The sequence below is a fragment of the Maridesulfovibrio pacificus (SeqCode) genome (genome assembly GCF_048612815.1).
GTDB lineage: Bacteria > Desulfobacterota > Desulfovibrionia > Desulfovibrionales > Desulfovibrionaceae > Maridesulfovibrio > Maridesulfovibrio pacificus.
Genome location: NZ_JBLZNE010000001.1, coordinates 1,985,172 through 2,042,842 on the forward strand (window position 1 = coordinate 1,985,172; position 57,671 = coordinate 2,042,842).

Annotated in this window: 48 protein-coding genes (2 of these 48 cut by a window edge); 12 read left to right on the forward strand and 36 right to left on the reverse strand. The window is 47.0% G+C overall.

Annotation, left to right across the window (positions count from 1 at the left end; all coding sequences use genetic code 11):
- The 8 genes from ACNI23_RS09265 to ACNI23_RS09300 form a co-directional block, all read right to left on the reverse strand.
- Positions 1 to 871 carry the 5' portion of a helix-turn-helix domain-containing protein gene (locus ACNI23_RS09265; protein WP_420248156.1) on the reverse strand. The gene continues 41 nt to the left of window position 1, outside the view, so 871 of the gene's 912 nt are visible here — the first part of the coding sequence; it begins with the start codon at positions 869 to 871; the stop codon falls past the left edge of the window.
- Between the two features lie 2 nt (positions 872 to 873).
- Positions 874 to 1,098 carry a helix-turn-helix transcriptional regulator gene (locus tag ACNI23_RS09270; RefSeq protein ID WP_015852613.1) on the reverse strand — a complete coding sequence of 75 codons (225 nt, stop codon included), beginning with the start codon at positions 1,096 to 1,098 and terminating at the stop codon, positions 874 to 876.
- A gap of 167 nt (positions 1,099 to 1,265) precedes the next feature.
- The gene (locus ACNI23_RS09275; RefSeq protein ID WP_420248157.1) at positions 1,266 to 1,994 is read right to left on the reverse strand and encodes a hypothetical protein; all 729 of its coding nucleotides are present in this window, start codon (positions 1,992 to 1,994) and stop codon (positions 1,266 to 1,268) included.
- Positions 1,995 to 2,023: 29 nt separating this feature from the next.
- Positions 2,024 to 3,169, reverse strand: coding sequence for a tyrosine-type recombinase/integrase (locus tag ACNI23_RS09280; protein WP_420248159.1), 1,146 nt, complete (start codon positions 3,167 to 3,169; stop codon positions 2,024 to 2,026).
- Positions 3,170 to 3,587: 418 nt separating this feature from the next.
- Positions 3,588 to 4,364, reverse strand: a complete 777-nt coding sequence (locus ACNI23_RS09285; RefSeq protein ID WP_420248161.1) for a PDZ domain-containing protein — start codon at positions 4,362 to 4,364, stop codon at positions 3,588 to 3,590.
- Positions 4,361 to 5,476, reverse strand: coding sequence for an AI-2E family transporter (locus ACNI23_RS09290; protein WP_420248162.1), 1,116 nt, complete (start codon positions 5,474 to 5,476; stop codon positions 4,361 to 4,363). The genes ACNI23_RS09285 and ACNI23_RS09290 overlap by 4 nt, the downstream gene beginning before the upstream one ends.
- A 9-nt stretch (positions 5,477 to 5,485) precedes the next feature.
- Positions 5,486 to 6,580, reverse strand: a complete 1,095-nt coding sequence (locus ACNI23_RS09295; protein ID WP_420248164.1) for an FUSC family protein — start codon at positions 6,578 to 6,580, stop codon at positions 5,486 to 5,488.
- On the reverse strand, positions 6,570 to 7,673 hold the full coding sequence (locus tag ACNI23_RS09300; protein ID WP_420248166.1) for an FUSC family protein: 1,104 nt from the start codon (positions 7,671 to 7,673) through the stop codon (positions 6,570 to 6,572). Before ACNI23_RS09300 ends, ACNI23_RS09295 begins: the two co-directional genes overlap by 11 nt.
- 187 nt (positions 7,674 to 7,860) lie before the next feature.
- On the opposite strand from ACNI23_RS09300, the gene ACNI23_RS09305 reads away from it, so the two are divergent.
- Positions 7,861 to 9,420 carry a methyl-accepting chemotaxis protein gene (locus ACNI23_RS09305; protein WP_420248167.1) on the forward strand — a complete coding sequence of 520 codons (1,560 nt, stop codon included), beginning with the start codon at positions 7,861 to 7,863 and terminating at the stop codon, positions 9,418 to 9,420.
- A 54-nt stretch (positions 9,421 to 9,474) separates the two neighbouring features.
- Here the strand turns inward: ACNI23_RS09305 and ACNI23_RS09310 are convergent, their stop codons facing one another.
- From ACNI23_RS09310 to ACNI23_RS09325, 4 genes are all read right to left on the reverse strand, one after another.
- Positions 9,475 to 9,996: a type 1 glutamine amidotransferase domain-containing protein gene (locus ACNI23_RS09310; RefSeq protein WP_420248168.1), complete on the reverse strand. Its 522-nt coding sequence runs from the start codon at positions 9,994 to 9,996 to the stop codon at positions 9,475 to 9,477.
- Positions 9,997 to 10,118: 122 nt separating this feature from the next.
- A complete protein-coding gene (locus ACNI23_RS09315; RefSeq protein ID WP_420248169.1) occupies positions 10,119 to 10,883 on the reverse strand; it encodes an amino acid ABC transporter ATP-binding protein in 765 nt (254 codons plus the stop codon).
- The gene (locus tag ACNI23_RS09320; protein ID WP_420248170.1) at positions 10,884 to 11,918 is read right to left on the reverse strand and encodes an amino acid ABC transporter permease; all 1,035 of its coding nucleotides are present in this window, start codon (positions 11,916 to 11,918) and stop codon (positions 10,884 to 10,886) included.
- 3 nt (positions 11,919 to 11,921) lie between these two features.
- Positions 11,922 to 12,710 (reverse strand): amino acid ABC transporter substrate-binding protein, encoded by a 789-nt coding sequence (locus ACNI23_RS09325; RefSeq protein WP_420248172.1) that lies wholly within the window; start codon positions 12,708 to 12,710, stop codon positions 11,922 to 11,924.
- Positions 12,711 to 13,061: 351 nt separating this feature from the next.
- On the opposite strand from ACNI23_RS09325, the gene ACNI23_RS09330 reads away from it, so the two are divergent.
- Together ACNI23_RS09330 and ACNI23_RS09335 are read left to right on the forward strand one after the other, a co-directional pair.
- Positions 13,062 to 13,484, forward strand: a complete 423-nt coding sequence (locus tag ACNI23_RS09330; protein ID WP_420248173.1) for an Hsp20/alpha crystallin family protein — start codon at positions 13,062 to 13,064, stop codon at positions 13,482 to 13,484.
- 19 nt (positions 13,485 to 13,503) lie between these two features.
- Complete coding sequence (locus tag ACNI23_RS09335) at positions 13,504 to 15,999, forward strand: Lon protease family protein (RefSeq protein ID WP_420248175.1); 2,496 nt, start codon at positions 13,504 to 13,506, stop codon at positions 15,997 to 15,999.
- Positions 16,000 to 16,105: 106 nt separating this feature from the next.
- Here the strand turns inward: ACNI23_RS09335 and ACNI23_RS09340 are convergent, their stop codons facing one another.
- Positions 16,106 to 17,212: an acyltransferase family protein gene (locus tag ACNI23_RS09340; RefSeq protein ID WP_420248177.1), complete on the reverse strand. Its 1,107-nt coding sequence runs from the start codon at positions 17,210 to 17,212 to the stop codon at positions 16,106 to 16,108.
- Between the two features lie 156 nt (positions 17,213 to 17,368).
- Positions 17,369 to 19,510: a methyl-accepting chemotaxis protein gene (locus ACNI23_RS09345; protein ID WP_420248179.1), complete on the reverse strand. Its 2,142-nt coding sequence runs from the start codon at positions 19,508 to 19,510 to the stop codon at positions 17,369 to 17,371.
- Between the two features lie 247 nt (positions 19,511 to 19,757).
- Between ACNI23_RS09345 and ACNI23_RS09350 the strand changes: the two genes are divergently transcribed.
- Together ACNI23_RS09350 and ACNI23_RS09355 are read left to right on the forward strand one after the other, a co-directional pair.
- Entirely contained in the window at positions 19,758 to 20,477 is a 720-nt protein-coding gene (locus ACNI23_RS09350; RefSeq protein WP_420248181.1) for a phosphorylase family protein, read from the forward strand.
- Between the two features lie 146 nt (positions 20,478 to 20,623).
- Positions 20,624 to 21,280 carry a hypothetical protein gene (locus tag ACNI23_RS09355; RefSeq protein ID WP_420248183.1) on the forward strand — a complete coding sequence of 219 codons (657 nt, stop codon included), beginning with the start codon at positions 20,624 to 20,626 and terminating at the stop codon, positions 21,278 to 21,280.
- 63 nt (positions 21,281 to 21,343) lie between these two features.
- Here ACNI23_RS09355 and hpnH read toward each other — a convergent pair whose 3' ends face one another.
- From hpnH to ACNI23_RS09380, 5 genes are all read right to left on the reverse strand, one after another.
- The gene (gene hpnH, locus ACNI23_RS09360) at positions 21,344 to 22,360 is read right to left on the reverse strand and encodes an adenosyl-hopene transferase HpnH (RefSeq protein WP_420248185.1); all 1,017 of its coding nucleotides are present in this window, start codon (positions 22,358 to 22,360) and stop codon (positions 21,344 to 21,346) included.
- A 40-nt stretch (positions 22,361 to 22,400) separates the two neighbouring features.
- Positions 22,401 to 23,120: a tetratricopeptide repeat protein gene (locus ACNI23_RS09365; protein WP_420248186.1), complete on the reverse strand. Its 720-nt coding sequence runs from the start codon at positions 23,118 to 23,120 to the stop codon at positions 22,401 to 22,403.
- Positions 23,120 to 23,899, reverse strand: a complete 780-nt coding sequence (locus ACNI23_RS09370) for a PhnD/SsuA/transferrin family substrate-binding protein (protein WP_420248187.1) — start codon at positions 23,897 to 23,899, stop codon at positions 23,120 to 23,122. Before ACNI23_RS09370 ends, ACNI23_RS09365 begins: the two co-directional genes overlap by 1 nt.
- Positions 23,900 to 23,902: 3 nt before the next feature.
- The gene (locus ACNI23_RS09375; RefSeq protein WP_420248188.1) at positions 23,903 to 26,587 is read right to left on the reverse strand and encodes an MMPL family transporter; all 2,685 of its coding nucleotides are present in this window, start codon (positions 26,585 to 26,587) and stop codon (positions 23,903 to 23,905) included.
- Positions 26,588 to 26,727: 140 nt separating this feature from the next.
- Positions 26,728 to 28,110 (reverse strand): aspartate aminotransferase family protein, encoded by a 1,383-nt coding sequence (locus ACNI23_RS09380; protein ID WP_420248189.1) that lies wholly within the window; start codon positions 28,108 to 28,110, stop codon positions 26,728 to 26,730.
- A 203-nt stretch (positions 28,111 to 28,313) separates the two neighbouring features.
- Here ACNI23_RS09380 and ispH point away from each other — a divergent pair, with 203 nt between their 5' ends.
- Positions 28,314 to 29,162, forward strand: coding sequence for a 4-hydroxy-3-methylbut-2-enyl diphosphate reductase (gene ispH / locus ACNI23_RS09385; RefSeq protein ID WP_420248191.1), 849 nt, complete (start codon positions 28,314 to 28,316; stop codon positions 29,160 to 29,162).
- Positions 29,163 to 29,260: 98 nt separating this feature from the next.
- On the opposite strand, the gene ACNI23_RS09390 is transcribed toward ispH, so the two are convergent.
- The 5 genes from ACNI23_RS09390 to ACNI23_RS09410 form a co-directional block, all read right to left on the reverse strand.
- Positions 29,261 to 29,518, reverse strand: coding sequence for a hypothetical protein (locus tag ACNI23_RS09390; RefSeq protein ID WP_420248193.1), 258 nt, complete (start codon positions 29,516 to 29,518; stop codon positions 29,261 to 29,263).
- 11 nt (positions 29,519 to 29,529) lie between these two features.
- Positions 29,530 to 29,778, reverse strand: a complete 249-nt coding sequence (locus tag ACNI23_RS09395) for a hypothetical protein (RefSeq protein WP_420248195.1) — start codon at positions 29,776 to 29,778, stop codon at positions 29,530 to 29,532.
- A 177-nt stretch (positions 29,779 to 29,955) separates the two neighbouring features.
- A complete protein-coding gene (locus ACNI23_RS09400) occupies positions 29,956 to 33,039 on the reverse strand; it encodes an efflux RND transporter permease subunit (protein ID WP_420248197.1) in 3,084 nt (1,027 codons plus the stop codon).
- Positions 33,036 to 34,115 carry an efflux RND transporter periplasmic adaptor subunit gene (locus tag ACNI23_RS09405; RefSeq protein ID WP_420248199.1) on the reverse strand — a complete coding sequence of 360 codons (1,080 nt, stop codon included), beginning with the start codon at positions 34,113 to 34,115 and terminating at the stop codon, positions 33,036 to 33,038. The genes ACNI23_RS09400 and ACNI23_RS09405 overlap by 4 nt, the downstream gene beginning before the upstream one ends.
- Before the next feature lie 11 nt (positions 34,116 to 34,126).
- On the reverse strand, positions 34,127 to 34,792 hold the full coding sequence (locus ACNI23_RS09410) for a CerR family C-terminal domain-containing protein (RefSeq protein WP_420248201.1): 666 nt from the start codon (positions 34,790 to 34,792) through the stop codon (positions 34,127 to 34,129).
- A gap of 247 nt (positions 34,793 to 35,039) precedes the next feature.
- On the opposite strand from ACNI23_RS09410, the gene ACNI23_RS09415 reads away from it, so the two are divergent.
- Positions 35,040 to 35,570 (forward strand): cysteine hydrolase family protein, encoded by a 531-nt coding sequence (locus ACNI23_RS09415; protein WP_420248202.1) that lies wholly within the window; start codon positions 35,040 to 35,042, stop codon positions 35,568 to 35,570.
- Positions 35,571 to 35,630: 60 nt separating this feature from the next.
- On the opposite strand, the gene ACNI23_RS09420 is transcribed toward ACNI23_RS09415, so the two are convergent.
- Entirely contained in the window at positions 35,631 to 37,802 is a 2,172-nt protein-coding gene (locus tag ACNI23_RS09420) for a RelA/SpoT family protein (protein ID WP_420248204.1), read from the reverse strand.
- A 2-nt stretch (positions 37,803 to 37,804) separates the two neighbouring features.
- Positions 37,805 to 39,469, reverse strand: a complete 1,665-nt coding sequence (locus ACNI23_RS09425) for a peptide-binding protein (protein WP_420248206.1) — start codon at positions 39,467 to 39,469, stop codon at positions 37,805 to 37,807.
- A 242-nt stretch (positions 39,470 to 39,711) separates the two neighbouring features.
- Between ACNI23_RS09425 and ACNI23_RS09430 the strand changes: the two genes are divergently transcribed.
- From ACNI23_RS09430 to ACNI23_RS09445, 4 genes are all read left to right on the forward strand, one after another.
- Positions 39,712 to 42,921, forward strand: a complete 3,210-nt coding sequence (locus ACNI23_RS09430; protein WP_420248208.1) for a DEAD/DEAH box helicase — start codon at positions 39,712 to 39,714, stop codon at positions 42,919 to 42,921.
- Positions 42,922 to 43,185: 264 nt separating this feature from the next.
- Complete coding sequence (locus ACNI23_RS09435; RefSeq protein ID WP_420248210.1) at positions 43,186 to 43,488, forward strand: hypothetical protein; 303 nt, start codon at positions 43,186 to 43,188, stop codon at positions 43,486 to 43,488.
- A 154-nt stretch (positions 43,489 to 43,642) separates the two neighbouring features.
- Complete coding sequence (locus tag ACNI23_RS09440) at positions 43,643 to 44,308, forward strand: PilZ domain-containing protein (RefSeq protein WP_420248211.1); 666 nt, start codon at positions 43,643 to 43,645, stop codon at positions 44,306 to 44,308.
- A gap of 42 nt (positions 44,309 to 44,350) precedes the next feature.
- Positions 44,351 to 44,884, forward strand: a complete 534-nt coding sequence (locus ACNI23_RS09445; protein WP_420248213.1) for a hypothetical protein — start codon at positions 44,351 to 44,353, stop codon at positions 44,882 to 44,884.
- A 77-nt stretch (positions 44,885 to 44,961) separates the two neighbouring features.
- Here ACNI23_RS09445 and ACNI23_RS09450 read toward each other — a convergent pair whose 3' ends face one another.
- From ACNI23_RS09450 to ACNI23_RS09475, 6 genes are all read right to left on the reverse strand, one after another.
- Entirely contained in the window at positions 44,962 to 45,522 is a 561-nt protein-coding gene (locus ACNI23_RS09450) for a flavin reductase family protein (protein ID WP_420248214.1), read from the reverse strand.
- A gap of 68 nt (positions 45,523 to 45,590) precedes the next feature.
- Complete coding sequence (gene zupT, locus ACNI23_RS09455) at positions 45,591 to 46,427, reverse strand: zinc transporter ZupT (RefSeq protein ID WP_420248216.1); 837 nt, start codon at positions 46,425 to 46,427, stop codon at positions 45,591 to 45,593.
- Positions 46,428 to 46,436: 9 nt separating this feature from the next.
- Entirely contained in the window at positions 46,437 to 47,132 is a 696-nt protein-coding gene (locus ACNI23_RS09460; RefSeq protein WP_420248217.1) for a hypothetical protein, read from the reverse strand.
- A 108-nt stretch (positions 47,133 to 47,240) separates the two neighbouring features.
- Positions 47,241 to 49,226, reverse strand: coding sequence for a monovalent cation:proton antiporter family protein (locus tag ACNI23_RS09465; protein WP_420248219.1), 1,986 nt, complete (start codon positions 49,224 to 49,226; stop codon positions 47,241 to 47,243).
- Between the two features lie 2 nt (positions 49,227 to 49,228).
- On the reverse strand, positions 49,229 to 49,576 hold the full coding sequence (locus ACNI23_RS09470) for a TraR/DksA family transcriptional regulator (protein ID WP_420248220.1): 348 nt from the start codon (positions 49,574 to 49,576) through the stop codon (positions 49,229 to 49,231).
- A 122-nt stretch (positions 49,577 to 49,698) separates the two neighbouring features.
- Positions 49,699 to 52,020, reverse strand: coding sequence for a methyl-accepting chemotaxis protein (locus tag ACNI23_RS09475; RefSeq protein ID WP_420248221.1), 2,322 nt, complete (start codon positions 52,018 to 52,020; stop codon positions 49,699 to 49,701).
- Between the two features lie 240 nt (positions 52,021 to 52,260).
- Here ACNI23_RS09475 and ettA point away from each other — a divergent pair, with 240 nt between their 5' ends.
- On the forward strand, positions 52,261 to 53,943 hold the full coding sequence (gene ettA, locus ACNI23_RS09480; protein WP_420248223.1) for an energy-dependent translational throttle protein EttA: 1,683 nt from the start codon (positions 52,261 to 52,263) through the stop codon (positions 53,941 to 53,943).
- Between the two features lie 41 nt (positions 53,944 to 53,984).
- On the opposite strand, the gene ACNI23_RS09485 is transcribed toward ettA, so the two are convergent.
- The 4 genes from ACNI23_RS09485 to ACNI23_RS09500 all read right to left on the reverse strand — a co-directional run.
- On the reverse strand, positions 53,985 to 54,539 hold the full coding sequence (locus ACNI23_RS09485) for a GGDEF domain-containing protein (protein WP_420248225.1): 555 nt from the start codon (positions 54,537 to 54,539) through the stop codon (positions 53,985 to 53,987).
- Positions 54,540 to 55,292: 753 nt separating this feature from the next.
- Complete coding sequence (locus tag ACNI23_RS09490; RefSeq protein WP_420248227.1) at positions 55,293 to 55,913, reverse strand: hypothetical protein; 621 nt, start codon at positions 55,911 to 55,913, stop codon at positions 55,293 to 55,295.
- Positions 55,903 to 56,679 (reverse strand): substrate-binding periplasmic protein, encoded by a 777-nt coding sequence (locus ACNI23_RS09495; protein WP_420248229.1) that lies wholly within the window; start codon positions 56,677 to 56,679, stop codon positions 55,903 to 55,905. Before ACNI23_RS09495 ends, ACNI23_RS09490 begins: the two co-directional genes overlap by 11 nt.
- A 433-nt stretch (positions 56,680 to 57,112) precedes the next feature.
- Positions 57,113 to 57,671, reverse strand: the 3' end of a protein-coding gene (locus ACNI23_RS09500; RefSeq protein WP_420248231.1) for a methyl-accepting chemotaxis protein. 1,214 nt of this gene lie beyond the right edge of the window; 559 of the gene's 1,773 nt are visible here — the last part of the coding sequence; its start codon lies off the right edge, out of view; the stop codon is at positions 57,113 to 57,115.

A 57,671-nucleotide genomic window follows, 5' to 3' on the forward strand; every position in this document is an offset into this window, starting at 1 on the left:
GTATCTGAACGTCTCTGATCATTAGGTGAGTTCCCTGAAATTGCTTAATAACTGAGCTAAACTTTTCAGCTCCATCTCTAAGGATCAACTCAGACAGCCACTTATCCCAATCAGCATAGGTATATCCGGAACTAAGTTTGCTTTCCTCAGCTTCCTTCTTAAGGACCTCAAAGTCGCCGTCCCCCCTTCTAAACCTCTCCCTTACTACAAATGCCCACTTTGCAGGTTTATCTTTAACCTGCGCAACGGACCAAATCATGTCTTCTATTTCTTGAGACAATTCACCTGAACAGATTGCAGCACAACAACCATCACTTTTAGTTCTGGTTGTTTGAGGCCTGCTTCGGTCTTTTGGTATAGTAGGAACAATGGACTGGTCTGTTAGGCCCTTTGTTCCGCTTTGGGCGGCCCTACTACCCTCTTTAACTGGCCCCAACGGCAGGTTCAAAAATATTGAATGAAATAATAACAAATATGAACAACTTCGTTGCCTTTCTGGTTTCCTTTTCAAAACAAAACCTTTCTGTTCAAGACCAGTAAGAGCTTTCCTAACAGTACGCTCATCAATCCCAGCACGTGTTGCAATTTTATGTTGAGCAGGAAAACACTTGCCGTCATATCCAGCAAAAAGAGCCAGCTCACGCCAAACAGACCTTTCAGAATGGGTCAACAATTTCTGCTGGCGAATGAAGTCAATTATCGTTGCCCCAAAGTCTCTTAATGGCACAAAAACAAAACATGTCTGCACTTGCTTTTTGGGTAGGGATGAAGGAAGGTGGATTAAATTACCATCAACATGTAGTTGATGCTTCTTGGGAGTTAGATCTTGCTTGGCGGCTTTTCTAACTCCCATATTTTTTTTTACGATCACAATTAACACCCTCCTCTTACGCTCTGTAGCCCATAATTGTCATAAGAGTCGGTAGTTTCAACTTTGGCAGACTCGACGAACATCCGTAAGTCACTAACTTCATACATAACTCTCCTCCCAATCTTTGAATACCGAGGCCCTTTACCATGACACCTCCAAACCTCCAGTGTTCCTGGTCTGAGCCCTAAAAACAAAGCTGCTTCAACCGTATTAATTAGTTTTGACATTTATAATCCTCCTTAAAATTTAATTAAGCTGGATCATAAAATTTATTTAAATTCAGTCTACAATATTCTGAATTATTGAAGTCTCAGAAAACACTCCCTAGCTTATCAGGACAAAAAAAAACTAGCCTTCAAAAGAGGCTAGTTTAAAAAACAAAACTACAATTGGCCTACACAAGAACAATTCTCCAAGCTTTATCGGGGTCAATTAACTTTCTTCGCGATCGTTTATATACCACCCCTCTTTCCACAGCTTCCGAATAATACTGATTAACAACTGAAACAAATCCTACTAATCCATTCTTGAGACATGATTTACGATCTTTAGGAACCAGCGTATCTAATGCCATATAATCTTTTCCACGGTTAGTAACTTCAAAATTCAATAAAGCTGCCCACCAATGAGCAACAATTTTTCGAGGGCGCCAAATGTTATTAACAATATTCTTTACATCCCCACCGTATTCTCCAATCATTTCTATATCGTTTGCTCTTGATATTATATCTGAAGCTGCTTCAGAAATGCCCATATTCTCATACATGACACGTTGGAAAATCATACCTGCAATTCTGCCTTTTTGAATTGCAGAATCAAGAAAATTATCTGGAATGATATTTTTACTTTCAGGAAAGACAAACAAAGTAAAATTTTCCCATGTCCCGTACATGTCTTCAGCAAGAGTCATAAGCACACCGTCTATGTACCGTTCTTTATACTCACATTGTTCAATTAAAAACGGCACTGCCTTCAATAAACACCTAGCCCTATAGTGCCCTAAACGCGTCAAATCTTCGGGACTAGGGAAAAGCATAATGGAACTTAAGTCTACTGACATTATAAAATTAAGCCCGGGATCATCCTGAACCAACTGATCATGGACTAATGGAAAATCAGGCATTTACGTCTCCCTTTTCTTCAAGTAAAATTTTATCCACACAACAATTCAGCAGCCCTATTACTAGCCTGCTTCTTAGTATCTGGCAAAAACTGTCCATATCTCTTCGTCATTGAAGTGTCTTTATGGGTCAACAATTCTCCGATCATATCAAGCGAAAACTCACCTGAATTCGCCAAAGTCACGGCGAAATGGTGTCTCAAACCATGAAAAATTCGGAATTCTTTTGGAAGAATGGCCTTTTGCTTGATCCTATTGGCTGCTGAACAATTTACTCTCATCGCACCTTTCTTGCCGGGAAATACAAACTCAGACTCAGGAAAAGTCTCATTTTTCCACTGAATTTGATCAAGCAACAAATCAGCAACAACGCCATTCATTGGAATCGACACACTCTTTCCTCCCTTGGGAGCGCGTAAGAAAATTAGCGACTGCTGAAAATCACAATCTCTATCTTCGAGTTTAAAGATTTCGCCTCTCCGCATACCAGTGAACATCGCAATTTTAAGCATCCTGCACACATCACGAGAGGGCCACTCTTCAAGCACTTTAAGAAAACGCTTCAACTGATCCGAGGTAAGATATTCAACAACTTCATTATCTCGTCGGGGCATCTGGATAGTAAATCCCAACGGTTCGCACAGACCGTTCTTTGAACCAAAATTGATTATACGGCGGGTGATCTCAAGACCTCCCCATATAGAAGCAGCAGACATGCCATCCATTTTCTTTTTGATGCGTTCCATATCAAGCTGGCATAAATTCCTAACTGGCCTTGAACCTATCACTGGGGAAACATGGTTATCATAGCGACCTTTGTCTATTTTGGCCCCCTTTGAAGACTCGCCGCGCACCTTAAAATATTCATCAGCGACATCATCCAACCTGATATTGGCCTTGAGATCTGCCTCGCGCAATTCTTTGTGCGTTTTGACAGCTTCGCCATGTCTAGCCTTCTTAAGCCGATCAGAGCGGATATCCGAGGCTATCTGTGGGGTGTATTTCTCAGACTTCCAACCTACTTTCTCCCACTTAAGTTTGCCATCGATACGATAAGCAACGTGATAGCAAACGTCCGGCTTTCCCTGATGACGCTTTTGCTGGCTTTCATAAGAATAAACACCAGGCCACCTATTCTTGTTCACTAATTTTTTTCGGCTCGATTTAGCTTTGCTCATATTGACCTTTTCAAATAATTGGAGGCTAATTTTTGCTAACCTATTGCTAACAACTAGCGCAAATTTGACCAATTTATTTCAAAGTCAATAAAACTCATTTTTTTATTTCTGTCAATTTTAATCAATAATTTCAAAGTCTTTAAAACTAAACAAAAGAAAATAAAATTCAGTTAAAGGTAATCAATCCTGCGTTCGGGACGCAGAGACCGGAGGCTCAAATCCTCTCATCCCGACCAGATAATTCAAGCCCCTTACGATTTTTCGTAAGGGGCTTTTATTTTTTGGTAACCTATTGCGAACAAGCAACTCAAAAGGGTCTACACCGAAAAAAGGGACGTAAGGCCGATTGACTAAATTTCCAGCCGTTGATTCTAGACTCGAACCCCCGCATGAGAAGAACGATATACCGCCTATAAACTTATTTTACCCCAAATCGAAACACCAGAAAAATGTTCGATTTCTTTCGCTTAACCAAAAGAAGCACAGGCTTGTTTTGCTTAGCCCCTGAGTCAAGGATTTTACAAAAGGAAACGGCACTATCGATATCCTTCTGACCTGCCTGCAAAATAACATCACCAGAGAGCAGGCCGGAAGCTTTAGCCGGAGAGGAGTCCTTTACGCCCACTACTTTCAGGCCAGATTCCCCGCTGTCTTTTTTACTCCAGTCAAGAGTGATGCCAAAATCAGCAGCAGCCTTTTCAGCTGCTGCAATTCTGTCATTTTTAGAGGCAGTCTTTATGCCTACAGTTAAATCCAGTTCCCATTTCCTTCCATCCCGCCAGACAATCAGGGGAACCCTGCTCCCGGGCTGATGATCTGCCACGATTCCGGCAAGATCCGTCGCGGTATCAACCGGATTGCCAGCAAAATCAAGGATAACGTCCCCGACTTTAACTCCCCCCCTATCCGCAGGCCCTCCGGACACAACATCCGCCACCAAGGCACCGTTGCTTACCCTGCCACCAAATGCTGAAGTAAAATTTTTATCCACACTCTGGATAGACAGCCCCAGCCAGCCCTTCTCCGTCCGACTCACGGGAACCGGAAGAGCAGCCTCTTCATCAATAACAAAACTCTGATCGATATATTGATCAGGGTCGACTTCATAAGCTGAGGCAAGGCCAACCGTGCCGAGTAAAAAGACTACGATCAGCCAACTAATTCTCATATCATTCAGAATTGCAGGCTGCTTCATTCAGCCTCCACCTCAACTTCCCCCTGCCCCATCACCCACTGGCGGTAAAGGGCAAGAGCCATACAGGTCAGCGGCAGGGCCATTACCAGCCCGAGGAAACCGAGAAGCTGCCCCCAGATGGAGAGCGACAATAGGATCATCCAGGGGGACAACCCCATGCTTTCACCCTGTAAGCGCGGGACAAGAACTGCGTCCTGCAGCACCTGCACGACAGCGAAGACTACGCCTACCCCGCCTAAGGCCAGCCAGAAATTACCGCCTGTTGCCAGTGCATTAATCGCCGCCAGCAGGAAAGCCGGAATCAATCCGGCAATCTGAAGGTATGGGACCATGTTCAGCAGCCCGATAAGCATGCCCAGAAGAATCGCCAGCGGTAATTTAATGATCAAAAATCCCAGCGAGAACAAACAGCCGATAATCATGGCAATAAGAGCCTGTGTGCGGAAATAACGGTTTGTCACATTGGTAAAATCATCCACAAATGATGCTACCCGCTCGCGGTATTTGGGGGGAATCTGCTCCCGCCATTTGCTGAGCTTATCGTAATCGGTAAGCAGGAACACAAGATAAAGAAAAATAACAAACAATCCGGCCAGCATACCAAGGGTGTGGGCCGAACCGCTTACAATATTCCATATTCCGGGCAGGGCTTTCTGAGCCGAGACTTTGAGCATATCAGTCAGGCCGGACTCAGTAAGAAATGACCGCACATCTTCCTGCTTAGCCAGATCGACTATGGTATGCCAGAGATCTTCAGGGATATACTCCGCTGCTCTTTGCGCCACAGCAGAATCATTGACCATTCCAGCCAGCATCACACCGGTTTCCTTCATTTCAATTCCGACTGTCCGGACCATCATCCAAAAGATCTTTACCAGAGGGACCATTAAGGCCAGCAAGGTAAGCAAAACCGCGGCTGTACGGTTCTTGATGTATCGACCGACAAAATTAACCAGTGGATTCAGCAGGTAAGCAAGGGTCAAAGCCACAGCAAAAGGCACCAGCACCGCGCTCAAGGTATTCAGCAGGGTGATTGTAACCCAAATGAATCCCGCAACAAGCAGTAGGCGCACTACACGGTCAAAAGTATATGGGGTGTTGTCGTTGATCATAAATATCTCCTAATTACTATCCCGCCCGTAGCGCAGGTCATGCATTCGTTTTCCAGCTCTACGAATTTCACCGCCGAGGGCACGAATGTTCCAGATGAATGCCGAAATATTGTTACGCCGCTCAAGGGGCACATCTTCAAAATCGCCCCGGACTCGGGCATCGCCAACTGCGGCCATAAAGTTATCGATAGCCTTATCAAAATCAGGTTCATCAGGGCAATCTTCTGGAGTAAGGGAATAGCATTCAAGCCATTCATAATACTCAGTTGTTGCTCCCAGCACCTCGGCCATTCCATCAGCAATGGACGGCAACGGCCCTCCGTACCCTCGGCGGATAATAGTCGACATGGTCATGAGCAAACTGTGCATGCGTGTGAAAGTACGGATCAAGCGGGTCAATTCACTTCGCTGCCAAGCCTGCAATCCCGGTTCTGCCGCTGCCTCGCGAAATGACTCCGCACAGGTATCGAGCATGCTGGAAGCTTCAATTCGGGTCTCAACAATTCTAGCTTCAGTTATTCCGCCATGCAGATATGATTTGGAAAGAATCTTAAAATGCGTGGACTGCAATTCAATCAGATTAGCCATTTTCTCCCGCAAATTTTTACGGGCCATATTGGGCCAGACCCCGAAGGAAGCTGCAATACCGATTGCTATACCCAGCACAGTATCCAGAATACGCTCAATCCCGAACTGCCAGCCGTCAGTGAAGAGCACTCCCAGCAATAGGATTACCCCCACAGTCAAGGAGCAGGAAAAAACGGTGTAACTGAAAACCCTTACAAGAATCATCAGGAAAAATGAAAGTATAATCAGTCCCGCAAGAACCGGGGTTCCAGGCTCAAGAAACAAGATACCGACCCCGATGCCAGCGCCGATGACCGTACCCCAAAGCCGCTTCCAGCCGATACGCAATGTCCCGCCAACCGAAGGGCGCATGATCACAATCACACTGATAGGCAGCCAGACTGCATGACGAAGTTCCAGAAAACGGGCAGCAACAATGGCAAAAGTAATTGCAGCCGCAGCCTTGAGAGCATGGCGAAAAGGAACCGAATCCCAACGGAATTCCTTTTTCAAGATAGCAAGAGAATCAGCGAACACTGCAGGCCCCTCCCTTGCAACAGAGCTTGCTCATTTCAGCAAACTCTACGCTCAGATTGCGCAAACCGTAGATTGCTCCCCAAGCCTCGAGAAATTCATTGCGCAAGCCGTCATCACGCTTGTAGGCCCCCAGTCGAAGCAATTCACTTTCAAGTTCTGAAATCCCCTCGTCAATGCCGCGCAGATCAACCTCTCCCTTACCAGTAGACAGATTTGCCGCCAGCACGTCAAATGCCACGGAACTGCGCCCTGCAATATCGCTGAACTTAAAACGCATATCCTTGAAAACAGGACTATGCTCGGCAAACTGACGACTGTTGGCCAACCCGACAACAGCCTCAATCATGCGCACCAGCAATGCATACAAAGCCGACGGGCCTTCATAACTGCCCAACTCCTTAACCGGGTCCACGTTGATTGCTTCCATGAATCTGCGATAACGGCGTACGGATTCCACAGACCGCTCATGAATTTCTGCAATCTCTTTTAAATCATCTTTACTACCTGTAGATGAGGCCACGGCGCGGAAGTAGTCACCGATATCAGTCAAAGCCACAGCCCCGGCCCGAGTAAGAACCTTTTCAGGTTTCATGGGCCAGAGATAAAAAATGAACAAATAAGAAGCAGTGGCGCCAAAAAGAACCGCACCTGAACGTTCCATACCCACCAGAAACGTATCCGGCGATGTTAAAGCCAGAAGATTAACGATAAGTGTACCGATGGCAGCAGTTGCGGCAGAGACACCGAGAACGGGCGTAAAAAATACCGCAAAGGCCAGCACAAAAAGATACACTTCCAATAGTAATGAATAATTACCGACTAGCGTTGAAACAGGAACTAGACACATTACAGCTAGAGTCAGCCAGCGGGCCACCGCCTTACGTTTAGCAAGAGTACTACCTGCACGAAAGACGACCACTACCATAGAGCCGTAAACCGACCATTGCAGAAATTTGGTGCTCATGCCCACCAGATAAGCCAGCAGCAGCGCCACAAGGCAGGCACAGATGGACTTGGCAGCGTACTTGGTCATGAACAGGCCCGGATCAACCGGCCTGATAAATATTCTGTAAAATTCTGATATCAATTTCATATTCATAACCATTTAAAACAGCGAAGATTAAACTTCAACTCCTGTATAAAAATACAGATTATAAACTATCTTGCCTGCGGCAGTTAAATTTGATGGAACAAACCTAAATCTGATGATATATTCAATAAACACAGCTTCTGTATGCAGCAAATCATTTAGCGCACATTTTCCGAATATGGAGTTAGTAATGTTTAAGAACATAAAAATCAGTACTAAGACAATCGCTATTGCATTAGCAGGACCAGCAATAACAGCCCTTATAATGGGTTACCTACAGGTTTCATCCATTAAAGATGAAGCGCAAGATGCTATTCTGAAAAAAAGCAGAGCCATCGTTCAACTTGCTGAGGCATCACGGGAACAAATGAACAAAAAACTGAACGATGGCATTTTAATGCCGTTCGAAGACATCCCGCCAGAAAAAGTGATTCAAGCTGTCCCTGTAATTTCTGCCATCAATGTTGTTAAAGCAAATGCCAAGGCATCCGGCTACACTTTTCGGGTTCCTAAAGAATCCCCCCGTAACATTGAGAATGCACCGACTCCATTGGAAAGTCGAATTTTAAAGCAAATGAAAACTAGCGGCAAAGACGAAGCCACTGTCATCGAGGACGGACAGATTAGATATTTCAAGGCCATCCGATTAACTGAAGAATGTTTATATTGTCACGGGGACCCTGCCGGCAGCAAAGATGTTACAGGCGGTACCAAGGAAGGATGGAAGGTTAACGAAATTCACGGTGCATTCGAAATTATCAGTTCACTCGGACCTGCCCAAAAGAGGACGGTCTCAGCTATAATTGATGTATCATTATGGACACTTGCTATATTCGGTTTCATTGCGATTGCTGCAATCCGTCTTATCAGCAGCACTGTTGCAAAACCCTTAAACGAAATTACGGAACAAACAAGAAACATGAGTACCGGAGATTTCAGCCAAAGGCTGGTTTCAGTCCGCAATGATGAAATCGGAACAGTAAAAAACACCTTAAATACAATGGTTGACAGCATCGCTGATGTCATTCGTACTGTCACCAGAGCTACAAATTCTGTAAATACCGGCAGCAGAGAACTCTCTGATGCTGCGGACAGTCTTGCAAACGGTGCTGCCAGTCAGGCATCCAGCATTGAAGAGATTGCATCAACAATGGAAGAAATGACATCCAGCATCAATCAAAATGCCAACAATTCAAACAAGACCGCTGATATTGCGCGAAATGCAGCGGAAGATGCGGAACAAAGCGGCATTGCATTATCACAAGCCCTTTCAGCTCTCACGGAAATATCAGATAAAATACTGGTAATTGATGACATCGCACGCCAGACAAACCTTCTGGCATTAAATGCCGCAATTGAAGCTGCCCGCGCTGGCGAACACGGAAAAGGGTTTGCTGTAGTAGCATCAGAAGTACGTAAACTTGCTGAACGCAGTGGTGAAGCTGCAGTTGAAATCATCACCATATCCAACACCAGCTCAAATGTGGCAAATCTCGCTGAGGAAAAACTGGCCGCACTGGTACCGGAAATTAAGAAAACAGCTGAATATGTACAGGAAATAGCAGCAGCCAGCCAAGAACAAAGTGAAGGAGCAACTCAGGTCAATACAGCCCTTCAGCAACTAGATAATGTTATCCAGCAAAACGCATCAGCAGCGGAACAGATAGCAGCAACGACTAAAGAGTTGTTCGGGCAGTCGGAACAACTGGCGGACACAACGTCTTTTTTTAAGATCAAGGATGATGAGTGACAATATTGAAGGTCGGAGGCGAGACCTCTCCGACCTTCAATATATTATAGCAAACTACTTGGCTGCGAGCTTAATTATCTCGCGGCAAAATGCGGGCAGATCGTCCGGTTTGCGGGATGAAACCTGATTGCGGTCAACTATGACCTCGTCATCTACCCATGTGGCCCCTGCGTTCTCGAGATCGTCCTTAATTCCGGGGGTGGAAGTGCATTTGTAACCATCCATAATCTTGGCTGAGATAGGAATCCAACCGCCATGGCAGATATGAGCTACGACCTTGCCGGCCTCGTGGATTTCTCTGGTTAACTCCAGCACCTTGGGATCACGGCGCAATTTATCAGGAGCAAAGCCGCCCGCTATAACCAGAAGGTCAAAATCAGCAGCACTCATATCATTAATAGCCGCTGTTGATTTGAAAGGATAACCGTTCTTGCCCGTATAGACCTCACCATATTCAGGTCCGGCAACTACGACCTCAGCACCCTCCTCAATCAGACGATAGTAGGGGTAAAGAAGTTCCATATCTTCAAAAACATTATCTATAAACATCAGGACACGCTGGCCGTTCAATTTCATGAGATGCTCCTTATGGTTTGTTTGTTCAACCTAACTACCATCAGATACCATAAAATTGCACAAAAAAAGACCGCAATATTGTGGAAGATATTGCGGTCTCTGATTCACTATAGCTGTTCTGTTTACAACAACTTATCCATAAATTCTTTAATGCGCGGATGCTGGGTTTCGGCAGAGAAGAATTCTCCGGGGGTTCCCTTGGCTATAAAATCCCCGGTCTCCATGAAGATTACGGTATCGGCAACTTCACGGGCGAAACCCATGTTGTGAGTAACGATAACCATGGTCATACCGTCGTCAGCCAGAGAGCGAATGGTATCGAAGACCTCGCCGACCAGTTCCGGGTCGAGAGCCGAGGTAGGTTCATCGAAAAGCATCATCTTCGGCTTCATGGCCAGTGCACGGGCAATCGCCACACGCTGTTTCTGACCACCGGAAAGGGTCACCGGGTAAACGGTGGCACGGTCGGAAAGACCGACCTTTTCCAGCATCTGAAGCGCAACATCGCGAGCTTCTTCCTTGGACTTGCCAAGCACAGTAACCTGCCCTTCCATAACGTTCTGAAGAACGGTCATGTGCGGAAAAAGGTTGAACTGCTGGAAAACCATACCTATCTCGGAACGCAGAGCGCAAAGATTCTTCTGGGAATCCAACACCGGATTACCGTCTTTATAGATATAACCGCAGGGCTTTCCTTCAAACTTGATTTCCCCGGAATCAATGGTTTCGAGGAAGTTCATGGTCCGAAGCAAGGTGGATTTGCCGGACCCGCTGGGACCGACGATAACCACTTTCTCGCCACGGGTAATCTTGAGGTCGATATGGTTGACCGCAGTAAGACTGCCGAATTTCTTGACGATTTTCTTGAGTTCTAAAATTGTTTCCATTTAGCGCCTCTCGTATACCCCGACCTTGTATTCGATTTTCTCGAAGAAGAAAGTGAATACGGAGGTAAAAATAAGGTAGATGACAGCAGCCATTACCAGCACGGTCACGTTAAAGTAAGCATTGAACATCTGGTCCGCAGCACGCATAAGTTCGACCATGGCAATGGTGGAGACCAGTGCGGTATCCTTGATCAATGCAATAAATTCGTTGGCAATGGGCGGGATGATCCGCTTGTATGTCTGCGGAATGATAACCCGGCGCATAGTCTGGCCGTAAGTCATGCCCAGAGCTTTTGCTGCTTCGGTCTGGCCGTCATCAATGGACTCGATACCGGCCCTGATAATCTCAGCAAGATATGCAGAATAGTTAATACCCAGACCGATAAGTGCCGCAGCCAACGGAGAAAGGGTAATGCCGATTGCAGGCAGACCGTAATAGATAAAAAAGAGCTGCAGCAGAAGCGGGGTGCCGCGGAAGAACCAGATAATAAACCAGCTGATAGCCATAAACGGCTGCATGCGGCTGATCTTGCCAAGGGCGATAAAAAGGCCGCCGATGGGAGAAACGATCATGGTAAAGAAGACCAGCACGAGGGTCATTGTCGCACCCTTGAGCAGATTAGGCATGAAACGCTTACAGTCCTCAAGGGTCTTCTGCCATTCAGGCTTGGTCTCGCGATCAAGAGATGTCAGGAAATTTTTCGCTTCCACGTTGTCCGGATAGACGGCAACAACCTGTTCGGCGAATTCGCGGGCCTTGCCCGCATCTTTCATGGAATAGCTGATGCGCGCCAGCTGCATACGGGAATAAACAAACTGCCCGTCATCACCTTCAGGACCGGGTGCGGGTACCTGCTTGAACAAAGTCTGGGCCTGATCGATCTGACCTACGGTCAGAGCATCACGGGCCTGCTTGAGCAGCGCGTCAGCGTCAACAGCGGCTGATGAGACAGCCGGAAAAATCAGAAGTGCAAACAGCAGAAAGAGCGAGGCAAACGCCCCGCTCTTTCCGAGTTTTTTATTTGAATAAATCATTTCTTACCATTTAGCGGGGTTGGTGACATCTTCACCGAACCACTTGCGGGAGATTTTACCCATTGTTCCGTCTGCGATCATAGCGTCGATGGTTTTCTGTACTTCTGCGCGCAGGGAATCTTCACCCTGACGGAAAGCAATACCGAAAGCTTCACTGGTGATGTAGCCGGGAAGCGCAAGGTATTTACCGGGACGCTGAGCCATGGAGTAACGACCGGCAATGTTGTCAACAACTACGCCGTTAAGACGACCGGATTCGAGGTCAAGCAGAGCTTTAACGTTAGTGTCGTACTCACGAATTTCCTTGGGTGCAGGCTTGAGGGACTTAGCAGCCTCAAGAGCGGGGGAACCTTTCTGTACGCCGACAACTTTGCCGCCGAGGTCTTTGTGAGCCTTGATGGACTTGTTACCCATAGCGATAACAGCGATCTGGCCGTCCATGATGTAAGGCTTGGAAAAAGAAACTGCTTTTTCGCGCTCGGGGGTGATGGTCATGCCGTTCCAGATGCAGTCAAATTTCTTTGCATTCAGAGAGTGGATAACGCCGGACCATGCAGTGGGCTGCCATTCAATCTTGATACCAAGGCGCTTACCAACTTCTTCAGCAGCGTCAACGTCAAAACCGACCAGAGTTCCATCGTCCTGACGGAAGCCCATGGGTGCAAAAGTGTCATCAAGCCCGATTACAAGCTTGCCTGCTTTCTGTACTTTCTCGAGAGAACCGTCACTAGCCATTGCGGTGGTTGCGAATGCCAGCATCATTGCAACCATGAGAATTAATACCCTTTTCATGCGTCACTCCTAAAAGAAAATGTAAATTTCCGCTCCTGCAACATTTAAAAAGGCTGTTACGGAAAACACTTCCATTCTGCCTTTTTAAAATAAGAAGCGATGAACCGAATAGCCCATGAAGCGGGAACATGCAAGACTGTAACCCCTTAAAAACAGAACTTCGACTCCCTTTTTTGTCAAAAATGTGAGGATCATGCCGTAAAAATGTATAATTTACGTATCCAAATTTCGGTTATTACAAATACAACTTCTTTTGCTCTTTCTAATTGCAAAGCGGTTGCTAAACTTTTTGCCTATGTGTTAGCGTGGATTTAATTGATATTCCCACCTGTTCTAACAAGGAGACTGCATATGCCAAACCTGACTTCGTGGGGAAGCCGAGAACTTGAAAGATTGAAAACCGATATGGACAGGCTTTTCAACAGCCTGTGCCAAGATTACGGCATCCCTTCTGTTTGCGGAATCATTGATTGCACGCCACAAACCAGCATGAGAGAGGATGGTGAAGCTCTTGAAGTTAGTACCACCATGCCCGGATTTCATGCCGAAGACCTTGAAGTCAAAGTTACTGAAACTTCCATGACCATTTCCGGGAAAAAAAAGGTAACCTTTGAGGGTGGACGCCAAACTAATCATTTCAAAAAGACGCTCCCGCTGCCCTGCCGGGTGGACCCTGAGAATGTAAACGCGACCTTCAAAGACGGAGTACTTAAAATTGTACTCAATAAATGCGTAATCAAACCTCAAAAGGTTATTTCCATAACATCTGAATAGCACCAGACCGGAGACCTCCATGACTAGCATCCTGAACGAGAGAGAACTGCCGCTTGAAAAACTGAGGTGGACCCTTGCCCCGGAAGAACTTCCTTTCAACACTACTGCTGACCTTGACCATGAAGATGAAATTATCGGCCAGTGTCGTGGTGTCGAAGCTTTTCGTTTCGGCATGGGGATGGGACTAAAGGGCTACAATATTTTCGTTACCGGACCTGCCAACACCGGTAAGCAGGCCACTGTAAAGAAGATGCTCACCGAGCTTTCCAAGACGGATAAAAGCCCGGACGACATCCTTTACGTTAATAACTTCAAATCCACTGAATCACCAATCCTGATCCGCATGCCCGCCGGAGAGGGGGCACTCTTCAAGAAAGATATCCATGACTTTCTGGAAGGCATCAAGCGCGAAGTTCCGCAGCTTTTTGAAAGTCAGGAATATATGGCCCGCAAAAATGAAATCATTGAAATGCACGAAAAGCAGACCCGAGAGTTCTTCCAGGGCATTGAAGATAAAGTTAAGGATTCCGGGCTGGTTATCGTCAACATGCAAATGGGACACTATCAACGTCCCGATGTTGTTCCTCTGGTGGACGGGGAGCCGATTCGCATGATCCAGCTGGAAGAAAAGGTAGATAAAGGCCGCTTCCCGCGCGATGAATTTGAAAGGCTCAAAGAAAAACAAAAAGAACTGAAAGACGAAATTGATAAAATTCTGGCTCAAGTCCGCAACCTTCAGAAAGAAGTAAAGAAAAAGAGCGAAGACGTGGACAAGCTCATGTTCATGACTCTCGCGCAGGATCTGATCGCCCCTCTGCAAGAGAAATACAGTGATGAAAAAATACTCAAGTACTTTGAAGCCATGCTTGAAAACATGAGCGAAGAACTTGATTCCCTGCGTATGATCGGCAAAAAGCCGCAGGCCGGAGAAGGCGGCATGATGTTCATGCCCCCGCCGTCCGACGCCATTCTTCATCCCTACAAAGTCAATCTGCTGGTGGACAACAGCGAGCAAAGTAGTCCCCCGGTAATATTCGAAGCCTATCCTACCTACCGCAACCTGTTCGGTTCCATTGAAAGAGTCATGGACAGACACGGCGGCTGGCGTACAGACTTCACCAAAATCAAGGCTGGATCATTCATCAAGGCTAATGGCGGATATCTGGTATTCAACCTCATGGATGCCATAGTAGAACCGGGAGTATGGCCGACTCTCAAACGGTCACTTAAGACCGAGAAGATCGAAATCCAGACCTTTGACCCCTATTATTTCATATCTTCCACCGGTCTCAAACCGGAACCAATCTCAATGGACGTAAAAGTTGTCGTTCTGGGCGACCCCTATCTGTACCAACTGTTACGCCATTACGATCCTGATGTTCCCAAGATTTTCAAGGTACGTGCCGACTTTGAAATTTCTATGGACCGGGACGTGGACGCTATCAATTCAGTATCCAATTTCATCAGCCGCATGGTGAAAAAGGATAACCTGATGCCCTTTGACCGTTCGGGTGTCGCTGCCATCATTGAACAGGCCGTGCGTATGTCCGGCAGACAGGAAAAAATAACCACAGCCTTTCCGCTATTGGCAGACCTACTGGGCGAAGCCAGTTACTACGCCGGACGTAACGGCTCCACTGCTGTAGGGGCAAAACATGTTATTCAGGCCCTTGAGGCCCACCGCAAACGCTCGAACCAGACTGAAGAACGGTTACAGGAAATGATCGACCGTGGCAGCATCTATGTTGATACCGACGGTGCTGTGACCGGGCAGGTCAACGGTCTGGCTGTTTATTCCATGGGTGATTACTCTTTCGGTAAGCCTTCACGCATTACCGCCGTAACCGCCATGGGTAAGGGCGGAATTATCAACATTGAGCGTGAAGCTGATATGTCCGGCCCGACTCACAATAAAGGAATATTTATTCTTTCAGGCTTCCTGCGCCGTCAATTCGCACAGGACAAACCGCTTTCCTTGACCGCAAGTATTGCATTCGAGCAGTCCTATGGCGGTATCGACGGCGACTCGGCTTCATCCACGGAACTCTACGCCCTGCTCTCATCACTTGCGGAAGTGCCCATCCGTCAGGACATAGCCGTAACCGGATCAATAAACCAGAAGGGTGAAGTCCAGCCCATCGGCGGCGTAAACCAGAAAGTCGAAGGGTTCTACCTCTGCTGCAAGCATGCCGGACTGACCGGAAACCAGGGAGTCATGATCCCGGAACCCAACGTCAAAGACCTCATGCTGCGCACAGAAGTTGTGGAAGCTGTCCGCGAAGGCAAGTTCCATATCTGGTCGGTGGAAAACATCGAACAGGGAATCGAAATCCTCACCGGAGTAGCAGCTGGCGAAAAGGACGCTGAAGGTAATTATCCCGAAGCTTCTATCTATGGAAAAGCAAATGCACGTCTCATCAATCTGGCTGAAGGGCTTAAGAACTTCGGCGGTGGAGATGAAGAAAAGGACGAGAAGAAAAAGGAAAGCGGCGGCTCTTGCGGCTGTGGTAAGTAGTTTGGACTCTCCTAAAACTTTTAGTATGCTTCGCATATGACTTGCTAAGAATACGTTCAAAAACAACCCGGCAATATCATAGCTGATATTGCCGGGTTGTTTTTATTTACAAAACTGATGAAATTCCCTTCACCTTTTTCAAAGCCACTGTCAGCACCCAACATACTATTGTTGATCCGATCAGCAGAATGGGAGCTTTAATGAACGGTGAAGCCTGCATACCGAGCAGGTAGTAGGCTCCGTAGTAAACGGCCAATGAATGGAAAATATAAAGCCCATACGAGCATGCCGAAAACGACTTCCAAAAATCATTGGAGCTGTTTACGAAAGCCTTGAATAGGGCCACTCCGGCCATGAGGGTACTGTAAGCAAAGATATTGAAACCAAGAGAATTGCCTAATTGAATTGGCAATTCGGTCCCTCGGGCATGCATCATTCCCTTGAAGGTAAGATAGACTACTGCCGAGGCAAGGCAGACTATCGACCACGGCAGCAACCTTGGAGTATATCCCTGCCGGGTAAACCAATTGCGTTTCCAAGCGAGGATACCCAGCCAAAAATAGAGCAGGTAAACAAAAAAACGCAAGGGCTGAAAAACGATCAGGTAATAATCGTTAATCCATGTATCAACCGGAAAGAACTGGTTCATGCCCAGAAAAATACCGCTGGAAATTGCTATAAAAAGGACAGAAAGCAATGGCGATGGGTTGCGACTCAAACGCGGAGGCTTTTGCAGGCTCGGGAAATACTTATAGCAGCCGCTAAGAATCAAATAAAAGAGAGCCAGCAATCCGAGGAACCAGAATACGGACTGGCTGTACATGGTCGTCCAGAACGGCCCGGACCAGAATTCCATAAAAGATGGAGCCTTGCCCCTTGAAAGCAGGATCATATACATGGCCGGGGGAGAAAGAAACAAGACTCCCAGAACCCATGGAATAATTATACGCTTAAATTTACCTACCCAGAATCCGGGCAACCCGTGCTTCTGTAACGAAGGAAGGGCAAAATATCCTGCCAGAAAGAACATTATAGCCATGATGGGAACATCAATGAGCATAACAGCATAGGTGAAAAACATACTCTGCTGCGGATCAACAACAAACCACCACTGCGGTGCGAACTTCATGTAACAAAGAGAAACGTGAAGTATTACAACACAAAAAATTGTTATCGCGCGCAGATTATCGAGGAAAAACATTCGCTGATTCATAACGCAAAAACCTCATAACTAAACGATTGTATAATCAACTTCTGATTATTCTCCTGTTAATCCCAAGTCAACCTCTATCGCCAAGCCCATTCACCCGCAAACAAAAAAAGGCCGGAGAAAACCCCCGGCCCTTGAATGTTCATACGATTTATAGTGCTAAGCTCTGCGCAACTCTTCAATCAGTTCAGAAAGCTGCTCACCGAGATGCATGAGTTCTTCCACCGCAGTGGATGACTCGCGCATGGCCTGAGCATTGTCGTTGGCAATAAGATTAACTTCTTCAATGCTCCGGTTGATCTGTTCACTTGCTGCAGACTGCTCTTCAGAAGCAGTAGCGATGCTGCGAACCTGTCCAGCGGTCTCCTCGACAATCTCAACAATGCCCTTGAGAGCCTCGCCAGCCTTGTTAGCTGACTCGGTGCTAGCAGAGACTTCGGCTGCCGCTTTGGTCATACCGTCAATATTGTCACGGGTTCCGCTCTGGATGGCAGAGATATAGTCGCCGACTTCCTTGGTGGCATCCATTGTCTTTTCAGCCAGCTTGCGGACTTCATCGGCAACAACCGCAAATCCGCGTCCGGCCTCACCTGCACGAGCAGCTTCAATTGCCGCGTTCAAGGCCAGCAGGTTGGTCTGGTCGGCGATGTCGGTAATCACGTTCATGATCTTGCCGATTCCATCAGCCTGCTCACCGAGCATACCCAGACCTTTTTCCATTTCTACGGTCATACCCTGAACACGGTTGATTCGATCAACCACATCATTAACGATGGTTCCGCCATTCTCCGCTTCAGCTCGGGCGTTGTCCGCAGAGTCAGCAGCTTCGGCTGCATTACGCGCAACTTCCATTACACTGGCGTTCATCTGTTCCATAGCAGTGGCGGACTCAGCAGTGCGTTCACGCTGGGTCTCAGAACCTCGGCTGGATTCATCAATCTGGGCGGTAAGTTCCTGGCTTGCGCTGGCAACTTGAGAAACAATTCCTGCCAATTGCTCAGCAGCATGGAGCATACCTTCGCGCTTGGCATTTTCAGCTTCAGCACGGGCCGCGTCAGCTTCCTTGAGAGCCACTTGAGCTTTCTCGGTCTGATCCTTGGCTTCCTCGGCCATCTTTTCAGCCTTGGAAATGTTCTCTACCAACCCGCTCAACATGGCGCGCATAGCTGAATGCAGGTCTTTGAGTTCTCCACCGAAAAGGGATTCGTCAAGACGGACATTAAAGTTACCGCCTGCAACTTCCATAGCTCCATCAGCAATAACTCTGATAGGTTTGGAAATGGAACGGGCTACAAAAAAGATTGCAATCATGACCAGAACAAGGGCAATCCCGCCCATAGTCAAAAGGTCAAGGGTAAGAGAGTGCGCATCAGCGAGAATTTTATCCAATGGTGCGCTGACAGCAAGATACCAGCGCTGCCCACTATCCTTGAATTCAATAGGGATATACTGAATCATGGATCTCTTACCATTCGCAGCAGCCACGCGAATCTCAAAATAGGAATCCCCATCTTCTAATGCCCGGCGTAAATCAGCTTTATTGGCAGACTTATCAACATCGAACATATTCTTACCAATACGATCTTCTGATGGATGGTAGATAAAGTCACCGTTCGGCATCATCAACCACGCATAACCAGTTTCGTAAGGACGAATCTGAGAAACAAGTTCGTTGATATTGGTGATGGGCATATCCACACAGACAACACCGAGGGGACGACCATTAAGCATGATGGGTGCGCCGATAGTAGTCAGCATCAGACGTTTGCCGTCAACATCGTAAGGGTAAGGAGGCGTAATATACGGTCTGCGCCTTTCAATAGGCTTCAGGTAGTAGTCACCGTCACCGGGCACAAAATACTCGGCAAGGGGAACAACCTTGACTTCCCCCCCGGCCCAGAAAGCATATGGAATGAGACGCCCGGTTTTGTCATGCAAGTCAGTATTTGCATATTCGGCATCACGACCGTCAAATGCATTAGGTTCCCAACCGTTACTGCCGCCGATAAAGTTCTCATCACCCTTGATAAGCCCGACGAGCATGGAGATGGCATCTTGCCTGCTAAGTTCAATATTCTCACGTCTGAACTGGGCAAAAGTACTCGCCAGCCCCTGAGCCTGTCCTTGCGCATGGGTCATAAAATTGAGAATACGTCCGCTATATTCTCCAGCAAGGGCGGAAATTTCTTTTTTTGCTACTTTTTCAATAGCTTTAGAGCTACTTTGCATTGCAAAGTATTCCATACTGCCCAAAGTCAAGAGCAATAAAGCTCCGACAGGCAGCATGATCTTATACATCATTCTTAAATTCCTGAACCATTTCATCTGGTCACCACCTTAATTAAAGTTATAAATGATACCCTCACTATAACCCCGTCGCGCTAGTTATTTTCATTTTCGCTATGTGTCAATATTGACGTTTAAGATATTACAACAATATCGCAATCCATTTTCGGCAATATTTTAAATAAATTTATACACAACTCGAAAACTTTACCGCTATTCATATCTGATCTATCATCTTCACAAGATCATCAAAGGACGAACAATGAAATCAATAAAAATCGCCATAGTCGCGGCAATGGAACAGGAAGCCCAAGCTGTTTGCCCTGCACCGCAACACGAAAATACAGGTAAATTCCCGATCCTCTTCGGAACCAATAAAGACAACGCAAGCTATCGCTGCATTGTTTCCGGAATAGGTATTGCGCGTGCAGCTGAAGCTGCAAAGCTGCTTTGCGCTGAAAAACCGGACTTGATCCTAAGTATCGGTGTTTCCGGCGGACTGGCTGCCGGACTCGAAGCCGGAACACTTGTAACAGCAACGAGCATCCATTCAGACATTGCGGAATTTGATTCATGGTTTGAAGGAAATGACGATGCAAGGCTGCGCAGTGAATTCATTCCCAGTTGTGGAGAGATTCAATGCGGAAAACTGATTACAGCCAAAGAGGCAGTACTCACCCCGCAGGATAAATTGTTCATGCATGAACGAACCGGGGCACTGGCGGTGGATATGGAATCTATAGCAGTGGCGCAGACAGCCAAAAAAGCAGGAATTCCCTTCAGCTGTATCCGGGCAATCAGCGATGATTCAAAACGGGGCATCCCGCAGGAGTCACTGACCGGTGTTGATGAATCCGGGAAGACACAGCTGGGACCTATTTTAAAAGCAATAATGAAACGGCCCAACCTGATTTTTGAGCTGATCCCCATGGGGCGGGATTATTCCAAGGCTTTGAAGGCCCTTGAAAAAATTTTGAAATAAGAAATAACGATATCAACAAGAACATTCTGATTATTTTTATCGCCCCCTTCTACACAACACAGAGCGACTTATATACTATAGACAAACACATTGACTACATCCCCTTGGAAGTATAGTAATTACCACAACTACACTCTGGAGGAATCATGAAAAAAAGTTTACTGCTCATTTTGTTTCTGATTACGCTTACTTGCACAGGATGTGTTGAGAAAAAGATTGCCACGCAAAATGCTTTTTATTCAACGCGCTCCCCATCGATAACAATAGAATATCCTGAACACGTAAAATTTATTGGCGAAGAGTCGAAGGTAATAGATAAAACTAAAATTAAGACATACTACTACGCAGGAACAGATGAATCACCCTCCGCTAACAGGCTAAGTTTCTTCGAAATTCAATCAATCCCGTCTGGATATTACTGGGAACCGAAATATTTACCAACAGGCGCAGGTCCATACACCAATATTTATACTAAGACAGTGGGTGGAGAGGATTTTTACTGCAGAACATTTTTAACCAACTCAAACATTGGCTATTATGCTAAATTCTATGAAAACAATGAAGTGACTATACCTGAAGCAATTGATGTTTTAGTCTGTACTAAAAAAGTTTCTGACACAAAAAAAGCACTCTTTGCTTATATGCGCAGAGCAAACTTAGATAAAATCTACACTGTTTTTGATTATGAGAACTTTGACCCCAACGCACTTACCAGTGAACAAATTCATTATTTTAATGACGTAGATAAAGAACTATCATCAGAACTTACTGTTAAAAAGTTTAAAGAAAGCGACCTGCAATAAATATCCGATATCAAAAAGGCCCGTTGAAGAAAACTTCAACGGGCCTTTTTGAATTCTACTGAACTATTTTACACTTACACCTTTCAGGGCAAGCATAGCTCCTTTGATGGGGCGTTTAACGGAATCTGCAACCGCTGTGGGTTCGAAACCGCAGTGAACCATGCAGTTTGCGCAACGGGGATCGTTACCTACGCCAAACTTATCCCAATCGGTCTCCTCCATGAGTTCTTTGTATGAAGAGACAAAGCCGTCTTCGAGCAGGTAACAGGGGCGCTGCCAGCCATGCACGGAACGGCAGGGGTTACCCCAAGGAGAGCATTTGTAATTGGGCTGGTTTCCGGCGAGGAAGTCGAGATAGAAGCTGCTGTGGCTGAAATCCCAGTTCTTGTTCTTGCCGATAGTGAAAATTTCACGGAAAAGCTTTTCACTCTGCGGACGGGTAAGGAAAGCATCCTGATCTTCTGCTGCTTCGTAGCTGAAAGCAGAGGAAAGGGTCATGCCGTCTACCTTGAGGTCCATGAGGAAATCAAAAAAATCAGCTGCCTTTTCAGCAGTCTGACCGCCAAAAAGGGTGGTGTTGGTGTTTACCCGGAAGCCCTTGGACTTGAGCAGTTTGATGGCGCGTACCGCGGAATCAAAAACACCCTGTTTGCAGACAACCTTATCGTGAACTTCAGCAGGACCGTCCAGATGGAGGTTGAAGGTCAGGTACGGGCTGGGTTTGAACTCGTGAATGCGCTCGGGCATGAGGATGCCGTTGGTGCAGAGGTAAACAAATTTTTTACGCTTGATCAGTTCGCTGACGATGGTCGGAATCTCGGGGTGAAGCAAAGGCTCACCACCGGGAATGGAAACAATCGGAGCACCGCACTCTTCTACTGCATCAATGCATTCCTGAACGGAAAGACGCTTATTAAGGATTTCCGGCGGCTGGTTAACTTTACCGCAGCCCTTACAGCGCAGGTTGCACTGAAAGAGAGGTTCGAGCATCAGCACCAGCGGGTAATGCTTGTTGCCCTTCAGTGTCTGAGTGAGAATGTATTTGCCTAGTCTAGCTACTTGAATTGCAGGAATTGCCAAGGTTTTAACCTCATTTCCGCCGCATGGGGGCGGGTTGTTTTTATTCAGCTGTCTTTTTGCCTTCGCAGGCTTTGACCAGCTTTTTACAGGAATCAACTTTTAATAATTTTTCATCATAGCATTTGCTATGCAGGGCCTTGTTATAATGGACGCAGGCTTCCTCTACTTCGTCATCTTCCAGCAAGGCTGTTGCCAGTCCAAGACGGTTCATAGCAAAGTCAGGCGCGAATTTAACGGCCTTTTCATAAAATTCTAAAGCATTGTCCATGTCCCCGATACTGATGGGAGCGGAAGGAGCTTTCAGATAAAGCTCACCCAGAAAGCGATCCGGGCCGCCATGATCAACCTCAGGAGAAAGTTTGGACGCTGCGAGTGCTTCTTGCTCCATACGGGGCACAAGGTCAAGACCCTTCATGGGAGCAAGCTGAGCCTCTTTAGCAATTAAATAAGCCAAAAGATAGTGCCCCAGGCCGGATTGCTTATTTTTGGCAAGATATTTTTCTAATTTTACCTGTGAAGATTTAGCATAATCGGCACTCTTGACCGCCCCGCTTTCCAGCAACCATGCGGAACAGGCGGCTCCCTGCAGGATATCTTTATCCTTGGAAGAATTAGAAAGAACCTCAGCCTGCGCCTTTGAACAGGGCTTCCAAAGGACGACCCCATCCGCATCATATTCATAAAGAGGAAGGTCATATTTTGCGGAACAACCACAGATCAGCAGCACAATCAGTAATGGTAATAGACGCAGCCCTTTCATTATTTCAAATCCTTGTCTGCGGGATTAAAGCCGGAAGTCTGCAGCAGATCAAGCAGCTCCTTAGCTGACGGGTCCTTAGACATATCCAGAAGCACAGCCTGCAAACGGAGAGCATCATCGTTAGTCTTGCCAAACCAAACCACCGGACTGTTGGGAAGTTCATTAGAAGTATAAATCACCTTGGTGCCGGAATAGCGGTCTGAATCCTTGATTACAGAATACTGCACAGCATCAAGAACTACACCGGAAACCTTGCCTTTATTGACCTTCCTGAGCATACGCAACGCCTTATGCGTACCTTCCACGGTAAAATCCCCGCCCTTTTTACTGCCGAACAGAATTTCAAGGGACTGCGGAGTGTAAAGCATGGAACCGTAAACTGTATCTTGAATACCTTCCGGTGAATCAGGACCGGCAGCAGGAACAATCAAACGCCAGACATCCTTTTCCATGCCCTGCGGTAAAGTTGAAGCCACCGGAGTCATGGAAAATTTAGAACCGTACGACTTAAAGAATGTCAGCCCGCAGATTGACCAAGCTGGTTTGCTCTTGCCCAGATAATCGAGAGCCGCGTTCAGATCATTGTAGTAAACGCCCTTCACTTTCTCACCCAGTTTGGCGGAAAGGTAATTAGCCAATTCATCCATAACCGGCTGGGCCTCGGCAGTGGTTCCCGGCTGACCGGGTTGAATAATGGCGAAATCAAATCGTCCGGCATGAACAACAGAACTCAATCCAAGAACCAGAACAAATGCAAATAAGATAACTCTTCTGAACATAGATTACTTTCCTTTGATCCTTTCAATCAGTCTGAACACGGCAGGCAGGACCACCATGCAACCAACAAGACAGGTAGCAGAACCGGTAACCATGATCCCGCCCAGCGAAGCAAGGCCGCGGTGGTGGGCCAAAAGCAGCCCCCCGAAACCGATCATGGTGGTACAAAAGCTAAGTCCAACCGCCACCGGCGTGCTGGTATGGTATAGACGTTCTCCTTCGGAGAGCTCCTTCCAACGGGCCAGAAAATGGACCCCGCCGTCAACACCGATGGCAATAAGAACAGGAATAGCAAAGAAATTGGCTAAATTAAAGCTCAGTCCGGTAATTCCCATAATCTCCAACAGCCAGAAGATTCCGGCAAAGAGAGGTACAAGGGTCAGCAGCACGTAGCTGATACTGAATGAACTGAGGAACAGGATTACTGAAACCAGAATGATGGTCAATCCGGCTGCCTCAAGGAAAGTCTCCCGCATTAACAGAGACGATTCAAGGACGACCACCGGAACACCGGTCACTTCCGGGTCGATCTTGCGCAGATCAGCCACGAATCCGGTCAATTTATCGAAATCCCAGACATTCTCTACCGGAGAAATCTTGACCATGAAGCTGCCGTCCTTACCCACATAGAGAGAACGCAAATGGTCAGGTAAATCTTTCGGGGCAACGGACTTCACTTCCAGAATTTCTTTGAGCCAGGCAAAAGAACTGGAAAGCTCATTAATCAAACGGGCCTGAAGCGGAGTCAGGTTGACGGCATCCGCAGGATTCTTCTGCAGAATTTCAAGACAGGAATCAGCCCGCTCAAGAATTTGACCAACCTGATCCAATTCCTGCTTGGCTCCTGCGGAAAACAGTTTTTCCTCAAGACCTTCAAGGGATTCAATCAAATTCTCAAGTGAAGCGATGACTTCAGCAGGAACCAGATGAGCATTGCGAGCATCAAGATTGATTCCCTGCAGCACCTCGGCTTCACCGCACAAAATATCTGCTTTTTCCTTTTGTCCGTCAGGCAGAAAATCCAGAATGGACTCAATGCGTCCAATAGAAGGAACCTGTTTCAATTCCGAGATTAAAGACTTTACAGACTCAAGGTCTGGTCGGGTCATAACTGCGAACCATGTGGATTCATCAGAATCGTTGATCAACACGTGCTCGTATTCAACAGATTCCAGCCCCTTGGCCTGCAATTCAAGCAGGTTATAGTTGAATCCGGCCTTCTGAAAACCGGGAAAAGCCAGCGCGGTAAGCAGGCCGAAAACGATAAGCACTGTTACCGGACGGGAAATGACCTTTTCCATGAACGGCATGGTAGCCATACGCGGACGGGAAGAAGGAAACCAGTTACGCCTGCCCGCGATAAGCATTGCAGACGGTAACACGGTCAACATGGCGATCAGACAAAAAATGATCCCGGTTCCACCCACAAGGCCAAGCTCGGCAAGACCGACAAAATCCTGCCCCAGTACGGCATAGAAGGCACACACAGAAGTCAAACCACCCAGCAATACTCCGGGACCGGTATGGACTAATGCTTCTTCTACCGCCTCATCCGGGGACAGACCTGAATCGGAAGCCTCCACATAACGCATGACAATGTGAATACCGAAATCCACACCGATACCGACCAGCACAAGGGCAAAGACAATGGACAGCAGGTTCAAACTGCCAAGCGTGACCAGCGTAAACCCGAAAGTCCACGCCATGGCGCAAAACAATGATCCCATTACCAGCATGGGCCGCAGCCAGCCATGAAGGATGAACATAAACAGCAGGCCGACCACAATCACTGAAATGATGGCCGCAATGGTCATATCCTGATCCGTGGTGTGCATTTCATCAGCAGAAAGAACCGGACGTCCGGTGAGTCCGGCTTCTACTTCCGGGTAGTCTGCCCGTACAGTTTCCAAAGAAGAACGCACGAAATTAAGCGAAGGCCCGATCACATCCATAACCCGGAAATCCTTCTTGGGCAGGATACGCATGATCAGCAGCTTACCGTTGCGGGTAAAGAAATACTGGATTCCGGCCTTGTCCAGATCAAAAACCGGGGCATTCATGGTCTCAAGGGTCGGACCGGATACAAGGGAGGACTCCATCTCGCCCACAAGGTTGCCCAGCGCGCCGATAAAAGGACCGAACATTTCCGAATCGGCTGTGCCGCCTTTTTCACCGGAAAGAAGCCCTGAAGTCATATCCAGAAAACGGGACAATCCAGGAGCTTCAAACCACTCTTTACCCAGCGGACCGAAATCACGGGCAAGGGAAACAAACTGGCGCAACTCATCCGGAGAGGCAAACATAAGCACGCCCGGTCCCATATCACGGGCGGACATGGCATAATGCACTTCCTTGATCAGATCAGGCCGCTTATTAAGCTTTGTGGCAAGGGTCGAGGCGAACTGCTCGGCCTTGCTTTTACCAGCGTCAGAGCCTCCGGTCTTGATGACCACAAACATGTATTCCTGATCACCGAAATTCTTTATCTGCTCAAGATTGCGTTTCTGGAAAGGAAGTTCATGAGAAATGAGATTATCCTGATCGCTGTCCAGCTTGAGCCAGAGAGCGGAAGAGCCTGCGCAAACAACCGCCAGCAATACAGCAGAAATGACAATGGCAACAGGTGCCTTGCGAACCAGCTTCCAGATGGAATGGATCACTTTTTCTAGAAAACTATAAAAAATATTCATTCAATAATGCCCGCTGCGGAAAAACCGTCAGGGGTCTTTTTTTAAACATGGCGAATAATCAAAGAAGGCAAACTATCATACAGTTTGCCTTCTATAATTACCACGAATTTCAATCTTCCGGGTAGGGAAGAGAAATCCGTTTACGAAGTTTTTGCAGTACGGATTCCAAGGTCCTTCACGGTTTTCCATGCGGAACCGGTGATCTTGTGAGCTTCCTTGAGCACATCATCCATAGCAGCGATGAATTTATCTACATCTTCATCGTTAATCATCAGCGGAGGCAGAATTTTAACAGTATCAAGGCCGTGTCCGGCAACCTGACTGAGTATATTGTGCTTCTCCAGCAAAGGCATGGTTATCATCTGGCAGAACAGATCATCATTCATCTTATGCAGCAGCTTCCAACTGGCCTTAAGAGCCATGGATTTAGGCTCGCCGAACTGCATGCCGATCATGAGACCCTTTGCGCGCACTTCAGTCAGCATTTCGTACTTATCAGCAAGCTTCTGCAGACCTTCCTCAATTCGCCGACCCATCCGGGCGGCATTTTCCACCAGATTTTCCTTTTCAAGAACTTCAAAAGTCGCCAGCCCTGCAGCCATGGCCAGATCGTTCTGGCCGAATGTGTTGGAGTGCGCAAAGCAGCGTTCCATGGAATCAAAAATTTTGCCGTGAATCTCACGGGTAGTGATAATTGCGCCCACCGGGATATAGCCGCCGGAAAGAGCTTTGGAAATAACCAGAATATCAGGCTTAACGCCCCAGTGGTCCACCGCGAACAATTTTCCGGTACGTCCCATGCCGCACTGTACTTCGTCGGCGATCATGTAGGTACCGTACTTGTCGCAAAGTTCGCGCACACCCTCAAGGTACCCGTCTTCCGGTACGAAAACGCCTTTACCCTGTACGGTTTCGAAAATAAACGCACCGACATCACCGCCCTTAAGTGCTTCTTCCAAGGCCTCAAGGTCATTGAACGGCACAGGCACACAATCGGGCAGAAGCGGTTCGTTACGATCCCTGAATTCATGGTTTGCGTTTACGGACAGAGAACCGAGGGTCAAACCGTGAAAAGCGTGGTGGCAGTGAACCAGCTTATGTTTGCCGCTGGCCTGACGGGCAAATTTAAGCGCACCTTCAACGCCTTCAGTACCGGAGTTGGTAAAAAATACGGCTTCAAGATCACCGGGAGCAAGCTCTGCCAGCTTTTCCGCCAGCATGCCGGACATCACTCCGAGGTCCATCTGTACGATGCTGGCAGTCTTCTCATCCATAACTTCCTTGAGTACGTCAGCAACATGAGGGTGATTGCGGCCAATGTTATAAACGCCGAACCCGGACAGAAAATCAAGCACCTGAACGCCCTTGGCGTCGGTCAGGTATGCGCCCTCGGATGAAACGTAGTTGCGGTTATAACCAATAACTTCAAGGACCCTTACAAACTGGGGGTTTACGTATTTCCGGTGCAACTCGTAGGCTTCAGCCATTCTTTCTCTATATTTATTAACAATCTCAGAACTCATTTTATCAGGCTCCAATTTATTCCAATATTAACTGCAAATTATTTTTTCGGGGAAAATACTCCGCTTCCCCCCTGTGGTCAATGTCTTATAATCAAGTTCATCCCAAAACTGTGCCATTGCCAAACGAAACGATGAAATGTAGTATTACAAGTTAAACAGAAAACAAAACGGCGACACGTGCCGTGAATTATATGGAGGCCTAAATGGTTGAAGTTATCAGGGCTGAGACAGCCGGATTCTGCATGGGCGTAGACCTTGCGCTCAATAAACTTGATTCCCTCATTGAGAAAGACGAAGACAGAAAGATATATATTTTAGGGCCGATTATTCACAACCCACAGGTTCTTGAAGATTACGAAAAGCAGGGTGTTTTCACCGCCACAACCCCGGAAGAAGTACCTGACGGAGCCTACGTGGTAATCCGCGCACACGGCATTCCCAAAGCAGTTGAAGAAGACCTGCGCAAGCGGGGCGTAAACGTCATTGACGCCACCTGCCCCAAAGTGAAAAAGGCGCAACTGCTCATCCAGCGCAACACCGAAGATGACCGCGTACTGCTGCTCTACGGTGAAGACAGCCACCCGGAAGTAAAAGGGTTGCTTAGTTACGGCCCTGCCGGACCGCATCTTTTCGACTCCCTTGAAGAACTTCAGGCTATTGATCTGGACCCGAACCAGAAATACTGCCTTGCAGCCCAGACAACTCAGGACCGAGCGGTTTATGATGACTGCATCAACTATCTTGAAAACAAAGGCATTGAATTCGTAACTCTTAAAACCATCTGTGATGCCACCCGCCAGCGTCAGGAAGAAGCAATTTCTCTTTCCGAAGAAGTTGACCACATGATCGTTGTAGGTGGACGCATTTCCGGTAATACCCGCCGCCTGGTACAGGTTGTTGAAACCGCTGGAACCAAATGTACCCACGTTGAAACTGCCGATGAGCTTCCCCTTGAGGATCTCAAGCATATGAAAAAAATCGGACTCACCGCCGGAGCTTCCACCCCCAAACGTCTGGTGGATTCCATCCAGCAGATTCTGGAAGCTTTATAAAGTATAATCAATAAGCACAAAAAAATGCCCGCAACTCTCAGGAATTACGGGCATTTTTGCTAATTCAACCCTTTAAACCACAAACACGGCATTACTTATTAAAAACTTCCTGTCTTTGAAGACTGCAATGCATCATACATCACTTCAAAAACAACTCCCGCATCATCCTTTTTTGAGATACTTGCAACCGCAGCCGGAACACTGTCAAAATTCGGAACAGAATGATCCGCCGGGCCAATTTCAAAAGAAAAATCAGAATCCAGCATAACCCGAACTTCCTCTCCTTCTTTCAGCTCTTGCTGTAAGGCCATAGCCTCTCTCATCATGTACGCAAGTTCTATCTTATCTTCCTGCATAATAACTCCTTTTATATCGGTTGAACACCGGCATAACCACAAACCGAACATCTTCTAACAACAACTGAATCCATTTCAGTGAGATCATGGAGAGTCTGGTTGTTACAATTAGGACACTTGTTTCCTTTACCGCCACCTACATTCTCGACAGGCATATTTGCAGGCCAACCAACATACTGACATTCTGAACATTCATAGTGGCTGCCTTTCGCATGATAAGTCTGCTCTTTACAGTTCGGGCATTTTTTCCCCATAGCCATACAAAGCACCTCCAATTTAATATTTGTTATCAAATCAAGCGAAAGACATAAATATTCATTGTCTGATTTTTGTAAACAGCAAATATGATTTTTTTTAAAAAAAAGGGAACCCATGCAACCATGGATTCCCAGTCAAACCTATAATATTAAGGATGTTATATAAAAACAGGATATAACTTACACATCACTACCCTGCTCAACCACAGTCTGATTCCATTCGTATTTTTTAAAACTCTGCTTAAAGAAGAGAGAATAAAGAACCGGACAAAGAATCAAGGTCAGCACCGTGGCGAACATAAGCCCGGACATGATGCAGTTGGCCATGGGCCGCCACATTTCCCCGCCCTGCAGTGAAAGCGGAACCATACCGATAATGGTTGTGGTTGCGGTCATAATGATCGGCCTTGCCCGCTCAAGGGAAGCAAGCACAATGGAGTTATCCAAAGCAAGCCCCCGACCGCGCAGGATTTCAATTCGGTCAATGAGCATAATGGAGTTGTTAACGATAATACCCAGCAGACTGATCATTCCAAGCATAGGCATGAATCCGAAGGGAGAATTGGTCAGGATCATACCCGGGATAATACCGCACATCATGGGCGGCAGGGTCAGCAGGATGATCAGCGGGCGGCGGATGGAGTTGAACTGGAAAATGAGAACCAGCACCAAAAGTCCCATTGCAAGAGGCATGTTGGCGTTGATGGCTTCCTGACTTTCCTGACTCTTCTCGAACTCACCGCCGTAAGCTACGGAATATCCCACAGGCCAGCTTTCCGACTGAATCATCTTTTGAATTTCAGGACGTACGGCTGCAAGGGTCTGCATAGCAAAATAACCATCAAAGAGGTCGGCCTTAACGGTCATAGTCCTTGTCTGGTCCCTGCGACGAATATCCGAGGGCTGCCAGACCAACTCAGATGATGCGATCTGGCTCAGCGGTACATTCTTCTGATCCTGATAGGAATAGACATTGAGACTTTCCAGCTTATCCAAACGGTCGCGAAAATCGCCCTCACTACGCAACATGATGGGAATGTTGGTATCCCCGTCACGATAGGTCGACGCCTGATAGCCGCTCATACTGGATTGCAGGCTGAGTGCCACATCTGAACTGGTCAGTCCGGCTTGACGGGCTTTATCCTGATCCACATTCACTTCCATTTTCTTGGTCCACTGACCCCAGTCATCCCAGACACGGGCTACGCCGGGAGTTTTCTCCACAATAGCGGCAATCTTATCACGCAAATGGTAAAGTGTTTTCTGATCCGGACCGGAGATACGGATCTGTACGGGAGCACCCACCGGAGGGCCGTTCATCAGCTTCTTGAGACTGAAATCAGCATCAGGAAACTCGGACTTAAGCTTCATGCGGGTACGTTCAATAACTTCATCGGTAGCTTCTACACTTTTGGTATTAACTACAAATGTGGCGAGGTTGTCATTGCGCTGCTCAAGGTTGAGCGGCAGATACCAGCGCGGACCGCCGTGCCCGATAAAAGTACCGATACTTTCAACACCCTTATCAGCAAGCAGGAACTGCTCAAGCCTGCCGACCTCATCAGCTGTGGAGGTAATATCGGTTCCAAAAGGCTGCCAGAAATCAATGGTGAACTGGGCTCGCTCGTTAGGCGGGAAGAACATTTTGGGTACGAACTGGAATCCCCAGAACGCTGCCATACAACCGATAAGTACCACAGCAAGAAAACCGGGACGATGGCGCAGGCAAAAAAGAAGCATAGTCCTGTAGATACGGTACATGCGACTTGAAAAAGTCTGAATCACTACTTTGGGCTTCAGTACGTAGTAGCAAAGCATAGGCACCATGGACATGGACAGCCCCCATGAACAAAGCAGGGTAAGGCTGACGACGATAAACAGGGAGAAACAGAATTCTCCTGTGGCATTCTCAGCCAGCGGGATGGGAAGAAACGCGAAAACAGTAGTCAGGGATGCAGCCAGAAGCGGCATCCATAATTCGGAAACTGCTCCGACAACAGCCTTTAACCGCTCCTCCCCGGTAGCCAGACGCACAAGAATGGCTTCTGACACAACAACCCCGTTATCGACCAGAATACCGAGCGAAATAATCAGCGAGGCAATGGATATCCGCTGCAGGCCTACGTCAAACAACGGCATCAGCCCAAGGCAGCCAAGCATAGCCATAGGCACCAGTGAACCGGCAATAAGCCCGGTTCGAAAACCGGCGAACACAAGGATAACGACAACAACGAATATAAATGATTCAAGCAGGTTGATCATGAAATCGGTAACAGCCGTATCAACATAGTCCGGCTGGTATACAACCACATTATATTCCATGCCGTGGTAGAGATTCTTGGAAAGTTTCTCAAGTTTGGCGGTAACCAGTTCACCGACTTCCATGATGTTGTTGCCGTCAGCCATGGAAATAGCCAGCATGATGCACGGTTCGCCGTTGTAGCGGGCCATAACTCCCGGAGGATCGGCAAAGCCGCGGGTGATCTCGGTGACATCGGCAAGCTTTAGCGAAGACTTCATGCCCTCAACGCGCAATGACATGTTTCTGATATCATCAACAGATTTGAATTCCCCGGTAGGCTCAATATAAATACGTTCCGGTCCGACCTTGGCCGAACCACTGGGACGGATCATATTCTGCTGGTTGAGCATCTGGGCCAAAGCAAAAGGAGTTATCCCTGCAGCAGCCATACGGGAGTTGGAAAAGTCCACAAAAACCCGCTCGTCCTGCAATCCCCAGCGGTCTACCTTCCCGACACTCGGGATGGAAAGCAATTCATCACGGGTATAGTCGGCAACATCCTTGAGTTCGCGATAGGTAAAACCGTCTCCGGTCAGTGCCACCACAATACCGAACACATCACCGAATTCATCGTTGACCATCGGCTCATAGGCTTCAGCAGGAAGGTCCTTTTTGGCATCGAGGACCTTGTTGCGCAGCTGTTGCCAGATCGGGGTCATGTTTTTCTGGTTTTCCTGAAACTCGACCTCAATAATGGAAAGACCGGTCATGGACTGGGAACGGACGTTTTTGATCACGTCGATTTCCCTGATTTTCTCTTCCAATTTATCAGTTACCAGTTCCTCCACCCTCTGCGGGGAGGCACCGGGAAAAACCGTGCTGACAACAGCTGTGCGGATCGTAAAATCAGGGTCTTCAGATTTCGGGATGCTGAAAAAGGTGGAAACCCCTGCAAAAGCAATTAAGACAAACAGGGCAATTGATGTCCTGTTGTTTTCAATGCACCATCTGGCAAGATTCACGACAGCCCCCCGACATTACGGACCTTCAGACCATCCTTAAGTGAGTGTACACCTCGAGTGACCACAACTTCCCCTGATTTGAGACCATTCTTAATCAGAACACCTTTAAAGGAAATGTTGCCGATTTCAACTTCACGGCGCTTAACCACAGAACCGTTCTCCACAACCCAGACATGCTTGCTGCCGTCAGGATTGCCTACGATAGCCGAGGGAGCCACATAAATGTTTGAAGTCTCAGTACGTCCGACAAATCTGACATTACCGGACATCCCGCTGCGCACCAGCTGCTGGGAATTATCAAGGTAGACCTTAACCGGGAAGGATGCTCCTTCGTTAGTTCCGATCCCCACTTCCATAATTACACCCTGCATAACCTTACCGGGCAGAGCGTCAAAAGTGACCTGCACTTTCTCACCTTCACTAACTGTTGCAATCAGAGTGTCAGGTAAAGAGATGGACATCTTCATCTGCTTCCCGGCATTGAAGCCGACAACTTTCTGACCTGACTGCACGTTCTGATGGATGTTTACAGCCACAGCACCGACCCAGCCGTCAAAAGGAGCCTTAAGCACAGTGTAGCGCAGGCGCTTGCGGGCAATATCGAGCTGCTTGGCAGATGCATTCAGCTGAGCCTGATAAGACTTGAAATCCGCTTCGGCCTGATCAAGCTCGGACTTGGAGACAACCTTGCGCTTATAAAGCTGCTCAATGCGGTCAACATCGGCCTTGGCGCGCACATAATTAGCCCGAACCTGTTCAAGGTTGGACTCTGCCTGCCGAACTTCAAGCTCGTAATCAGCAGGATCAAGGCTGGCAATAACTTCTCCGGACCGAAATTTGCGACCGATCTGGTCACCGGGGAAAGAAGTAATCTTTCCGCCCACACGGAAGGAAAGGTCTGACTGCAAGGCATCCTCGGCAGTACCGGAGAAAACCCACTGCCTGCCGAAACCGCCTTCACCCACTTGCATGGTCTTTACAGGGCGCAGCACTTCCTGCACCGGAGAAGGCTTTTCCTTACAACCCGTCAAAGCAAAACCGAGCACCAATATTGAAATTAATATTAATTTTTTCATTTTATATCCTCCTAGCAGCAGATAAAAGCCACTACTCTTCTGGACAGGATTTCAATAAGTTCTTCAATTCGCTCAGGAGTCATTTCATCCCAGCCAACACGGTCAGTGAAAGCCTTGGACTTTACGAACTTGAGCACGACACCAATCAACGCAGTACTCACCACCATAATTTCGGTATTTGAAGCGTCTTCAGCCATGGCAGCTTGAATCACTATATTCATAGATTGTATGGACGGTTCAAAGAACTCTTTATCCAACAAGGGATAGACTTCGCTGGGAGCAGCCATTTCACGGTTAATCAACATGATGGCCCAGACAGTAATAGGATCGCTGAGCACTCCCAACATCTGGGAACGAAATAGCCACGAAACCATTTCTTCCTTGGAAATTTCACCGGAATTGTAACGGTCAATCTGTTTTTGAGAGGTTTCAATACTGGGCATGATCTCTTCACGAAAACGAATAATTTCACGGATAACCGCTTCATACAGTCCCTGTTTGCCACCAAAATGATAACCAACAGTAGCCAGATTGACTTCAGCCTCTGAAGCAAGATTGCGCATGCTCACACCGTTGAAACCGTTCATGGCAAATAGTCTTAAACCAACTTCAATAAGCTTCTGCCGTGTTTCTTCTCCACGTGCCTTATTTGTCTTTCCCTTGGGATGTTGCGTCATAATATTGAGCCTCTCAACTGAGTTTTTGATTCTTCACAAGAACAGAAATAATCAGCGAACAACACGAAGTCAAACGTTTGTTTAAGTATTTCGTTTAAAAAAGACGTTTAAAACTATTATTTATGGACTTAGAGCGTAATTACGGGAACTTAAGCCAAGCAAAAAAGATGACACTTTCCAAAAACCCAATAATATTTTAGAAATCTTCCAATTAAAGGATCAAACGCTCCACCCTAAGGAAATCAACATGAAAGCATTACTGGTCATAGATATGCAAAAAGCATTGTTCGCAGCAGGACACCGCTACGACGCTGCCGGAGTAATCAACAGAATCAATTCGCTTATAGCGAAAGCTCGTGACAATAAACTCCCGATAATATTTGTCCGGCACAACAGCGAAGATGATGGGCTGCGACTGAATTCGGATGGCTGGCAGGTTTTAGACGAACTTGATTTTCGCCCTGGTGACCTAACCGTTGAAAAGAGCAATTGCGACTCATTTTGCCAGACCGAACTTTCTAAAATGCTGGATGAAATGAACATAAATGAGCTGATCATCACCGGATGCTGCACAGATTTCTGCATCGACACCACCGTGAGACAAGCCGCAAGTATGAATTTCAAAGTACTCGTGGCTTCAGATGCGCACACCACAGCAAGTAAGCCTTATCTTGATGCCGAAACAATCATCAAGCACCACAACTTTGTCTGGTCGGAAATGTATGCACCGCAGTTGATAGAGGTGGAACCTACAGCTACAATCCTCAACGAGTTGTAAAACAAAAAAGTCCCGCCAAAACAAGTTTAGCGGGACTTAATTTTATTAAAATAAACCAAGTTAGCTTAAGCGTGTAGCCTCCAGAACATGCTCAATAGTCTTGAGCTTGTTCAGGGAACGGTGCAGATGCCCGAGGTCGGTGACTTCCACGGTAAATTCCAGCACGGAACTGCCGTCCAAATCAGACTTGAATTCACCGGAATCAATGTTCACGTCCATCTCGGTAAGCACGGTACAGATTTTTGCCAGCATACCCTTGTGGTTGCGGCAGCGGATACGAATCTGAGCCGGATGCTGGGACTCTTCCTGTCCTCCGGTCCATGAGACGCTAAGTAGGCGTTCCTCTTCGAGGTTCTTAATATTGGGACAAGTTGCGGAATGGATGACAACTCCTCGACCACGGCTGATATAGCCGATGATCGGCTCACCCGGCAGCGGAGTACAGCACCCTGCAAAGCGGATCAGGACATTGTCCACACCTTCAATATCAATGGAATTCGCTGCGCTTTTAGCCTTGCTTTCTTCTGTCGCGTGCTGCGGATGTTCCTGCTTGGGTACTCCTGTCTCAACACCCTCAATTTCATTCATGACAGCATGCAGACGGCCCAGCACCTTACGCGGAGTTATCCGCGAGTAGCCGATATTTGAAAGCAAGTCATCCACATGGCCGAAATTAAATTCATCGGCCAGCATGACGAAATAACCGTCTTTCATGGCCTTGGCCACATTGATGTTCATGCGCCGGCCTTCTTTCTCAAGCAACTCCTTGGCAAGCATGATGGAGCTGGTTCGCTCCTCGGTACGGATATAATGCTTGATGCGGGTACGGGCCTTGGCTGTCTTTACAAACTTAAGCCAGTCGCGGCTGGGCTTGCGCTTCTTATCGGTAAAGACCTCAATGGTATCACCGTTTTTAAGCACAGAGGTGAGCGGAACCATACGCCCGTTAACCTTTGCCCCGGCACAATGGTTACCGACCTCGGTATGAATCGAGTAAGCAAAGTCAACCGGAGTCGCCCCGTCAGGAAGCTCTTTGATATCTCCGGAAGGAGTAAAAACATAAACTTCGTCATTGAAAAGATCAAAACGCAGTGAAGCCATAAATTCGCGAGGATCTTCAAGTTCCCGCTGCCAATCCATAATCTGCCTGAGCCATGAAAAACGCTCGGCATCACGGTTTTGCTTGGAATCACTTTTGCCGGACTCTTTATATTGCCAGTGAGCGGCAACACCGTATTCCGCCACCTGCTGCATCTCTTCAGTTCTGATCTGAATCTCAATGCGTTCACCCTCCGGCCCGATAACCGTGGTGTGCAACGACTGATACATGTTGGCTTTAGGGATGGAGATGTAGTCCTTAAACTTGCCTGAAATCGGTTTCCACATGGAGTGAACCAGACCCAGCACGGAGTAACAGTCCTTAACGGATTCAACAATTACCCGGAAAGCAATAATGTCATACACCTGATCAAGACTCAGGTTCTGACGCTGCATCTTTTTATGAATACTGTAGATATGCTTGGTGCGACCGTAAATGGTCCCCTTGATCTCGTTGTCATCAAGAATTCCATTCAGCAGCCCGATAACGTTATCCACATATTCTTTACCTATGGTGTGCTGACGCTCCAATCCATCGGTAATATCCTGATAAACGTCTGGTTTGAGATAATAAAGACAGAGATCTTCAAGATCACGCTTAACCATGTACAGCCCGAGCCTGTTGGCAAGGGGAGAATAAATATCCATGGTTTCCTGCGCGATGAGCAGCTGCTTGTAATTCTTTTGAAAATCGAGGGTGCGCATGTTGTGCAGACGGTCGGCAAGCTTAACCATAAGCACGCGGATATCCTCAGCCATGGCCAGAATCATTTTACGGGTGTTCTCTGCCTTGGCGATGGCCTTGGATTCAAAATCCATCATGCTGATCTTGGTTACGCCGTCTACGATATCAGCAACTTCCTCACCAAAGAGATCCGCAATCTCATCAATGGAGGTGTCGGTATCTTCCACCGTATCGTGCAGCAAACCGGCAGCCACAGTGGGTTCATCTAGACGCATGTCAGCCAGAAGCTTTGCAACGTGCAACGGATGGGCAAGGTAAGGCTCGCCGGAAAGACGCACCTGCCCTTCGTGGGCACGGGCGGAAAAGACGTAAGCCCTCTGGATCAGGTCCAGATCAGGATCATCAATATAAGAACTGACAATGTCAGTGATTTCGTTAATGCGTATCATAATTACTGCTGTAAACTCGGTTTCTTCTGTAATGGTGCGGGAATCCACCACTCGTTGGCATTATAGTCCAGCCCTGCGGGTTCCACTTTCAAACCCTTGATTCTGCTACTAAAAACAGGCAGACCCATGGGCACATAAAGGAAGCAGTACGGCTGCTCTTCATGCATGATTTCCTGAATGCGATCATAAATGACCTTACGCTCGGACTGATCCAGAGTGGTTCGTCCTTTTTCAAGCAGCTCATCAAGCTCGCTATTCTTATATTTGATAAAATTCAGCCCGCCGTCGACGGCTTTGGATGAATGCCAGACAGTATAGCTATCAGGGTCCTGTAGGATATTCCAACTGAGTATTGTTGCATCAAAGCGACCTTTCATAATAAATTCCTTTAGGAAAGCCGCCCATTCTACAGTTCTGATTTTAACTTCGATTCCGATCCCCTTCAAACGATTCTGAATAATTGTTGCGGCCTTAATACGCAAGGAATTTCCCTGATTGGTAATAATAGTAAATGAAAACGGCCTGCCGTTTCTATCAATTATTCCGTCTCCGTCACTATCCGTCCAGCCGGCTTCCTTGAGTAAGGCTTTTGCTTTTTCCGGTTTATAGCCATAGGGTTTCAACTTATCATTATAAACCCATGTTCCGGGTTTGTATGGCCCCATAGCCGGATAGCCCATTCCAAGCAGAACTCCCTTTACAATCTCCTTCTTGTCTATCGCATAGTTTATAGCCTTGCGAACCCGTACATCTTTAAAGAAGGGACTTTCCATATTAAAGCCAAGATAGGTATAAGAAAAGGAAAGATATTTAAATTTCTGAAAATCACGATCCCAATTACCGCCCTTGGTCTGAAAGGCATACTGTTGCGGAGTAAGCCCCATTTCATCAAGGCTGCCGCTTTTGAGTTCAAGAAACTGGGTGGAAAGATCCGGGATGACCCTGTAAACCTTCTCATCAATATATGGACGTCCTTCAAAATAATCATCATTTGCTTTAAGTACAACCCTGCGGCCCGGAATCCACTCTTTAAGTTTATAAGGACCGGACCCTACCGGATTGCGCCTGTATTTTGTAGTATTCAGGTCCTCATTCTCCAATATATGCTTGGGCAGAATGGATAGGGCCCATGTTATCAAAGAACGGGCGAAGACCTTCTCGTAACGAACTTCGAAAGTATATTTGTCGATTAACTTAAATTCTTTAACATTTAAAAAATCCCCCGCATAAGCGGTCGGAGTCTTGGGATCAATCATTGTCTTGTAGGTAAACTCTACGTCCTCAGCAGTGAGCGGCACTCCGTCAGTCCAGCGAATGTCTTTGCGAAGCTTGAACCGCAGCAACTTGCCGCCATCAAGAACCTCGTACGACTCTGCCGCCTCCGGTACCAACTCGATGTCCTTATTGTACTTCAAAGGGGAAACATAAAGCTTTGACTGCACATCAGAACTTGCCGAATCTGATGAAAGCAGAGGGATGAGACACATCGGCTCGGCCAATGTCGGCTCTCTATACCTTCCGCCATAAACCGGCTTTGAAGTATCTATATTTTCAATATCAACACCAGAAACGCTCTGCTTCGGCGCATCGTCATTTCCGTCCTGAGCACAAGCGGAAAGGAGAGCAAGACAAGCCATGATGAGCATGGCGAAAATCAATCTGTTCATGTTAACCTTGTTTTTTAGAATAAAAATCTTCCATTAAGCCAACTACATTGATAATATATTCAGTATGGACTATTGTGGAATAAAAGCCAAGCAACCGGGCGATACAGATTGACCTGAACCGCATTTTACTTTACGGATTCAGCGAAAGCGAACTTAATGCAATTATTTTATATAACATTACTTTTGTTTCATATAAGATATAATTAACTAAGGAAAGTTACAGTTCTGGGGAAAACGTAATCATGTCTCAAAATGAAGAAGCTGTAGTAAAATCAATTCTCAAATCATTCGTCTCCGACACCATTCCGGAATACATTCTGGATGGCGCGCGCACTATCGTGAATTCTGAAGGGGTCCAGAAACTCGACCTGAAAAAGCGCGAAAGATACTGGGATATCGATGCAACAATCCAAGGTGACGATTTTCAGAATTACTCTTCTGAACTAGGTCTTAACCTTGCTGAGGAAAGCATCAACCATTATTGCAACTGCCCGGAATCCTTTTCCGGTGTATGTAAACATGTAGGTGCTGCCGCACTTAAACTGCTCCTGTCTCTCGATTCAGAAGAAGAGGAAGCAGAAAGCAAAAAACAAACTGACTGGCGCCAGAATTTCCGTTCTTTCTTTGCAACAGAATTGGAACCTGAAGCGGGCAAACACTACATCATCTACCGCATGTATCCTGAACCGGAAAGGTTACAGGTGGCCTTTTTCCGTGCCCGCCAGAACAAATCCGGCCTTTCACAGGTTCAGAACGAAATTGAACTGCAAAATGTGATCGAAAAGCCTGAGTGGAGTGAAACCTCCCCCAGCCTTCCTCATGTTGCAGAACAGATAGGACACTACCTTGATTACCGCGGGCACCGGGTGGAAATCCCTGCCGGTCTTCACGCGTGGTTCTTCACCGCTATCAAGGATGAATACTACATGTTCCTGCGCGATACGGATATTCCAATCCGTATTGAAAGCAGAACCATGCAGCTTAAGCTTTCCCCGGAACTTTCCGAGGAAGGACTCTCCTTCGACATCCTCCTTTCCGATGAAGGCAAACCGCCCTTCTCCATCATGGATGACGATGAAGTATTTTTCTACGGAAGATTGCCTCTGTGGGTTTATTGGAAACAGGGTTTCTACCCTGTACAGACCACTCTTGCGCCTAAACTGGTGCAGGAAATGCGCATACAGAATCCGGTTATCCCTCCCGGGGATATCCCGGAATTCCTTGACCGCGTCTGGACCCAGATTCCGGTTTCCGACCTGCACGACCATGAAGAATTCCTTGAGAAAATGCAGCCGTTCTTTGTTCCGGCTACATTCAACCCCAAGCTCTACCTCAATGAGGAAGGCTCGCTGCTGACCATCAGGGTCGACAACACCTATGATACAGAGCACGGGGAAATCTCCATGGGCGAACCCAACCCGGACCTGCAGACAGGAAGTTACAAGGATGGAGAGAAATCCTATCTTGTACGCCGTGCGCAGGACGAAGAAGCACAGCTTTTTGCCGAGCTTCGCGATATGGGTTTCCAGCCGCGTAACAATTCCATCTGGTTTATGGAACAGGAAGCGGCCATCACATTCCTGCTGGACCACTATCCACAGTTGGTAGAAGCATACAGAATTTATGGTGAAAAGAACCTGACCCGTTACAAGGTAAGGCTCACCACACCTCAGATTGTTGCCGAAGTTGAAACCGATGAAGACAACAAGTGGTTCAACCTCGACATCAACGTTGAATACGATGACCAGCGCGTTCCCATTGATAAAATCTGGGAAGCATGGAGTCAGGGCAAACGTTACGTCCAGCTCAAGGATGGTTCTTACACCAGCCTGCCGGAATCATGGCTCAAGAAGCTCAGCCATAAGCTCAAGGCTCTTGGTTATGATCCTGAACAGCCTCCGCGCCAGCAGTTTGAGCAGTACGAAACACCTGTGCTGGATAAAATCATTGAGGACCTTCCCGACGCAAAGACTGACGAGCATTTCGTGAAGCTGCGTGAGAAGATCCACAACTTTGATGAAATCAAAATGATTGATCAGCCCAAGGCACTGAATGCTACCCTGCGCCCCTATCAGGTACAGGGTCTCAGCTACCTGAACTTCCTGCGCGACTATAAGTTCGGCGGTATCCTTGCGGATGAAATGGGGCTCGGTAAAACCATCCAGACCCTGTCTTTCATACTTTCCCTGCACGAGCGGGGAATTACCGGACCGAACCTGATCATCGTTCCGACCTCGGTCATGCCCAACTGGGAACGTGAAGCGCAGAAATTCTGCCCGCATCTCCCCCTGCTGACCATTTACGGTTCAAGACGTGAGGACCTTTTCAAGAAAATCCCGGATTCCACAATCGTAATCACCACTTACGCATTGCTGCGCCGCGACCTTGAAGAGCTGCTCAAGCACGAATATACTTCTGTGATTCTTGATGAAGCCCAGAACATCAAGAACCCGAACACCATTACCGCCAAGTCGGTACGCAAACTCAAGAGTGATATGCGCCTCTGCCTCTCCGGTACGCCTATTGAAAACAACCTCTTTGAGCTTTGGTCCCTGTTCGAGTTCCTTATGCCCGGCTTCCTCAGCTCACAGCATTCCTTCCAGCGAGGTATCGTCAAACCCATTAAAGATGGTGACGAAGACACCCTCAATTACCTGCGCACAAGGGTGAAACCATTCATCCTGCGCCGTACCAAGTCCGAGGTTGCCAAGGACCTGCCGCCCAAGATCGAGACCGTGCATTACTGCGATCTCATCGAGGAACAGCGCGAGCTATACAACGCCCTTGCCAAACGCCTCAAGGATCAGGTTCTCAGGGACGTGGACGAGAAAGGCATGGCCAAAAGCCAGATGTCCATCCTCGACGCATTGCTCAAACTGCGCCAGATCTGCTGTCACCCGCGCCTGCTCAAGCTGGATATGCCAGGCCTGTCCACCAACCTGCCTTCGGGTAAGTTCGACGCATTCAAAGACCTCATCTTTGATATTGTCGAAGGCGGACACAAAGTTCTGGTCTTCTCCCAGTTCGTACAGATGCTGCATGTAATCCGTTCATGGCTGACCATTAAGGATATCCCCTTCACCTACCTCGACGGCTCCAGTAAAGACCGTTTCGAGCAGGTTGACCGCTTTAACGACAGCCCGGACATCCCCATCTTCCTCATCTCGCTGAAAGCTGGTGGTACCGGACTTAACCTGACCTCTGCCGACTACGTTATCCATTACGATCCGTGGTGGAACCCGGCAGTGGAAAATCAGGCAACTGACCGAACCCACCGTATCGGTCAGAAACGTCAGGTCTTCGCTTACAAGATGATCTGCCAGAATACCGTTGAAGAAAAAATTCTCGGCCTGCAGGAAATGAAGAAGAGCGTTGCGGATGCCATTATTCCCGGCCAATCCGCACTCAAGTCGCTCACCCGTGACGATCTTGAAATGTTGTTCGAAATTTAATGCCCCTAAGAAGAAAACAATTATGCACAACAACAAGGGCCCGGAATCATTCTTGATTCCGGGCCTTTCATATTCATAGTAAAATCATTACCTTCTAACTTATTATTTATCTCTTTAGAATACCTCCAGAAACGAATGTTTTTGTGGAAGCGAGAGTTTATGAACGCGATTTTAATTTAATCTTTGATGTTGACAAAACTTCAATCTCCGTTTTAATTGAAAATGAATCTCAACTTCATGAATAAAATTTAAGCGGAGGATAAAATGTTCATTCCCGATTCAATGTGCGGTTGCGCAGCTGAAATCAAACTCAATAATCGCGACGCAATGAGGGTTTCCCTGTTTGACGTACAGTTTACCCCGCAAGCAATGATCCTGATCGGCATGGGAATCAAAAAGCTTGCCGCTAAACACGGCCTTCCGGAAGGAATCATTAAAGAGCATATGAAAGGTAACCTGTTTATAGCGCCACCGTCTAAGAATCTATACTTTCTGTTCCGTGTGCCGGAACTTGACGCAGACATGCATATAACAATTCCACCCTGCCATTTTGAACTATTAGGCTGACACTGGACACCACAATTTTCACGGGAGTTAATCTGGCCAGACTTTCCACTTGATCGTGTAGGGAAAGTCCGTCTCCGGCACCTGCTTCGGCCTGCAGGTGAACAGGTTACTCCCGTGATTTTTATAACAAGCTACGGGGAGAATGGAGAAAGTAATGAATCAATCAAATAATCAGGTTATTATCTATACAGACAATCCTGAAACATACACAAACACGAACCTGTCAAAGTTCATAAATATGGAGTTCTGCTCCTGCCCGAACCAATTCTGCCATGCTCTGCTGGGGAATAACTATTCCGGTCTGGTTCTGGATGTCCGCAAAGTAATGCAAACGCCCTGCTGCGATAGAAACCGCATCTTAAGCGTTTCGTCCGGTATCCCGACAATCCGCACTCTTGAAAAGTACAAACACGCGATATTTCTAGACGACCATGAAAATTTCCTCTGCGACTGCCTGAACCGCAAGTACTCTACAGCAGGCCCAGCCTGCCCAATCAACGTTAACATTGAGACTGAAATCAGTCTGGAAAATGACCCTGCAATGGCACAAAGTATACATGGAACAATACATCATCTTTCCGAAGAAGGGTGCTCATTCCATACGAATGCTGACCTTAAAAATAACGACTTTATATATCTGAAAATATCATCTTTGAAAAACAGACTGCCCATTTTCTGCGGACTTTACTCTGAAAAGTGCGTTCACCATTGTTCCTGCGGCTTCAGAGTGAAATTTCTGGATATAAAAGAGGATCAGAAAAAAGAGATCCGTTCAACAATCAAACACAACAACATAGAGGAAATCAGCCTTGCTTCTTAACACGTAGACACCTGGTGTGCAGGTATGCGATAATGCTGCATCATGATCAGATATTATGCGCAGATATTCCGCATCCTGACCACGGCATCACTTTGTGGTCTCTTACTGGCATCATCAGGCTGCTCTATATTTTACAAACCCATAGAGCAGGCACAGTACTATGCCCTGAATCAACAATATGATGCCGCAGTGGATGAACTGAGTGACCTTATTGATTCCGATGCTTCCGAAGAGGAAATAGCGCAGGCCTTCATGCTTCGCGGCGAGGCCTATACATCACTGAAGGAATATCGCTACGCTTACCGCGACCTGCAGGTGGCATGGAAACTATCCTGCCATATTTATCAAATTTCTCCCGAACCGCAGCAGCCAGAAAAAAATGCCCCGCATCAAGAATCTACAAATGCAACACAAGAACCTGCTCCCGCACCATTCAGCCCCGCTCAGGCATGCATTGAACAACTCCCCCAGCTCATAGACAATCTCAAGCCATTCACCAGTGAATTCGGAGCAATTATGGCCACACAGGAAGCCTCAGCCATTGTAAAAAAGCTGTACCCTGAAATGCCGCGATAAGATTATTCATGCTAAAAAAAGAGCAGACCGGGTTATCCCGATCCGCTCTTTTTATATTGTATAGTCAGATTTACTTTCTATTTCAATTTCTTGCCATCGTGCCAAGCACGCCCGACACACTCACCTACATCCCAGTAGCGGTTATCAGGCATGGTCAAGGTAAATGGATTAACCTTCTTGATATCCGGTGCATCATCGATAAGCACATCCTCATCGCACCACGTAGCGACAACCTCACCGACAAAAAGCGTATCATTGGGCAATTCCATAGAATCGAAAACTTTGCATTCAATTGCTACCGGACATTTGCTGATAATAGGAGCGTTTTCCAGCTCGCCGGGTTCAACATCAAAAAGACCGGATTTATCGAGCTTTGAACCGGAGACAAGCCCTACAAAGTCGGTAACTTCAACCATCTCTACAGAAGGGATATTAACGCTGAATTCTCCACTGGTCTTGATAGCAATATTGGAAAAATGCCTTTTGCCCACAGAAATCATCATCAGGGATGGATTGTAGTTAACACGCGACACCCATGCCAGAGCCATGAAATTGTTACGCCCCTCATGCCTGGACCCCAGAATTGTCTGAGGCATTGGCAGGGTGAATCCCTGAACGCCTATATTTTTCTTAGCCATTTAAACTCCTCTGTAAAAAATCAGCAGGCCTAACAATTCCATAAATATAAATTGAATGCCACTGGAATTTATAAGAACATCAGCAACGATAACGCCATTACGGCCATACCGCAGACCAGCCCGTAAATAGAGAGATGGTGCTCGCCATATTCCTCAGCAGCAGGCAACAATTCATCAAGAGAAATAAAGACCATAATCCCGGCCACACCGGCAAAGATTATCCCGAATACAGTCTCGGACAGAAACGGCATAAGCAACAAATACCCGACCAAAGCACCGATGGGTTCAGCCAAACCGGACAGAAATGAATAGATAAAAGCTTTTTTCTTATCCCCAGTAGCGTAATAAATAGGAACAGAGACAGCGATGCCTTCCGGAATGTTATGGATGGCAATAGCTACTGCGATAGCAATACCGAGGCTGGGATCACTGAGCGCTGCTGTGAATGTAGCCAGCCCTTCCGGGAAGTTATGGATACCGATTGCAAGAGCAGCCATAGTGCCCATGCGAAACAGCTTGCGCTTGCCATGTTCACTCTCCAAGCCACCGCTCTTTTCAAGGCTCTTCGGATTCATCTCCTCAATGCGATGCATCTCGTGCGGGTTTTCGTAGGACGGCACAAGTTTATCGATTAGGGCAATTAAAGCGATACCGCCGAAAAAAGCGATCACTGCAGCCCATGTACCTGCCACTTCTCCCATATCGGCCTGCAAGGCAACTTTGGCTTTAACCATGATTTCCATAAAGGAAACATAAATCATCACCCCGGCGGAGAAACCAAGTGAGATGGAAAGAAAGCGCGGATTAGTACGCTTGGCGAAAAAAGCCAATGCAGAACCAATCCCTGTGGAAAGTCCAGCAAATGCAGTCAGCCCAAAAGCAAATAAGACACTTTCTGTAAACATATCCTGTCTCTACTTTTTCAAATTCAAACGACAGAGCAACGGAGCCTCAATCAGCAAAATTTTACGCGGTCCCAACTTGGAGTCCGGGTTGGCCTTGATGATCGGGTCAAGGTTGTCCTGATTGGAAATGTCCACCTTGTTCACCCCGCTGTTCCTTGTCGCATGGCAAAACCAGATATGCCCTTCGTCATCAGGAACGATTAGCCCGACATGGTAATGAAGAAGTTTATAGTTCTTGAATTTGATATCCTTGCTCATGGAAAAAAGATATACATGCCCGGGCTTCATCTGCTTTATGACATCGGCCCAAGCAACTCTATCACTAAGTTCAAAACCACGCAGACTCATGCCGTTATTATATTCAATTACGGCAGTCTGACCGAAAGGAAGAACTGCTCTGCGCTTCAACCCCTCAGTCAGGTTAAGGACGAGATCGTAACCAAAATCCCAATCCTCGCCAAAAGAAGAATCCGGGCCGCTGTCCGCAAGACGGTCAATAGTGGTGTCAGACAGGTTGAAATTACGAGCAAAATAGTAACGAGATGCCGCCACGGTAAAACCGCTGCAATTAAGCCCCGGTTCCTTGAGATAAACCCCCGGATCTGCAAAAAAAGTAAAGTCGCCGAAACGGTTGATGGCGGCATCCTCACGGTAGGGAATGCCTTCAAAATACCCAAGGATATCCACTGGACTTGAACATTTCACAGGAGCAGCTCCCAATCCACGCGGATCGGGAATGCTTGTTTTGACACATCCCACCATAAGCGATGCAGCCAAAATTAACAGCGATACATAAATCTTCCTACAGTGCATTTAAACCTCAATCTCCAACTCTCCCGGTTCCGAAGCAAGACACCTGAACCTTTCGATATTTTTACGTCCGCCAAGTACGCCGACAATATCGCCCTGCTCAAACTGGAATGCACCGTCCGGGTTCTGAATAAAATGATCATCCCGCAGCACCCCAGCCACGGAAACACCAGTCACAGTACGAATTTTACTACCTGCAAGGGTTCTTCCCCTGATTTCGGCATCTTCACTCACTTCAACCCAATTCAGGTTGAGAGATTCAGCAGCCTTGCTCAACCGAAAGAACTGGGCAGACCGGGGGTAATTTTGTTCCACATCAGTGGTATACCTCTCCCGGCGCATAGAATCCATTACATTTTGAATTTCAACCGCAGGAAGACAAAAATTGAACAGAGTCTGCCGGACCATCTCCAATCCGGTCTCAAACTCAGGCATAATAATATGATGTGCCCCCAGTTCATTAAGAACTTCCAGATGTTCCGGGTTGCGGGACAAAGCCACAATCGGACATTGAGGAGCCAAATGATGCACTTTCTGCAATACGGAAGAAGAACCGCGCACTGAAGGAATGGTTAAAAGCACCATCCGTGCGTGAGAAACACGGGCCGCCTCAAGAACTATTTCCTGTCCGGCATCACCATAAATAACGGCCCTTCCATCTTTCGCAGCCAACTCAATCTTATTGGCATTAAGCTCAACCACCACATGCGGAATATCAATTTCCCGCAGTGAATCTGCTACATATGAACCAAAACGGCCATAACCAAGAATAACGACATGCCCGTCCAGTTCACTCTCCGGCAGGTTGATCGTCTGAACAGGATCGCTTTTACGTCGGCTCTGGAGCAGTGAATAAATTGGTCCGGTACAAGAAGCCATAAGCGGGGTCAGCAGCATGGTTACGATTCCTGCCCCCATAAAAAGAGGAAAGTATTCCTTGGGAAAAGATCCGGATTCAGTTCCCTGCTGCAACAGCAGAAAAGAAAGTTCACCCACTTGGAACATGCCTAAGCCTAGTGCCAATGGAATTACATTTCTATAGTTGAACAGACAGGCCATAGAACCGAATATCAACCCTTTCCCCACAAGTATGGCACTGGCCAGAATCAAAATGGTGCCGATGTTTTCCCAGACATAAAAGGGATCAATAAGCATACCAACGGAAGCGAAAAAGATAAGACTAAAAATATCGCGCAGAGGCAATATATCGCTTAAGGCCTGATAGGCATAGCGGGATTCACTAAGCACCATCCCGGCCACAAAGGCTCCGAAAGCAAACGACAGGCCAAGCATGTGAGTTGCGTAACCAATTCCAAGACCGATTGCACTACAGGAAAGCATAAACATTTCCCGGGAATTCCAACCGGCCACAATTCGCATAAATCCCGGAATGACCCGCGAACCGAGCATAAACATGGATACAAGGAAAAGCACGGTCTTGATTCCGGCCATACCCAAAGCCTGCAGGCCGAAGGTGTCTGAACCAAGCTGGGGCATGATAATCAACATGGGCACGATGGCGATATCCTGCACCACCAGCATACCGAGCATTACCCTGCTGGAAAGAGTTCCAACCAACCCTTTACTTTCAAGGGTTTTAAGCACAACCATGGTACTGGAAAGAGCAATAAATGCCCCGAACCACATGGAAAGATGCGAGTCCCACCCCATGAGTTGCCCGGTTCCCCAGCCAAAAGCCATTGTCAAAATTATCTGCAAAGGAGTTCCGATTAAAGCCACATGGCGTACCGGTTTAAGTTCCTTGATGGAAAACTCGATACCCAAAGTGAACAAAAGTAAGGCAACCCCGATTTCAGCTAATAATTCAATCTGATGCACACCGGAAACAGTAATTCCGCCAGTGTGCGGACCAACCAGAACCCCGGCAACAATATAGCCCAGCAAAAGGGGCTGACGCAGCATGCGGGCAACAAAACCGCCCATCATACCCGCAACAATAAGAATAACCAGATCAGAAGCAATTCCCACAGCTACTCCTCAAGATGTTCTGCGCAGTACACGCAATATCTGCTTTCCGGAAGAGTCAGTAAACGGGCAAGAGGAATATCCTCGCCGCACTCTTCACATTCACCAAAAAATGAATCTTTTTCCAGACGATTCAGCGCATCCTCAAGATTTAGAATGCGCTGCCGGGACTGGGCAATCGACGACTTGTTGATACCCTGATTAAGCATGGTATCAAGGCGGGAAAGCCTGCCTATAGCTGCGTCTGGTTTGACCGGGGCCACAGTTTCTTCCATCTCTTTTACCTGTTTGGTCAGACTCTTAATTTCAGTTTTAATTTTATTCCTAAGCTCTTCTTTTTGTTTATCATTCATAAGCATCTCCATTAAGGATCCAATCCTACCCTCGCCCAGTTCGGCTTGCAAGATGAATCGGTCAAAAATAAAAAGCCCCCCTTGCCACGGCAAGGGGGGCTTCTGAATTTATTACTGCTGAATTATTTGTCAGGCTGGATGTCCTCAATAACTCTATTCAACTCTGAAGCCATTCCGGCAACATCCTGAACAGCTTTGGCTGATTCACTCATAACCTGTGAGGTTTCGAGGGAAATCCTGCTGATATCTTCAGTTGCCCGGTTAATTTCCTCACTGGTTGCAGACTGCTGTTCCGCAGCAGTGGCAATGGCCCGGACCTGATCCGAAGCATTAATTACCAGCTTAACGATTTCATCCAGCGTAAGCCCGGATTCATTGGCCAGTTCGCTGCTACGCTGTGCTGACTCCGCAGCATCCTCGGTAGCCGAGATGTTCTGTCTGGTCATGTTCTGAATCTTGGAGATGGCATTCCCGACTTCCCCGGTAGCGGACATGGTGTTTTCTGCCAGCTTACGGACTTCATCAGCGACGACTGCAAACCCGCGACCTGCCTCACCTGCACGGGCAGCCTCAATGGCAGCATTCAGAGCCAGCAAGTTGGTCTGGTCCGCGATATCATTGATCACGCCGAGCACGTTACCGATTTCCTTAGCTTCAACACCAAGCTGCTCCATGGATTCTTTCAGAGCATCAGCCTGACCGCGTACACCGTCAGCGGATTCGATCATCTGCTGCACCAGCTTAGAACCGTTTTGAGCCTTGTCACGCGCAGTATCCGCATCTTCGGCGGCAAGACCTGCATTCTGCGCAACCTCAAGTACGGTGGCATTCATTTCTTCCATAGCAGTAGAAGTTTCGGCCACACGGTCACGCTGTTCCTGAGTACCCCGGTTGGACTGCTCAATCTGAGCGGAAAGCTCTTCGGCTGCACTGGAAAGGGATTGTGATATCTGCTCCGCATCTGCTGCGGCAATGGTTATACGCTCATTCTGCCTTTCGATTTCAAGGGCCTGCTGCCTGATTTCAGTCATATCAATCCACATAGACAGGGACCCAAGCATATTGCCATCCATGTCATAGAACGGAGTTGTTGAAATATGGATATTTCTTAAATTGCCCTTGAAACTCTTGTACTCAACATCGACTACAACAGGTTCCCTTTTCCTTATAGCTTTTTGGGAAGAAGTTTCCTTCTGAGGGTCACCATAGTAAAACTCACCAGCAATGACCCCTATCGCTGTTTCAGGCGTATGGCGTGTTTCAGTCAAGTCACAAACCTGCTGGTTGCACCAAATCATAGTACCGTCAGGAGCTACAACCCCGCAGGGAACGGATAAACCATTAAGAACGCCTTCTGAAAAACCTAACTTATTCTTGAGTTCGGAGACCATGGTATTAATCTTGTCAGCAAGATTTTCAAATTCATACCGATAGGTTCCTTTCAACTCAGCCCTAAGGTTTCCAGAGGCAATTTCAGTTGAAAATTCAAGAATATTGTCAACCGGCCTGAGAACAAGCTTCTTAAGGATAAAGATCATAATTCCACTGAGAATCAGAACAATGACAGCCCCACACACAAGCAGGACATTGCGCTGATGTGTGGCTGCAGCCGTCAAATCATCCTCATAAGCACTGACCACAATAGCCCAGCCTGTTCCGGGCATGGTCTTGAAAACCATATATTTTTGACGGCCTTCCCATTCATAGGCAGTGCCGCCTTCCTTCGTGGACAAAATAGTTTTTGCGAAATCGTATTTGGAAATATCCTTAAGATACAATTTTTTATTTACCGCATGAGCAATAACCCGGCCTTTGTTATCCAGCATGAAACTGTAGCCATCCCTACCAATGCGGAAAGGATCGATAAAGCTCTGTGTATATCTTCCCCACTTTGGAAAAACACCTATCCCGCCGACAATTTTACCGGAAGAATCACGTACGGCGTGAGCAATGGCAAAAATCAAAATTCCACCACCGCTTTTAGAGATGAGAATATTGTCCTGAATATAAAACTCAGTACCGGAAAGGATCTTTTTTACATACCCGCGGGAGGATCGATCTGCTCCGGTCATATTACTGCCCTTTGCATTGTAACCGGCAACAACCTTCCCGTTTTTATCAAACAGAAAAGCCGCCCAGTAATCATCAGATGAATTTATGAGCGACTTAAGTAAACCGTCGATAGGGCCTGTTTTGCCATATTCGAGGGCCTCCTGAGCGGGTTCCCCCTTAGCCATGATTCTAACCACATCGGAAGTCTGGCCCATATAAAGTTCAAGCGCTTTCTCTGACTGATCAACCATGCTTTGCATTGCATTTTTCTGTTCTTTGAAAACAGCCTTGTAAGTACTGTCCGCAACCCACCAGACACCAATGGAAATAGTTAAAGCAATAAGTACAAAAACAATCACAGCGACAACGGAATTAATACTCTTAACCTTCATACGCAGTCTTCCCATTTAAATCGTTGTTGGACCCACACCAGCACCTATAAAAAATTTAAAAAACTCTAACACATATGTAACAAATTAGACAATCGAGAATAGATCAGAAAATTAATACATACTGTGGTATCGGCCACTTTTGCAGAAAAGTTAACAGGTGCTGTTTCCATTGCCTGATAACGTTTTTTCTGCCACAAGGGGAAAACGCAATAGCAAATAGCAACCAAAGAGGTAATAAAAATGAGCAACGAACCTGATAAGATCATATATTCCATGGTCCGGGTAAGTAAGTATTACGACAAAAAACCCATCCTGAAAGATATCTCCCTTTCGTATTTTTATGGAGCAAAAATCGGTGTACTGGGCCTGAACGGTTCCGGTAAGAGTTCACTCCTGAAGGTTCTGGCCGGAGTGGACGACAGCTTTGAAGGCGAGACCCATATTTCCCCGGGCTTCACCATCGGTTACCTTGAACAGGAACCGCTGGTGGATGAAACCCGCACTGTTCGCGAAGTTGTTGAAGAAGGTGCTGCAGAAGTAGTAGCCCTCGTTAATGAATTCAATGAAATCAACGCCCAGTTTGCTGAGCCCATGGAGCCGGAAGAAATGGACGCCCTTCTTGAGCGTCAGGCCAAGGTTCAGGAACAGATGGACAATTGCGGCGCATGGGATCTCGACTCCCGTCTTGAGATGGCTATGGATGCCCTGCGCTGCCCTCCCGGCGACACTCCTGTCTCCGTAATCTCCGGTGGTGAAAAACGCCGCGTGGCACTTTGCCGCCTGCTGCTTCAGGAGCCGGATATCCTGCTTCTTGACGAACCTACCAACCACCTTGATGCAGAATCAGTTGCATGGCTGGAAAGGCACCTCCAGAATTACGCCGGAACCATTATTGCCGTAACCCATGACCGTTACTTCCTCGACAATGTCGCCGGTTGGATTCTGGAACTGGACCGCGGCCGTGGTATCCCCTGGAAAGGCAACTATTCATCATGGCTGGAGCAGAAAGAGAAGCGCCTGGCCAACGAAGCCAGATCCGACGAAAAACGCCGCAAGACACTTGCACGCGAACTGGAATGGATTCGCATGTCTCCCAAAGGCAGACGTTCCAAGAGCAAGGCCCGTATCAGCGCATACGAATCCCTCGCCAACCAGCAGAGCGATGAATATTCACGTGATCTTGAGCTCTACATCCCGCCGGGACCGCGCCTAGGTAAGCAGGTTATTGAACTGAAAGGCGTGCACAAACAGGCTGGAGACAAACTGCTTCTTGAAAACACCAGCTTCATGATCCCCGCAGGTGCTATCGTCGGTATCATCGGTCCCAACGGTGCCGGTAAAACCACCATGTTCAAGATGATCAGCGGACAGGAACAGCCCGATCAGGGTGAAGTTATCATCGGGGAAACCGTACAGGTCACACATGTCGACCAGCACCGCGATGCCCTTGATCCTGAAAAGTCCGTATACGAAGTAATCTCCGGCGGCAACGAATTCGTCAAACTTGGCGACAGGGAAATCAACGCCCGCGCTTATGTCGGCAAGTTCAACCTGACAGGTTCCGAACAGCAGAAAAAGTGCAAGGTCCTTTCCGGTGGTGAACGTAACCGCGTCCACCTCGCACTTATGCTTCAGGAAGGCGGAAACGTACTCCTGCTTGACGAACCGACCAACGACCTCGACGTGAACACCATGCGCGCACTTGAAGAAGGCTTGAACAACTTCGGCGGATGCGTACTGGTTATTTCTCACGACCGCTGGTTCCTCGACCGTATCGCGACTCACATCCTCGCTTTCGAAGGAGACTCTTCTGTATACTATTACGAAGGTTCCTACTCCGAATACGAAGAGGACCGCAAAAAGAGACTGGGAAAAGATGCTGACCAGCCTCATCGAATTAAATACAGAAAGCTCACCAGATAAAATAAAACGGGGAAGAAAATTTAATTTTCTTCCCCGTTTTTTTATTTAACGGAAACTTCATCGCGATGAACCTGCCGGACAATCTTAAGACTTGCCGGGCAAACCAAATCCCGTCCGCATTTTTTAGCCCGGTACAGCTGTTCATCGGCCTCTTGAATCAAGCTCTTGAGATCATCATGTCCGCGTAGTTCAGCCACTCCGATGCTGACTGAAACAGGTAAATAAGACTCTCCCACGTTGAACATGCGCTCGCGAATACAGGAACGCAGCCTTTCTGCTACCTTTATCCCATCATGCACCCCTGAATGGGGGAGAATTACCAAAAACTCTTCTCCTCCTAACCGACCGAAATGATCAACTTCCCGGAGCACTTCACTGCAACGTGAGGCTGTTTCCTTCAGAACTTCATCACCCACACAATGCCCATGATCATCATTGACCTTTTTAAAATGATCAATGTCCATCATCAGCACCGACAGCTTGCTATTGAAACGAAGTGCGGACTTAAAAAGACAATCCCCGGCTTCCAGCACCCTGCGACGGCTAGATACCCCGGTAAGCTCATCTACAGCCACCAGCTTTTTCAAATCTTCCATTGCCGCATACTCCCGACGCAAAGACCTGCCTAAAGTATATAGAAAAAAAGCGCCGAAAACGTTAGCCAGCGAAAGATAAATTGCTGTGTTAATATAAGAACTCGAATTGACAGGAAGGACTGTTGCCAAAACAGATAGATAAAGAATTGATCCACATAAAGACGCAACAAGCGGCAGCATAATGCGTGGAGGCAAAAGGATGTAGTAAGCCAAAACAATAAAAACAGTTACCGGCACACTTAGAGAACCGATATCTGAAAATTTGACTATCAACTCCAAAGATTCAGCAGCCAGAACAGAAAACATACATAGAGACATACAAAAATATTGAATCTTCAAACTGACCTTGTCAGCCAAAAGCAGAATAAACGCAAAAGTCCCCAGCAGGCATGTGCTTAAACTTCCCAGTAAAATAGTATGAAATTTAGTCCCAAGGCCATAATCAACATAATGACTATAACCGCATGCAATGTATGTAACTATAGTTACGAAATACAAAAAAAGGAGTCTAAACCTGACTGAAGGCCATTTATTTTTTTGAAATGACTCTTCAAGAGCATAATCTTTAAACTCGCCCATAAAATTTAATTTATCCACAGCTCCCCCCGAGCAAAAACGAGGGCAAGATGTAACTGTAAGAACATTTTAAGTCAAGTTTGAGAACATTTCCCTACGCAGCAAAGGACTGAGCACAAACTAGAATAACGCGAATAATCATTTTCACATCACACATTACCACATCAATACAACACCTTAAGTTCTCACTGCAGAGATCAACCCATTTTTTATAATAAAAATGACCTTCAAATTGTTAACTTTTACATCAGGGATACACGCAGACCATTCTTCAACGATCTCATTTCCTATAATTTCATATCTGATATTATCCCACTGGTATCGTGATACAGTCTTCATTTTATTGAAATATTTCCCAAGTGATGGATCACACCCGTTCGGTAGCCCACAACAAGCACGCCATAAGGAAAGACTTCCGGCAAGAATATTCCAATCCAGACCGGGAGGAAATCCTGCAACCTGCGCAGCCGCCTGCATTGGAATCATGACTTTTCCTGCATCTGAAAACACCAGATTAACTTCTGGACTCCCTTCCTGAATCAGCTGGATATTATTCAACTTAAAAGGAGATACGTGCCCGAAATAGATAGCCCTAAAACTCCCGCTTTGAAGTTCAAAATCCAGCACCAGCTTGGGAATTTGTCCCCGTTCCTGCATAAGGTCCATGCTCTTAAACGTAAGCAGACCGAAATCAGAAGGAATTTTCAAATCCGAAATATCATCCGGTTTTCCAAGCAGCAAAGATAACAGGTTAAGCGAAGGTTTCTCAAAACAATAAGAAGACATTTCATTTACCAACATCAGCCCCCCTTTGGTCGCGCTGATCACAAACACCTGTAATACCGATCTTGCTCAATCCTTCATTCAAAATGCGGGCATAAAACTGGCCCTGTTCATCTTTACGAAATGCGACAAACAACTCGTTAACACCAAAAGCCCTTGGGTCTATCTGAACAGTATCGCTAAGCTTTCCCACTTCCGGATCAGTAACTGCCAAATAACTGAAGACCAAAGGATCGACCACTGCACAATCGATCCTGCCTTTGATCACTTTCATGATATTGCTTTTATCGGAAGGGGCAAAATCAGCATCAATGGTGCCATTTAACACAGCCATATCCAGTTTCGGAGTATTCACGTATCCGGCAACAAATCCCACCCGTAGTCCGGCTAAATCATCAACATTTCTCCAGTTAACCGGATTCTCTTTGCGCGCGAGAAGACTCACGGGACTACAGCCATAACCTTTTGAAAAAATATACTTTTCAGCTCTTTCCTTGGAGTAGTACTCCGGGAAATAGCCTATGACCATGAAATCAGTTTCCACCATACGCATAGTTCTCTTCCAAGGCATAAACAGAATCTTCAATTCGTAGCCCATGGCCGCAAAAGCCTGACGTACAATTCTGGCACTGGTCCCGTTTTCCGGAAGACGTTCTCCTACATACGGCGGCCATTCGAGGGAACTGAGATAGATAATATTATCGGCACTCGCACTTGAAACACTGATCCCAAGCAAAAGCAGTATTATCACCAAAAAACTTTTGAAGCTCCCGACAGGCATAAATTAACTCCATTTATATTTATAAATATGTACCTTATCAGCTGGTTGAGCAAGAATAAAACAAAAAAAAGAAATGCGGCATTTAATGCCGCATTTCAATCTAACCACAACCGAATATTTATGTAAACAGGAGGAGATTTCCAATCGCTTTCCACTTCACGAAAGAATTACTGCTACAATTCATTGTTTACACCGGACATACTCCGGTCAATTACCAGCAGACTCTGCGCTCCAAAGTACTTCAGAACGAGTGGACAACCTGATATCTGCAACCGACGTCATCAATGCCCGTTCAGTTGCTTTCCCGGCAAATCGGAAAACAGGATTGCGACCAATAAAGCTCCGTATAAGAGCCTTCGAGACCTCCTCCCGGTTAACTCATGAAAAAATAGATCTTAATTATAAAATAAGTCCTGTTTAGAATTTGTCATCCTCACATACGCTTAAAACCATCTCCGGACTCCAATGCCGGAAAAGTCTCTTCTTCTCTATGGATGACCGGAGAAAATTGATGCACATCTGTGGGTACAGTAAAAAATTGCATTGTATCCTGAAGCTTAACCGCCTGTGCAGACAACTCTTCAGAAGTGGATGATAACTCTTCCGCAAAAGCAGCATTACGTTGAATTACGTCATCGAGCTGAGTGATAGCCTTAGAAATCTGCTGCCCCCCCTCGTACTGTTCACGACTGGCAGCAGCCACTTCACCTACCAGTTCCTCATTGCGGTTAATGTCTTTGATCATGGTACCCAGAATCTGTTTGGCCCTCTCAGCAACATCGAGGCTTGATCCTGTCAATTCCCTGATCTCACCGGCTGCCACCCCGCTTCTTTCCGCAAGTTTGCGTACTTCTGAGGCTACCACGGCAAAACCTTTACCATGCTCCCCGGCCCTTGCTGCCTCAATAGCAGCATTCAAGGCCAAAAGATTAGTCTGGCGTGCAATATCCTCGATTATTGAAGTCTTTTCTGCAATATCCTTCATTGCAACA

Excerpts from the sequence above, each read along its gene's own strand:
- ACNI23_RS09270 (WP_015852613.1), bottom strand. The coding sequence starts at position 1,098 with ATGTCAAAACTAATTAATACGGTTGAAGCAGCTTTGTTTTTAGGGCTC.
- ACNI23_RS09275 (WP_420248157.1), bottom strand. The coding sequence starts at position 1,994 with ATGCCTGATTTTCCATTAGTCCATGATCAGTTGGTTCAGGATGATCCC.
- ACNI23_RS09280 (WP_420248159.1), bottom strand. The coding sequence starts at position 3,169 with ATGAGCAAAGCTAAATCGAGCCGAAAAAAATTAGTGAACAAGAATAGG.
- ACNI23_RS09285 (WP_420248161.1), bottom strand. The coding sequence starts at position 4,364 with ATGAAGCAGCCTGCAATTCTGAATGATATGAGAATTAGTTGGCTGATC.
- ACNI23_RS09290 (WP_420248162.1), bottom strand. The coding sequence starts at position 5,476 with ATGATCAACGACAACACCCCATATACTTTTGACCGTGTAGTGCGCCTA.
- ACNI23_RS09300 (WP_420248166.1), bottom strand. The coding sequence starts at position 7,673 with ATGAAATTGATATCAGAATTTTACAGAATATTTATCAGGCCGGTTGAT.
- ACNI23_RS09305 (WP_420248167.1), top strand. The coding sequence starts at position 7,861 with ATGTTTAAGAACATAAAAATCAGTACTAAGACAATCGCTATTGCATTA.
- ACNI23_RS09310 (WP_420248168.1), bottom strand. The coding sequence starts at position 9,996 with ATGAAATTGAACGGCCAGCGTGTCCTGATGTTTATAGATAATGTTTTT.
- ACNI23_RS09315 (WP_420248169.1), bottom strand. The coding sequence starts at position 10,883 with ATGGAAACAATTTTAGAACTCAAGAAAATCGTCAAGAAATTCGGCAGT.
- ACNI23_RS09320 (WP_420248170.1), bottom strand. The coding sequence starts at position 11,918 with ATGATTTATTCAAATAAAAAACTCGGAAAGAGCGGGGCGTTTGCCTCG.
- ACNI23_RS09325 (WP_420248172.1), bottom strand. The coding sequence starts at position 12,710 with ATGAAAAGGGTATTAATTCTCATGGTTGCAATGATGCTGGCATTCGCA.
- ACNI23_RS09330 (WP_420248173.1), top strand. The coding sequence starts at position 13,062 with ATGCCAAACCTGACTTCGTGGGGAAGCCGAGAACTTGAAAGATTGAAA.
- ACNI23_RS09335 (WP_420248175.1), top strand. The coding sequence starts at position 13,504 with ATGACTAGCATCCTGAACGAGAGAGAACTGCCGCTTGAAAAACTGAGG.
- ACNI23_RS09340 (WP_420248177.1), bottom strand. The coding sequence starts at position 17,212 with ATGAATCAGCGAATGTTTTTCCTCGATAATCTGCGCGCGATAACAATT.
- ACNI23_RS09345 (WP_420248179.1), bottom strand. The coding sequence starts at position 19,510 with ATGATGTATAAGATCATGCTGCCTGTCGGAGCTTTATTGCTCTTGACT.
- ACNI23_RS09350 (WP_420248181.1), top strand. The coding sequence starts at position 19,758 with ATGAAATCAATAAAAATCGCCATAGTCGCGGCAATGGAACAGGAAGCC.
- ACNI23_RS09355 (WP_420248183.1), top strand. The coding sequence starts at position 20,624 with ATGAAAAAAAGTTTACTGCTCATTTTGTTTCTGATTACGCTTACTTGC.
- ACNI23_RS09365 (WP_420248186.1), bottom strand. The coding sequence starts at position 23,120 with ATGAAAGGGCTGCGTCTATTACCATTACTGATTGTGCTGCTGATCTGT.
- ACNI23_RS09370 (WP_420248187.1), bottom strand. The coding sequence starts at position 23,899 with ATGTTCAGAAGAGTTATCTTATTTGCATTTGTTCTGGTTCTTGGATTG.
- ACNI23_RS09375 (WP_420248188.1), bottom strand. The coding sequence starts at position 26,587 with ATGAATATTTTTTATAGTTTTCTAGAAAAAGTGATCCATTCCATCTGG.
- ACNI23_RS09380 (WP_420248189.1), bottom strand. The coding sequence starts at position 28,110 with ATGAGTTCTGAGATTGTTAATAAATATAGAGAAAGAATGGCTGAAGCC.
- ispH (WP_420248191.1), top strand. The coding sequence starts at position 28,314 with ATGGTTGAAGTTATCAGGGCTGAGACAGCCGGATTCTGCATGGGCGTA.
- ACNI23_RS09390 (WP_420248193.1), bottom strand. The coding sequence starts at position 29,518 with ATGCAGGAAGATAAGATAGAACTTGCGTACATGATGAGAGAGGCTATG.
- ACNI23_RS09395 (WP_420248195.1), bottom strand. The coding sequence starts at position 29,778 with ATGGCTATGGGGAAAAAATGCCCGAACTGTAAAGAGCAGACTTATCAT.
- ACNI23_RS09405 (WP_420248199.1), bottom strand. The coding sequence starts at position 34,115 with ATGAAAAAATTAATATTAATTTCAATATTGGTGCTCGGTTTTGCTTTG.
- ACNI23_RS09410 (WP_420248201.1), bottom strand. The coding sequence starts at position 34,792 with ATGACGCAACATCCCAAGGGAAAGACAAATAAGGCACGTGGAGAAGAA.
- ACNI23_RS09415 (WP_420248202.1), top strand. The coding sequence starts at position 35,040 with ATGAAAGCATTACTGGTCATAGATATGCAAAAAGCATTGTTCGCAGCA.
- ACNI23_RS09420 (WP_420248204.1), bottom strand. The coding sequence starts at position 37,802 with ATGATACGCATTAACGAAATCACTGACATTGTCAGTTCTTATATTGAT.
- ACNI23_RS09425 (WP_420248206.1), bottom strand. The coding sequence starts at position 39,469 with ATGAACAGATTGATTTTCGCCATGCTCATCATGGCTTGTCTTGCTCTC.
- ACNI23_RS09430 (WP_420248208.1), top strand. The coding sequence starts at position 39,712 with ATGTCTCAAAATGAAGAAGCTGTAGTAAAATCAATTCTCAAATCATTC.
- ACNI23_RS09435 (WP_420248210.1), top strand. The coding sequence starts at position 43,186 with ATGTTCATTCCCGATTCAATGTGCGGTTGCGCAGCTGAAATCAAACTC.
- ACNI23_RS09440 (WP_420248211.1), top strand. The coding sequence starts at position 43,643 with ATGAATCAATCAAATAATCAGGTTATTATCTATACAGACAATCCTGAA.
- ACNI23_RS09445 (WP_420248213.1), top strand. The coding sequence starts at position 44,351 with ATGATCAGATATTATGCGCAGATATTCCGCATCCTGACCACGGCATCA.
- ACNI23_RS09450 (WP_420248214.1), bottom strand. The coding sequence starts at position 45,522 with ATGGCTAAGAAAAATATAGGCGTTCAGGGATTCACCCTGCCAATGCCT.
- zupT (WP_420248216.1), bottom strand. The coding sequence starts at position 46,427 with ATGTTTACAGAAAGTGTCTTATTTGCTTTTGGGCTGACTGCATTTGCT.
- ACNI23_RS09470 (WP_420248220.1), bottom strand. The coding sequence starts at position 49,576 with ATGAATGATAAACAAAAAGAAGAGCTTAGGAATAAAATTAAAACTGAA.
- ACNI23_RS09475 (WP_420248221.1), bottom strand. The coding sequence starts at position 52,020 with ATGAAGGTTAAGAGTATTAATTCCGTTGTCGCTGTGATTGTTTTTGTA.
- ettA (WP_420248223.1), top strand. The coding sequence starts at position 52,261 with ATGAGCAACGAACCTGATAAGATCATATATTCCATGGTCCGGGTAAGT.
- ACNI23_RS09485 (WP_420248225.1), bottom strand. The coding sequence starts at position 54,539 with ATGGAAGATTTGAAAAAGCTGGTGGCTGTAGATGAGCTTACCGGGGTA.
- ACNI23_RS09495 (WP_420248229.1), bottom strand. The coding sequence starts at position 56,679 with ATGCCTGTCGGGAGCTTCAAAAGTTTTTTGGTGATAATACTGCTTTTG.